Annotated in this window: 47 protein-coding genes and 3 pseudogenes (2 of these 50 only partly in view); 9 read left to right on the top strand and 41 right to left on the bottom strand. The window is 45.2% G+C overall.

The annotated features are described in order from the left end of the window. The 8 genes from AC6I8Y_RS06875 to AC6I8Y_RS06840 all read right to left on the bottom strand — a co-directional run. Positions 1-920 carry the 5' end (the start) of an NPCBM/NEW2 domain-containing protein gene (locus AC6I8Y_RS06875; protein ID WP_498021208.1) on the bottom strand. The gene continues 3556 nt to the left of window position 1, outside the view, so only the first 920 of its 4476 coding nucleotides appear in the window; its start codon is at positions 918-920; the stop codon falls past the left edge of the window. Between the two features lie 184 nt (positions 921-1104). Next, a complete protein-coding gene (locus tag AC6I8Y_RS06870; RefSeq protein ID WP_498021207.1) occupies positions 1105-2628 on the bottom strand; it encodes a CoA-acylating methylmalonate-semialdehyde dehydrogenase in 1524 nt (507 codons plus the stop codon). 50 nt (positions 2629-2678) lie between these two features. Beyond that, entirely contained in the window at positions 2679-3836 is a 1158-nt protein-coding gene (locus tag AC6I8Y_RS06865; RefSeq protein ID WP_498021206.1) for an iron-containing alcohol dehydrogenase, read from the bottom strand. Positions 3837-3984: 148 nt separating this feature from the next. Further along, complete coding sequence (locus tag AC6I8Y_RS06860) at positions 3985-5472, bottom strand: FGGY-family carbohydrate kinase (RefSeq protein WP_498021204.1); 1488 nt, start codon at positions 5470-5472, stop codon at positions 3985-3987. Positions 5473-5501: 29 nt separating this feature from the next. Further along, positions 5502-6347, bottom strand: coding sequence for a class I fructose-bisphosphate aldolase (locus AC6I8Y_RS06855; protein WP_038226596.1), 846 nt, complete (start codon positions 6345-6347; stop codon positions 5502-5504). Beyond that, positions 6331-8103, bottom strand: a complete 1773-nt coding sequence (locus AC6I8Y_RS06850; protein WP_498021202.1) for a glycerol-3-phosphate dehydrogenase/oxidase — start codon at positions 8101-8103, stop codon at positions 6331-6333. The genes AC6I8Y_RS06855 and AC6I8Y_RS06850 overlap by 17 nt, the downstream gene beginning before the upstream one ends. Before the next feature lie 44 nt (positions 8104-8147). Next, positions 8148-9134, bottom strand: coding sequence for an aldo/keto reductase (locus AC6I8Y_RS06845; protein WP_498021200.1), 987 nt, complete (start codon positions 9132-9134; stop codon positions 8148-8150). Positions 9135-9143: 9 nt separating this feature from the next. After that, positions 9144-10103 carry a sugar-binding transcriptional regulator gene (locus AC6I8Y_RS06840; protein WP_498021199.1) on the bottom strand — a complete coding sequence of 320 codons (960 nt, stop codon included), beginning with the start codon at positions 10101-10103 and terminating at the stop codon, positions 9144-9146. A 434-nt stretch (positions 10104-10537) separates the two neighbouring features. Between AC6I8Y_RS06840 and AC6I8Y_RS06835 the strand changes: the two genes are divergently transcribed. The 4 genes from AC6I8Y_RS06835 (at position 10538) to AC6I8Y_RS06820 (ending at position 15309) form a co-directional block, all read left to right on the top strand. Then, positions 10538-11563, top strand: coding sequence for a sugar ABC transporter substrate-binding protein (locus AC6I8Y_RS06835; RefSeq protein ID WP_006070493.1), 1026 nt, complete (start codon positions 10538-10540; stop codon positions 11561-11563). A 148-nt stretch (positions 11564-11711) separates the two neighbouring features. Then, on the top strand, positions 11712-13220 hold the full coding sequence (locus tag AC6I8Y_RS06830) for a sugar ABC transporter ATP-binding protein (RefSeq protein WP_062459278.1): 1509 nt from the start codon (positions 11712-11714) through the stop codon (positions 13218-13220). Further along, positions 13220-14245, top strand: coding sequence for an ABC transporter permease (locus AC6I8Y_RS06825; protein ID WP_088878264.1), 1026 nt, complete (start codon positions 13220-13222; stop codon positions 14243-14245). Before AC6I8Y_RS06830 ends, AC6I8Y_RS06825 begins: the two co-directional genes overlap by 1 nt. Before the next feature lie 14 nt (positions 14246-14259). Then, entirely contained in the window at positions 14260-15309 is a 1050-nt protein-coding gene (locus AC6I8Y_RS06820; protein WP_498021197.1) for an ABC transporter permease, read from the top strand. A gap of 103 nt (positions 15310-15412) precedes the next feature. Here AC6I8Y_RS06820 and AC6I8Y_RS06815 read toward each other — a convergent pair whose 3' ends face one another. The 9 genes from AC6I8Y_RS06815 to AC6I8Y_RS06775 form a co-directional block, all read right to left on the bottom strand. Beyond that, positions 15413-16627: an amidase family protein gene (locus tag AC6I8Y_RS06815; RefSeq protein WP_498021195.1), complete on the bottom strand. Its 1215-nt coding sequence runs from the start codon at positions 16625-16627 to the stop codon at positions 15413-15415. An 8-nt stretch (positions 16628-16635) separates the two neighbouring features. Next, positions 16636-17289, bottom strand: coding sequence for a DUF2848 domain-containing protein (locus tag AC6I8Y_RS06810; RefSeq protein WP_394152014.1), 654 nt, complete (start codon positions 17287-17289; stop codon positions 16636-16638). 8 nt (positions 17290-17297) lie between these two features. Next, positions 17298-18578: a TRAP transporter large permease gene (locus tag AC6I8Y_RS06805; protein ID WP_498021193.1), complete on the bottom strand. Its 1281-nt coding sequence runs from the start codon at positions 18576-18578 to the stop codon at positions 17298-17300. Next, the gene (locus AC6I8Y_RS06800) at positions 18575-19108 is read right to left on the bottom strand and encodes a TRAP transporter small permease subunit (RefSeq protein WP_498021191.1); all 534 of its coding nucleotides are present in this window, start codon (positions 19106-19108) and stop codon (positions 18575-18577) included. The genes AC6I8Y_RS06805 and AC6I8Y_RS06800 overlap by 4 nt, the downstream gene beginning before the upstream one ends. Before the next feature lie 6 nt (positions 19109-19114). Further along, on the bottom strand, positions 19115-20170 hold the full coding sequence (locus tag AC6I8Y_RS06795; RefSeq protein ID WP_128650450.1) for a TRAP transporter substrate-binding protein: 1056 nt from the start codon (positions 20168-20170) through the stop codon (positions 19115-19117). Positions 20171-20562: 392 nt separating this feature from the next. After that, positions 20563-21489 (bottom strand): 5-oxoprolinase subunit C family protein, encoded by a 927-nt coding sequence (locus AC6I8Y_RS06790; RefSeq protein WP_498021189.1) that lies wholly within the window; start codon positions 21487-21489, stop codon positions 20563-20565. Next, positions 21486-22202 (bottom strand): 5-oxoprolinase subunit PxpB, encoded by a 717-nt coding sequence (gene pxpB, locus AC6I8Y_RS06785; protein ID WP_498021188.1) that lies wholly within the window; start codon positions 22200-22202, stop codon positions 21486-21488. The genes AC6I8Y_RS06790 and pxpB overlap by 4 nt, the downstream gene beginning before the upstream one ends. Beyond that, complete coding sequence (locus AC6I8Y_RS06780; protein ID WP_498021187.1) at positions 22199-22933, bottom strand: 5-oxoprolinase subunit PxpA; 735 nt, start codon at positions 22931-22933, stop codon at positions 22199-22201. The genes pxpB and AC6I8Y_RS06780 overlap by 4 nt, the downstream gene beginning before the upstream one ends. Before the next feature lie 20 nt (positions 22934-22953). After that, positions 22954-23742, bottom strand: a complete 789-nt coding sequence (locus AC6I8Y_RS06775) for a putative hydro-lyase (protein ID WP_498021185.1) — start codon at positions 23740-23742, stop codon at positions 22954-22956. A gap of 156 nt (positions 23743-23898) precedes the next feature. On the opposite strand from AC6I8Y_RS06775, the gene AC6I8Y_RS06770 reads away from it, so the two are divergent. Continuing rightward, positions 23899-24777, top strand: coding sequence for a LysR family transcriptional regulator (locus AC6I8Y_RS06770; protein ID WP_498021183.1), 879 nt, complete (start codon positions 23899-23901; stop codon positions 24775-24777). Between the two features lie 94 nt (positions 24778-24871). Here the strand turns inward: AC6I8Y_RS06770 and folM are convergent, their stop codons facing one another. The 10 genes and pseudogenes from folM to AC6I8Y_RS06720 form a co-directional block, all read right to left on the bottom strand. Next, on the bottom strand, positions 24872-25588 hold the full coding sequence (folM, locus tag AC6I8Y_RS06765) for a dihydromonapterin reductase (protein ID WP_498021182.1): 717 nt from the start codon (positions 25586-25588) through the stop codon (positions 24872-24874). Beyond that, the gene (folE, locus tag AC6I8Y_RS06760; RefSeq protein WP_498021181.1) at positions 25585-26223 is read right to left on the bottom strand and encodes a GTP cyclohydrolase I FolE; all 639 of its coding nucleotides are present in this window, start codon (positions 26221-26223) and stop codon (positions 25585-25587) included. The genes folM and folE overlap by 4 nt, the downstream gene beginning before the upstream one ends. Continuing rightward, on the bottom strand, positions 26223-26609 hold the full coding sequence (folX, locus tag AC6I8Y_RS06755; protein WP_042475366.1) for a dihydroneopterin triphosphate 2'-epimerase: 387 nt from the start codon (positions 26607-26609) through the stop codon (positions 26223-26225). The genes folE and folX overlap by 1 nt, the downstream gene beginning before the upstream one ends. Positions 26610-26720: 111 nt before the next feature. Further along, a complete protein-coding gene (gene folK, locus AC6I8Y_RS06750; protein WP_498021180.1) occupies positions 26721-27218 on the bottom strand; it encodes a 2-amino-4-hydroxy-6-hydroxymethyldihydropteridine diphosphokinase in 498 nt (165 codons plus the stop codon). 350 nt (positions 27219-27568) lie between these two features. After that, complete coding sequence (locus tag AC6I8Y_RS06745) at positions 27569-28132, bottom strand: aldolase/citrate lyase/malate synthase family protein (RefSeq protein WP_042475359.1); 564 nt, start codon at positions 28130-28132, stop codon at positions 27569-27571. A 282-nt stretch (positions 28133-28414) separates the two neighbouring features. Continuing rightward, a pseudogene (icmH, locus tag AC6I8Y_RS06740) lies at positions 28415-29207 on the bottom strand (type IVB secretion system protein IcmH/DotU). Continuing rightward, entirely contained in the window at positions 29204-30529 is a 1326-nt protein-coding gene (tssK, locus tag AC6I8Y_RS06735) for a type VI secretion system baseplate subunit TssK (RefSeq protein WP_498021179.1), read from the bottom strand. The pseudogene icmH and the gene tssK overlap by 4 nt, the downstream one beginning before the upstream one ends. 11 nt (positions 30530-30540) lie before the next feature. Beyond that, on the bottom strand, positions 30541-31041 hold the full coding sequence (gene tssJ, locus AC6I8Y_RS06730) for a type VI secretion system lipoprotein TssJ (protein WP_081936054.1): 501 nt from the start codon (positions 31039-31041) through the stop codon (positions 30541-30543). Continuing rightward, positions 31034-32533 carry a type VI secretion system-associated FHA domain protein TagH gene (tagH, locus tag AC6I8Y_RS06725; protein WP_498021178.1) on the bottom strand — a complete coding sequence of 500 codons (1500 nt, stop codon included), beginning with the start codon at positions 32531-32533 and terminating at the stop codon, positions 31034-31036. The genes tssJ and tagH overlap by 8 nt, the downstream gene beginning before the upstream one ends. 9 nt (positions 32534-32542) lie before the next feature. After that, positions 32543-33145, bottom strand: coding sequence for a hypothetical protein (locus tag AC6I8Y_RS06720; RefSeq protein ID WP_498021177.1), 603 nt, complete (start codon positions 33143-33145; stop codon positions 32543-32545). A 589-nt stretch (positions 33146-33734) separates the two neighbouring features. Between AC6I8Y_RS06720 and AC6I8Y_RS06715 the strand changes: the two genes are divergently transcribed. From AC6I8Y_RS06715 to AC6I8Y_RS06705, 3 genes and pseudogenes are all read left to right on the top strand, one after another. Further along, on the top strand, positions 33735-35033 hold the full coding sequence (locus tag AC6I8Y_RS06715; protein WP_498021176.1) for a type VI secretion system ImpA family N-terminal domain-containing protein: 1299 nt from the start codon (positions 33735-33737) through the stop codon (positions 35031-35033). A 31-nt stretch (positions 35034-35064) separates the two neighbouring features. Continuing rightward, positions 35065-38466: a type VI secretion system membrane subunit TssM gene (gene tssM, locus AC6I8Y_RS06710; RefSeq protein ID WP_498021175.1), complete on the top strand. Its 3402-nt coding sequence runs from the start codon at positions 35065-35067 to the stop codon at positions 38464-38466. Between the two features lie 27 nt (positions 38467-38493). Continuing rightward, positions 38494-38947, top strand: a pseudogene (locus tag AC6I8Y_RS06705) (Lrp/AsnC family transcriptional regulator). 167 nt (positions 38948-39114) lie between these two features. Here AC6I8Y_RS06705 and AC6I8Y_RS06700 read toward each other — a convergent pair. The 14 genes and pseudogenes from AC6I8Y_RS06700 to AC6I8Y_RS06635 form a co-directional block, all read right to left on the bottom strand. Then, positions 39115-40032 (bottom strand): hypothetical protein, encoded by a 918-nt coding sequence (locus AC6I8Y_RS06700; protein WP_498021174.1) that lies wholly within the window; start codon positions 40030-40032, stop codon positions 39115-39117. A 39-nt stretch (positions 40033-40071) separates the two neighbouring features. Then, the gene (gene tssG, locus AC6I8Y_RS06695; protein WP_498021173.1) at positions 40072-41070 is read right to left on the bottom strand and encodes a type VI secretion system baseplate subunit TssG; all 999 of its coding nucleotides are present in this window, start codon (positions 41068-41070) and stop codon (positions 40072-40074) included. After that, a complete protein-coding gene (gene tssF / locus AC6I8Y_RS06690; protein ID WP_498021172.1) occupies positions 41067-42815 on the bottom strand; it encodes a type VI secretion system baseplate subunit TssF in 1749 nt (582 codons plus the stop codon). The genes tssG and tssF overlap by 4 nt, the downstream gene beginning before the upstream one ends. Before the next feature lie 10 nt (positions 42816-42825). Then, positions 42826-43236: a type VI secretion system baseplate subunit TssE gene (tssE, locus tag AC6I8Y_RS06685; protein WP_042475334.1), complete on the bottom strand. Its 411-nt coding sequence runs from the start codon at positions 43234-43236 to the stop codon at positions 42826-42828. Between the two features lie 61 nt (positions 43237-43297). After that, a complete protein-coding gene (tssC, locus tag AC6I8Y_RS06680; RefSeq protein WP_042475331.1) occupies positions 43298-44773 on the bottom strand; it encodes a type VI secretion system contractile sheath large subunit in 1476 nt (491 codons plus the stop codon). Between the two features lie 8 nt (positions 44774-44781). Continuing rightward, the gene (tssB, locus tag AC6I8Y_RS06675) at positions 44782-45288 is read right to left on the bottom strand and encodes a type VI secretion system contractile sheath small subunit (protein ID WP_042475328.1); all 507 of its coding nucleotides are present in this window, start codon (positions 45286-45288) and stop codon (positions 44782-44784) included. A gap of 27 nt (positions 45289-45315) precedes the next feature. After that, positions 45316-46884: a type VI secretion system protein TssA gene (gene tssA, locus AC6I8Y_RS06670; protein WP_498021171.1), complete on the bottom strand. Its 1569-nt coding sequence runs from the start codon at positions 46882-46884 to the stop codon at positions 45316-45318. A gap of 1 nt (position 46885) precedes the next feature. Beyond that, positions 46886-48877: a serine/threonine protein kinase gene (locus tag AC6I8Y_RS06665; RefSeq protein ID WP_498021170.1), complete on the bottom strand. Its 1992-nt coding sequence runs from the start codon at positions 48875-48877 to the stop codon at positions 46886-46888. Positions 48878-49187: 310 nt separating this feature from the next. Further along, a complete protein-coding gene (locus AC6I8Y_RS06660) occupies positions 49188-50138 on the bottom strand; it encodes a hypothetical protein (protein ID WP_498021169.1) in 951 nt (316 codons plus the stop codon). Next, a pseudogene (locus AC6I8Y_RS06655) lies at positions 50131-51124 on the bottom strand (DUF2169 family type VI secretion system accessory protein). The gene AC6I8Y_RS06660 and the pseudogene AC6I8Y_RS06655 overlap by 8 nt, the downstream one beginning before the upstream one ends. Beyond that, entirely contained in the window at positions 51105-52421 is a 1317-nt protein-coding gene (locus AC6I8Y_RS06650; protein WP_498021168.1) for a hypothetical protein, read from the bottom strand. Before AC6I8Y_RS06650 ends, AC6I8Y_RS06655 begins: the two are co-directional and overlap by 20 nt. Positions 52422-52501: 80 nt before the next feature. Continuing rightward, positions 52502-52984, bottom strand: a complete 483-nt coding sequence (locus AC6I8Y_RS06645) for a hypothetical protein (protein WP_498021166.1) — start codon at positions 52982-52984, stop codon at positions 52502-52504. A gap of 2 nt (positions 52985-52986) precedes the next feature. Further along, positions 52987-55065 carry a type VI secretion system Vgr family protein gene (locus AC6I8Y_RS06640; protein WP_498021164.1) on the bottom strand — a complete coding sequence of 693 codons (2079 nt, stop codon included), beginning with the start codon at positions 55063-55065 and terminating at the stop codon, positions 52987-52989. A gap of 72 nt (positions 55066-55137) precedes the next feature. Further along, positions 55138-55656, bottom strand: coding sequence for an Hcp family type VI secretion system effector (locus AC6I8Y_RS06635; RefSeq protein ID WP_042475319.1), 519 nt, complete (start codon positions 55654-55656; stop codon positions 55138-55140). 458 nt (positions 55657-56114) lie between these two features. Between AC6I8Y_RS06635 and tssH the strand changes: the two genes are divergently transcribed. After that, a protein-coding gene (gene tssH, locus AC6I8Y_RS06630) for a type VI secretion system ATPase TssH (protein ID WP_498021163.1) crosses the window boundary here: on the top strand, positions 56115-57671 show its 5' portion. It continues 1128 nt past the right edge of the window; only the first 1557 of its 2685 coding nucleotides appear in the window; it begins with the start codon at positions 56115-56117; its stop codon lies off the right edge, out of view.

The raw sequence follows: 57671 nt of genomic DNA, 5'->3' as shown, positions 1-57671 counted from the left end.
AAATAGTCATTGGTGCTTCGCGCTCCGAAATACGCATATTTGCCATCCCAACATGAAGCATAGTACTTCTCTGGTAGGCGATTAACCGTCTTAACTAAGGTTGGGTTAACCGGATCATCTATGTTGAGCATGGAAAAACCTGCCGTCCCTTCCATGCTGGAAATGAACATTCGGTTACCCAGCGCAAAGAGTGGTCCTATGTTGAATCCGCCCAGTTCCGAGTTCGGCACCGTTTTCACTAGTGTTGGGTTACTCATGTCGCTGGTATCAACAATGGTTAACCCGGCATTACCACGAGCAATATAAAGATAAGGAGCTTGCCAAAAAAGCTGCCAAGAGACGTTGTTGTAATCACCGAAGTTCACGCCAGAAATCGCCAATTTCGACAAGCGCACAGGATTAGTCACATCAGACCAATCCCAGATTTCTATCCCCTTTCCCGTTTGGATGGCAATGGTGTTATTCTCCCCCAAGCCAAACGAGTGCGGCTCTCTGAACTCCGCTGTTCTTAACCCATCACCAGTACGGTTTAGATTGGCAAGATCCGGTTCATATACTGTTTTAACGAGTTGCATGGCTTTGGGGTTAGAGACATCCAGTGCGATCCAACCTCCCGGCCCACCGCCACTATCAGGGGCAAAGACGCCAACCATATAGCCGTTGAGCATGGTCATGACGTTTACGCCATAGTGTTTTCTGCCGGGATAGTCGGGGGGAAGAAAATTAGTGGTATCGTCAACGAGTGGACTCGATACATGAGTAAACGCCTCTGATGATCCGTAGGTAAGGTTACCCAATCCAGGGCCTTGTGCAGCATTTGCTGCGGCAATAAACGAGGTACTGCATAGTCCCGCTAATACACTGCTCACAACAGGGCGACGCCAAGTCTCAAGAGACTTTATCAAGCGATTGGCTTTCATCGCCTTCTCCTTGTTTTTTTATGGTCACTAAACAAAGCTCACTTCTCATAGAAAAGTGAGCACTTAAAAAACATGAAGAGGACAGGCTCGCCTACCCAATCAATCCAAAAAATAGACAGTTTATCTTGTTGACTCGCTGCCCAAATTTAAGCAAACCTACCGCACACCTCCTCACGTCAATGCGTTATTTCATAGTTGGCATGACGAATTCGGCTTGAGTCTGTGTGCTGTCCTTTGAACCGACTTTCACATCCGATTCGGGCCAACGTGTGGTGATGGTTTTCATTCGAGTAAAGAATCGAACGCCGTCAGGACCGTGCATATGCAAAGGGCCAAACAGTGAACGCTTCCAACCGCCAAAACTGTGGAATGCCATTGGCACTGGAATAGGCACATTTACTCCGACCATACCGATCTGAACATTGGCGGAGAAATCTCTTGCGGTATCACCGTCTGCAGTAAAGATAGCCGTGCCGTTGCCATATTCATGGTCGTTTATGATTTGCAGAGCTTCTTGATAGGTTTTGACTCGAACAATGCAAAGCACTGGACCGAATATTTCTTCTTGATACACAGTCATGTCGGTGGTCACATGGTCAAACAAGGTACCACCAACGAAAAAGCCATCGCAGGACTTAGCCAGTTCTAGATCTCGACCATCAACAAGTAAAGCCGCGCCCTCTTCCTGACCCTTTTGAATGTATCCGCAAACTTTTTGCTTATGCTCTTTGGTAATCAAAGGTCCCATATCGTTTTCAATCGCTTGACCGTAACCGGGTCCTACTTTTAACGTGGCTAACTTATCTTGAAGGTGACGAGCCAATGCATCGCCCGTCTCATCACCCACAGCGACGGCAACCGAAATCGCCATGCAGCGCTCTCCAGCTGCACCATAAGCTGCACCCATCAGCGCATTCACTGCACCATCAATATCGGCATCAGGCATGACCACCATATGGTTCTTCGCACCACCTAAGGCTTGAACGCGCTTACCGTATTTTGCGCCTTCAGAATAGATGTATTCTGCGATGGGCGTAGAACCAACAAAACTGACGGCCTGAACTCTTTGGTCCTGCAGTAGGGTGTCTACCGCCTCTTTATCCCCTTGAACTACATTAAATACACCATCAGGTAATCCCGCTTGTTTCAGTAGATCTGCAATAAACAGTGGTGCTGAAGGGTTTTTCTCTGACGGTTTTAAGATAAAGGTATTGCCCGTTGCGATGGCAATAGGAAACATCCACATAGGGACCATCACCGGGAAGTTAAATGGCGAAATCCCGGCCACCACACCAAGTGGCATCATTTGCGAGTGTGAATCGACGCCAGTCCCAACATTTAGGCTGTGCTCACCTTTTTGCAAATGTGGGATGCCGCAGGCAAACTCGACAACTTCCAACCCTCGAGTGATCTCACCTAGCGCATCGCTAAATACCTTGCCATGTTCACGACTTATAATGTTCGCCAGTTCATCGCGGTTTTGCTCTAACAGAGTTTTGTACTTGAACATGACTCTGGCGCGATTAAGCGGCGTGGTTTTAGCCCAAGAGTCTAGCGCTTCCTGTGCGATAGTAATTGCCTGCTCTACTTCCGCCTTTGAGCACAATCCAACTTGGCTCTGCACTTCGCCTGTAGCAGGGTCATAGACCGGTAAATGTCTTTCCGACTGACTTTCAACATATTGATTATTAATAAAACTACTGATCATGTTTTCATCCTTGTTTAGTATTCTGAGGCTTAATTGGGGAAATTCAGGCTCTACCAAGCGGCCTTATACAGCTCGATCACTTCTTCTTTGTTTGGAATTCGAGGATTGTTGTTGGGCGATCCAGAAGCCAGAGCTTGCTCAGACATGATGTCGAGATTTGACCAAAACGCCTGTTTATCAATTCCAAAGTCACTCATGGAAGGAACGTTCAGATCCTGATTGATCTGTTTGAGTTCCAGCAGTAGCGCAGCGACTGCATCGTCGTCATTAGCGCTCGCATCAACTACGCCCATTGCTCTAGAGCACTCGGCGTACCGTGTTTTAGCTGCTGGAATCGAGTATTCCGTTACCGTCGGCAATAACATGGCGTTGCTCATACCGTGAGGTACATGAAAATGCGCGCCAATTGGGCGACTCATACCATGCACCAAGGCGACGGAGGCATTGGAAAACGCAATGCCTGCGAGCGTCGCGCCGAGCATCATCTGCTCTTTGGCGTATTTATTGTCTGGATTGTTGACGGCTTCACGAAGGTTTGGTGCGATAAGTTTCATCGCCAGTAGCGCTTGCTGATCAGTAAACAGGCCCGACTTTCCACTGACATAGGCCTCAATGGCGTGAGTTAACGCATCAATTCCAGTATCCGCAGTGATGCGCTCCGGAGCAGTCATCGTCAGAGTAAAATCAATAATGGCGGCAGAAGGAATAAGACCCGGTCCCATACAAAGCAGTTTTTCGTCATTGGTTTCGTCGGTAATAATGGTCACTTTGGTGACTTCCGAGCCTGTTCCCGCGGTGGTTGGAATCGCAATCAACGGCATAATCGGCGAGTTCACGATATTGGGAACACTGTAATCTCGAATTCGACCCTGGTGCTCCGCGAGTAAAGCAATCGCTTTAGCACTGTCAATAACACTGCCGCCACCTAGTGCGATGACGCCATCGTAATGCCCATCAATCACTTTATTGACCGCTGGTAATATCGACGCCTCCGTTGGTTCCGGTATAGTGTCAGTGAAAACATCCGCCTCAACACCAGATCGATTCACGACGGCCTTTAGCTGCTCGACCTGACCTAAGGTTTTCATCACTGGATCAGACACAATCATGACTCGACGACAACCCAGCTGGATAGCAATGTCCCCCGCTCGCGCTGTCGCGCCTTCACCTACCTCTAAAAGCTTCGGTAAAACAATAGATTGGCTCATAATTCACCTCACATTAATATCGATACATTTCGTATCATTATTTAAATTAATTTATTCAGGACGTAACAAGTCCCCACAGCTTTGCTGTGGTAAAGCTTTATTAGTCGCTATTTAGCTAAACTTGCCGCTTGAGCTCACCAAGGTTCAATCAACCCAAAGAACGTAATGCATCTCGCAAAAGACAGTACTTACTATATCGAGTCGCAAAGAACTCCGAGCGCTTAGTATTAGGCACATAACGCTTATCGGGCTGCGGCTGAGGGCTTAGTCGCTCAGTCTGACTTTCAGTAACGGCACTCATCGCCAGTTGCGCCACGCCTTTTGCCCCGACCTCGTTACAATTTGTCGACGTCACCGTGACGCCCAATATGTCTGCAAACAACTGACACCAATATTCACTTCGAGAAGCGCCACCGCTAATGGCAATTCGATCCACGTCATACCCTGCCGATCGCAGTCTTTGGATATGCTCAAGGTGGGCAAATACAATACCCTCATAAAAGGCGTAGACCACGTGAATGTCCTGATGCCAACCCTTCAAACCAAACAGATTGGCCGATTGGCTATTTTGCCCGGTCGATCCGTAGAGGTACGGATGGAACATGGGTAACGTTGGCATTAATTCGACATCTTCCAATTGACGATTAAACTGTTCGAAAATATTATTGCCAACGCTTGCTTCACGCTCTCTTCGCTCAGAGAAAAATCGCTCCACCAGCCACTCTAGATTGGATGCTGAGCAGGTGCTGGACTCTATGGCTAAGTATCGATTCTCAGCAAATTTGCACGCCATAAATACCTCTTCAGGCGGCAGCTCATCAGTCACTACCTGATTGATATTCCATGTGCCAGCGACGACCGAGGTATCAGCTAACGCACTGGCTTGTGAACCATAGGCGCATGCCACTACATCGAACAGACCCGCAATGACAGGCGTCCCCGCTTTAAGCTTTGTTATACGTGCAGCGTCTTCAGTGACTGTTCCTATCACTTGATTACTTTCATAAATCGGCGGCAACTTGGTGCTAATGTCTGCCAACTGGTAGTGATTTAGAAGCGCAAGAGACACTGAGTCAGTTTCAAAATCGAACAAACCCGATGCAGTGATATCTCCCCATTCTGTCGCGCACTGCCCTGTAAGGCAGTAGTTCACATAGTCTTTGCAAAACAGCACCTGACCGATTTTTTGAAACGTTTTTGGTTGGTGCTTCTGTAGCCATGTAAGTAACACTGCCGTTTGAGAAGGCCACACGCCTTGCCGATTGCGCTTTTTGAGGTCTGTGAATCCCTTAGATGCCTGTAGCAAGGTGACTTCGCTGGCAGCGCGATTATCCAGAGACTTAATACCAAGTAATGGCTTTAGTTCAGTATCAAGCAGATATAACCCATTCCCATGACCGCTGGTTCCTAGCGCGATAATTTGACTGCTGTCCACACCGGTTTGCTCAATCAACTTAGCGATCACCTCTGCGCATAGCGACCAACATTGGTTTAAGTCCGCTTCGGTGTGGTCTGGTTGAGGGATATGAGTCGGATAATTATTGGCTACAGCACCTATCTCGCAGCCATGCTCATCGAACAATGCCGCTTTGATCGCCGTGTTACCACAATCAATTCCTATCGCATATGACTTCATATCCCCTCCTTGCTTTAGTTCTGTATCTGCTATTTATCGCCAATGTAGATGTTCATTGCTTCTGAGGTAGACGCACCGTTGTGAATCATCGCCATCAAAGCATCGACAACGCGGCTTGGATTTGGGTGTTGATAAATGTTGCGTCCATACACCATGCCAAGCGCACCCTGATCGAGCAGTGCTCGCGCTTTGCTAAACACAGATTCAATGTCTTCGCGTCCACCGCCACGAACCAGTACCGGACACCTTGCCGCCTCAACCACTTTATGGAAGTCTTCCGCCTGGCTGGTTGGGTCGGCCTTAATGATGTCAGCGCCTAGCTCACGTGCCATGCGCACCAGCGTGACAATCTTTTCGCAGTCGCCATCAACCATATAAGCCTGTCCTTGGCTGTTAGGCTGCATCACTAACGGCTCGATCATCAGTGGCATACCGTATTTCTCACACTCTGCTTTCACCTTACTGATGTTGGCAACACACTGCTTAAACAAATCTGGCTCATCAGGCAGCATGAATAAGTTCACTACAACGCATGCCGCATCCATTTGAAGAGCCTGAATAAGAGGCTGCTCCGCATTTTGTAGTAGTGCCCACATATGGCGGTGACGTTCTGCGTTATACGGGTTCCCCAAATCGATTCGCATGACCAGTGCAGGTTTGTCTTTGCCATCGACAGTTTGCAGTAAGTCAGCTTGACCGGCATTCATCTGAATCGCATCTGGCTTGGCATCCACTAGTTGTTTTACCACTGAAGACATGTTTTCTAGCCCATCTAAAAATGAAGGCTCGTTGCACACGCCGTGGTCGATAGCCACATCCAAACAACGCCCTTGCTTAAATAGGCGATTCATCCTGACTTTACTGGTTAAATACATACTCTTCTCCATCTAATAGTTGTTCATTTTCCGTAACGGTAGGTTGTAATGTGGGTTTTGAAACTTTTGGTAAGGCGTCCAATTCAACGCCATGGAAATCCAGCAACACTTGCTTCGATTGAGCTCTATCTTCATCGCGTTCGCTTTGACTCCAAGAAAAGTGATCTGCGACCAAATTGGAAATCTCCTCGAAGCTATCCGCAGTTAACTTACCTTCAATCGCTATCGAGGTACGGCGAAGCAGCACATCCAAGGTTGTCGATACATACTCACGTTCCAGAATGAACTTGAGCTCGCCTTGGGTGTAGTCACCGAGTGACGCTAGCGCTTTATCTTGTGTTCCTTGAAGTGCGCCAAGCAGCGATTCACAGGTCGTGCCGTAGCGCTGAAACCAAGTTTCGATTTGGCGTTGTGAATATTGCGGATGACGCTCACTTAATGAGGCTAAGTAAGTCGCTCTTAATGAATCAGTGACCGGGTAACCATTACCACCACCTATTGCTCTTTGTTTGGTATCGCATACTCGCGTTTTGCCTAACGATGCTAAAAGTTCATCTGCCACTTCCTCACCAAAGGCACGGAACGTTGTCCACTTGCCTCCGATAAGCGAATAGATATGAGTGTCGCCAATCTTGTCTTGTTTCAATGAATGACTGCGGGGGATTTGCCCTGTGGTCGAGGTATTGACTGACGGAAGTGGTCTCACGCCACAGAACTGATAGACGATCTGCTCACGACTGATAGCCAGCTTTGGTAGTACGCCTCTTAGTGATTCGATAATGTAATCAATTTCTTCGTCAGTACAACGCACCGATTCAGGGTCGCTCACGGGGATATCCGTCGAGCCGATCAGTACTTTTCCGAAATACGGGAACAAGATACAAACTCGTCCTTCGCTGTTTTCATAAAACAGCATATTGCCATCCAGTTCAGCCAACAGCTCTGAGTTATCGACGATAATATGCGACCCTTTCGTCCCCTGCATATACTGGCTAGGTGCAGTAAGTAATCCATTGGTCGTGTCGACCCAAGCACCCGTCGCGTTGACCACATGCTGCGTTTTAACTTGGATGGACTCGGCAACCTCGTGGTTAGAAATAGTCAGCTGCCCTTGCTCTAACCCAGAGACCATAGTGTAATTTAGGGCAACACCGCCCGCTTCTACCCCTTCTTGAATCAATTCCAAGGCGAGGCGCTCGGGTGAGCTAATCCACGCATCAAAGTATGTGGCACTGCTCTTTACGTCCCCCCCCATCATCGGCCAGCGTTTTTGTGTTGAGCGAGATGAGTGCATCTGGTGATTTGGCATCAATTGATCACGCTTGGTGAACCAATCGTAAAGACTCAGCCCAATTTTGATGACCACAGAACCGCGCTGTGAAGGCTTGTCTTTCAATCCTAAGAACTTAAACAGGCCATCAAACATACCAGACCAGGTAGAGAAAATAGGTATAGTGGTTTCTAAAGGAGCAACAAAATGAGGCGCGTTATCAAGTAGGCGATTTCGCTCATAGAGTGCTTCTTTCACCAATTGAAACTCACCATTTTCTAGATAGCGAAGTCCGCCATGTATCATGCGAGATGGCGCAGCACTGGCCTTAGAACAAAAGTCATCTTTCTCGACTAACAAGACCTTCACACCTTGCAATGCCAGTTCTCGAAAAACGCTAATACCATTGATTCCTCCGCCAATGACTACGACGTCAAAGTTACTATTCTCTTTTAATCGCCTAAAGGCGGTTGAGTTGTTATTCATTGTTGCTCCCTGCCACTGTTTTCCGCTTTCCTTACGATGCGTCGTTACGCCAATTCCAACTCGCCAAAAAACTCATGGGATTTTGCATCAATAAACTTCACCTCTTCCTGAGATAGCACCACACTTCCTGCTGCGGCATTTTCTATTGCTTGAGCTGCATTTCGTGCACCACAGAGGGCATAAGTGATGCCTGGCTGTTGCAGTGTTGCGGCAATAACTAACTGTGCAACACTTACATTTTTCTGGCGAGCAATCGGCTCAATGGACTGACAGAACTTTTGTACCCAACGGCGATTTTCGATAGTAAACATAGGATCAGTGATGCGCTGGTCATCGCCAGTGAAAACACGTTCAGGGGTGATTTTTCCGCTCAGCAGCCCCATAGCAAGTGATGAGTAGCTCAGGCAGGCGACGTTAGTTTTGATGGTTGACGGCAACAAAGTTTTCTCTAACTGACGCTCGATGAGGTTGTATTTCTCCTGCACCGCGTCGACAACGCCTGTTTGTTGATACTGTTCCAACTCCGCTTGATTAGCGTTGCTGATCCCGATGGCGCGGATCTTACCGGCTTTCTTTAGCGCCAATAATGCTTCCATGGTTTCAGCAATCGGCGTAGTTGGGTCTTGCCAGTGGGTAATGTAGAGATCGAGATAATCCGTTTGCAGACGTTTTAGGCTTTGATCCACTTCATGTTGGATAGCATCAACACCAAGGTAACGATGCACTGGCTTGCCATTCTCATCAAAAAAGTGATTACCTTTATTGGTATGCCAAACCAAACCACATTTAGTTGCCAGTACTACCTTGTCGCGGCGTCCTTTGATTGCCTTACCCACTATTTCTTCAGACACACCAAGTCCATACGCTGGAGCGGTATCAATTAAAGACACGCCGTGATCTAAAGAAGCATGAATGGCATCAATGGAGGCTTTCTCATTTGTTCCACCCCACATCCAGCCACCCATTGCCCACGTCCCAAGACCGATGACTGATGCTTCAATACCTGAATTTCCGATTTCTCTAGTTTGCATGTTGATTCCCTATTCTGCTTGTTCTAATACACTGGCGACGGTGTCTTCGTCCGAGACTAACCCGTTGATCAATCCGCCTCTCAATGCCGCTAACATAGCAGACACTTTAGAGCGAGTTGCTGCTACACCGAAACTGTGTTCGATGCTATCGAGTTCTTGAAGATTGAGGCCGACAAGTTTTTGGTTGATGTGTTCCGCACATTTATCGCCTTGTGCATCATAAAGATGGGCCAGTACTTCCCCTTTACATTGGGCGCTGATCAGCGTTTCAGTTTCATGACCACTTAACGAGCGCAGGTCATAGTAGCTGTCACTTTCACTGGCGACGGAACCAATACCCACCAGGGCAATATCTGCGTTTCGAGCCAAGTCGAGAACGTCTTTAATGCTACGCATCTCCATCAAGATGTTGCGCTGTTCGTCGGTATCTACAAAAAGCGGTGCGTGGAGTTGGGTACTTGTTCCACCCAGCTTTTCTGCCAATTTGCTTGCTAGGTAGTTCACATCTGTGAAGTGGTGCCCCTGGATACCCCCTGTAGCCGGAACCACTCTCACATTCGGAAACTGCATCGGTTTTAGCTGCTCAACAATCTGCGCCATGGTTTTACCCGCACTGATGCAAATAATGCTGTCTGGCTTGATGGTTTCTATAAGTAGTTCACCTGCTGCCTGTGCCACTTGGCGAGTAACGACTTCATCATCCTGGCTGAGACTTGGCTGAATCACCGCAGTTTTCAAGCCAAATTTTTCCAACAAGCGTTGTTCTAATGTATGCGTTCTTTCTTGTGGAAGCTTTAAGGTAATCTCAACCAGACCATCATCATGCGCTTGCTTAATGACACGATTCACTTTCGCTGTGGACAACCCAAGCTGCTTAGCAATATCCGACTGGCTGCGATTTTCCATATATCGCAACGTTAAGATCTTTGCTGTCTGTCTCAATATGTCGTCACGTTCGTTCATCGTCATATCTCTACCTTTATTACTGCTTTCTGCCTTTATTTAGGCTTCACATTTCGTTAACACTCAATAGTTTTTTATCTTGGCAATCTTGGTTAACAAGGTGTGAAATTTATTTCATCTGAGTAAAAAGTAATCATAGAAAAAGAGTTTTACAAGTTAAAATGATACCAATCGTATCGTTTTGACCATTTAAGTGCGTCAGATCACAAATAATGACCAAAGTGATACGTATTGTATCGATATAGCATTGACCGGCTACATTTTGTTCACTACCTTTTAACACGTGAAATATATTTCACCTGTCTGAAAGATAATTCACATCATCGAGAACAACGTGTTGTGCTGCTTTTGGCTTAATAAGAACGAAGCTGTTTTATAGAGGCGAAGCAGATGTTGCTCCAAAGACGACGAGTGAATAGCAAATACAAATGGAGAAAATTATGAAGTCAGTGACTTTGAAAAAGATATTTAATAAAGGACTTATCGCTACGAGTATTATTGTCGCTTCAAGCCTAGCTGCCACAACACATGCAAACGAACGAATCGCGTTTTTCGTTTCTGATTTGTCTAATGTATTCCACCAATCTCAAGCGACGGAAGCAAAGCGCTACGCAAAAGAGAAGTACGGTGCTGAAGTGGTTATCTTCGATGGTAAAGCCGATTCAGCGGTAATGACGCAAAACGTTGACCAAGTAGCAGCAGGTGCATTTGATGGTGCCTCACTTCATATTTGGGATGGCGAAGCGGCGACACCGGGTGTTGAAGAAGCATTAGAAGAGAACATCGCTATGACGTCTTTCTTTAGCCCAATCACTGATACCGGCATTCCAACGGCTCGAAGTGATGAAGCGACCGTTTCTTTCGATATGGGCGCACAAATGGCAAAAGCATGGAAAGAAGCGAATCCTGACAAGCCAATCGTCATGGTTCAACTCGGTTGGCCAAACCATACCGAGGTAAGTTCTGGTCGAACTAACCCATTTGCAGAAGGTGTGCTTTCGGTTGATCCAACAGCGAAAAACCTCGGCGCTCTTGATGCTAGCGGCGGTCAAGAAGCAGCAAAACAAATCATTGTTGACCTTCTTACTCAACAACCAGAAGTTAACTTAATTTATTCCGAAGCCTCTAATTTAACCGTTGGCACAATGGCAGGTCTTAACCAGCTAGGTCGCGGCAAGTTCAAAGATGGCAAACCGGTGACAGAGATCGTCGCCAGTGTTGACTTTGACTCGGTCGAATTTGGTCAAATTTATGACCCTGAATCAAGCCTAAAAGTCTCTATGGGTCTTCCACCAATTGAGACAGCGCGTGGTCGTATCGACTTGGTTATGGACGTGATCAATAAGAAAGTCGCACCGACAAAAGATCAAGCAGAAGAGTTCTTCTACAAGGCTTACACCATCTCTTACTGGTCAATGCCAAAACCTGATGCAGAGCAATGGCTAGACGCTCAGTTCAGCAACTAACCTAGGCTTAAGGTCGGCGGCTAGACCGCCGACCTTATATGTTACTCATTTATTCAAAATCTCAGTGTTAAGGAAAAACTCGCTTCATCTGTCATGTCATCTGTGGCCTAGCAGTATCGAAGGTGCAACCACTGAAGGAGAGATCATCTTGAATAGTCACAATTCAACACCTGTATTATCAATTGAAGGGCTGATTAAAGACTACCCCGGTGTTCGGGCAGTTAACGATGTGAGCTTTGCAATTGAACGAAGTACCGTTCACTGCTTGATTGGCGAGAACGGCGCAGGAAAATCCACATTGGTAAAAATGATCACCGGTGCTATTCAGCCTACTCAAGGCGCAATGAAAGTGAATGGTAAGGATTACCGACCTACTGGCACTCAGTCAGCACGTGAATCGGGAATCGCCACTTTATTCCAAGAGCTACACGTCGTTGATGAATTGACTGTACTTGAAAACTTAACGCTGGGTATGGAACAGAGCCGATTCGGCTTTTTAATTAAATCAGATCTAGAGGATCGCGTAATCGAGACCTTAGCGACCATCGAGCCGTCTATCGACCCATATGCTCGCGTCTCGACCTTAGGTGTCGCTCAAAAGCAGATTATTGAAATTGCCCGTGCCGCGTCATCTGGCGCGAACGTCATCATTATGGATGAGCCAACAGCTGCGTTGTCGGAAAGAGAAGTCGAAAGACTTTTTACCGTTATTCGTAGGCTACAAGAACAAAGCGTGACGGTTATTTATATCTCTCACAAACTGGACGAGATTTTAACCCTAGGCGACCGCGTCACCGTCATGCGCGATGGCAAACACATCGCAACCAAACCCATGTCTGAAGTCGATGGCCGCGCAGAGCTTATCGATATGATGATTGGTCGCAGCATCATGCACGATTATTCCCCGCGCGATGCCATTACCGATGAAGTGTTCCTGGCGGCGCAACGCCTTAATAACCACCGCCTCAAAGATGTCTCGTTTGATATCAAAAAAGGCGAGATTGTTGGGTTTTATGGTTTGGTTGGCGCTGGAAAAACCGAGATTGCACGTGCGATCTTCGGTGCCGACAAAGTCTCTGGCACAATTCGCCTCAATGGCAAAGATGTGGGTAATTCGCCACGTGAAGCCATTGCTGCGGGTATTGCTCTCGTTCCTGAAGAGCGTCGTACTCAAGGCTTATTTACCAATTTAACCATTCGAGAAAATATCCCAGTGATGAATCTACCAAGAATGTCTGACTTCGGGGTATTCAGAGAAAATGATGAGCTGAATGCGGCGATTGATTACGTCGATAAGCTATCTATTGCCACCAGCTCAATAGAAAAGCACACAGAGAAACTCTCCGGTGGTAATCAGCAAAAAGTGGTTATCGCTAAATGTCTGTTCTCACAGGCAAAGCTTCTTCTACTCGATGAACCCACTCGCGGCGTCGATGTGGGAGCGAAAAAAGAGATCTATGACTTGGTGAAAAGCCTCGCCAACGAAGGCAACTCAGTCGCGGTGTTTTCAACAGAACTTGAAGAGATCTTGGGTGTTTGTGATCGAATCTTCTTACTTTATGACGGTTCTCTGGTGTCTGAAATCAAGAATGGACCGAACGTCGACACTAACTTTATTTTAAATGCCGCTACGGGTGGCCTTGAGGAGGCAGTATAATGAACACGTCAGTAAAGCCTAATCACTCGCCAGTCGAGTATCGAAGGGTGAGCGACCAAATGTACATCACCTTGTTAGTGGCATTTGTCGCTATCGGACTCTTTCTTGTTGCGTCAGCGTTTGTCCCGAACTTTTTCCAAGTTCAAAACATGCTTAACCTGATTACCAATAACTGGGCAGTAATTTCTCTTGGTGTTGGTGTCTCTTTCTTGTTGATTTCCGGCAACTTTGATCTCTCTGTTGGCGGTATAGTCGCCCTTTCAGGCGTACTGTCGGTTTGGTTTGCTCAAGCCATAGGTGGCGGTTCTGCTCTGTCCACAGGTTTAGGCTTACCTTATTGGTTAGCCGTGGTCGGCGCTTTAATGGGTGCGCTAGCTATCGGTGGTCTGAACGCTCTGTTCGTCGTGAAGTTTCGCATCCCATCCATCATCGTCACGCTAGGTACTATGATGGTGGCGAGAGGTATCGCTCAGGTAATTACTCAAGGCTCGCAACGTAACACCAATTTGCCCGAGGAGTTTGGCTTGCTAGGCAATTTGAAAGTGTTTGGCACCTCCATGCAATTCCCAGTCCTGTTTATGCTCATTCTATTTTTCGTCGCCATTTTTATTGAGCGTAAAACGGTGTTTGGCCGCATCACCTATTGGATTGGCGCCAACCCTGAAGCCGCAAAGCTGTCAGGTATCGATAATTCCAAACACATTACTTACTTGTATCTATTTAGTGCGCTAGTGGCCGGCATTGTTGGCATCCTGCTGTCCTCAGAGTTTAAGTCAGGCTTTTCTAATCGTGGTTTACTGATGGAGTTTGACGCATTGGTTATTGCGCTACTTGGCGGTATTGCTATTGCTGGCGGCTTCGGTTCTGTCATTGGCATGTTCTTTGGTGCCATTATCTTGGCAGTGGTAACCTCGGCGGCAACTGGTTTAACCCTCTCACCGGATTGGCAATTCATACTCAAAGCAGTCGCCGTTTTCTTAGCGATTACAGCTCAAACTTGGGCACTGTCCCTTAGAAACAAATAAGGAGGGGAAACGTTATGTCCGATTCAACCAAATCACTTAATTCATCATCTGCCCCGTCGCCAGCACTGGGCGGACAAGTGGCCGAGTTTTTCCGTAACTATTACATCTACTTTGTATTGGCAGCGATTGTTATTTTTCTAAGTAGCGTTAACTTAGATCAGTATGCACTGTTTGAGCGCGGAAACTTTCTTTATAAGAAAAACGTCATCAACATTTTACGTGTCTCCGCCCCACTGTTGGTGCTAGCCGGCGCATTTACCTTGCTAATGGTGTCGGGCTACATCGACTTATCCGTTGGTAGCACCATGGGACTTACTGCGGTCATATATGCCCTCCTAGCCATCAATGGTGTTCCAATGTGGGCGGCTTTCTCCATAACCGTGTTTTGTGGTGTATTGCTGGGCGCTTTCAACGGATTGTTAGTGGTGAAGTTTAATATAACTCCCGTTATTGCTACCTTAATTACCTTGAGTCTGTATAAAGGTATCGCACTGCTTCTCGTTGAAGATGGCGTGTCAGCCATCAAGTCCATGGGCGATCTAAAAATGCCAGCATGGTTTAACGACTATGGTCGCGATGCGGTTTTACTTGGTTTGCCAATGGCGTTTTGGGTAGCGGTGGGGGTTACGGCTCTGCTCATCATCCTGCAAAACCGTTCTTTACTAGGTAAATACGCCGCAGCGACGGGTGGTAACCCAACGGCAGCTAAATTATCAGGTATTAAGACTGGGCTAGTCGTCTTCACGCTCTACGCCATTGTCGGTGCAACAGCTGCGCTTGCGGGTATTGCTCGCTCAAGCTTTATGTCGCTTGGTGACCCGCTGTCGGGTGACGGTATGGAGTTAACCGCGATTCTTGTGGTTTTAATTGGTGGTACAGCGTTTAGTGGTGGTGAGGGTAAAGTATTGCGTTCATTTGTTGGTGCGCTGATTATCATGACGCTGACTGTTGGGATGCTTACTCTCGTACCAGCTTATTACCAAACGTTGGTGATTGGTAGTGCACTCTTAGCAGCAGCGGCATCGAATCACTTGGTGAGTCGAAAAAGGAATGAAGGACATTAGAAGCTAATTCCTTTTTTATATTCATCCCCCCATATAGACAGCCACGCACTTTATCTAAATCTGATTAACCACTGGCTGTCTATTTTTCTCACATTCTAGATTGTTATCTGATGCGATTTGCAAAAATGGATTCTAGCTTTTGAGCGCTATCCAACAGCCGTTCATCTGCACCATTAACCATCGTCAGCATTATCCCAATAGGGAACGTCTCACCCCAAAAAGGTAATGAAATACTGCAACCATCCAGCACATTGGCGAGTGTGGTGTTTCGAAGACACAATAGATTAATTCGGTCATAGTCTGCGTCTTGCAGTAGATCCTCAAACTTTGGTGCTTTACATGCGACGGTCGGCATCAAAACAACCTTGTTCGCAAAATGAGTGGAAAACGTATCAATAAGGGCACGACGCGCGTTTTTGGTTTCTTCAAACTCAACATCGTCGATTTCAACACCTCGACGTATTCTGGAGCGTACTCTTGGATCTAAATCGGGACTGTCGGTATCGAAATGTGACTGATAAAAATGCCTACTTTCAACCGCGGAGAAATGCCAAACAGGTAGTTTTTTGTAGTCTTCGAACAGCGGATGACTTGTTTCTCTAACCATAAAGCCCGCCGCTTCGATAATGGAGGCAACTTGATCAAATAGTTCAGCGACTTCTGGGTCGATTTCATCAAAACCAAAGTTCTTTGGAATCACAAACTCTAGCTCTGTTGAAGTCTTATCAGTAGCGACCGTCGACGTGGAATTAGAAATCACCTCCCATACTAGACGGCAATCCGAAACACTTTTCCCAATTAGTCCAACGCTATCGAGCTGTTGAGATAGTGGCCAGCATCCTTGACTTGATACTGACTGCTGCGATGGTTTAAAGCCTGCCACCCCACAAAATGCTGCGGGAATGCGTAGAGAACCGCCAGTGTCAGTGCCTAGGGCGATGTCAGCCTCTCCTGTCGCCACAGATACTGCACCTCCACTGGTTGACCCCCCAGGTATTGCTCCCTCTACAATAGGGTTCTCTGGCGTACCATAATGTGGGTTCAGACCTAGCCCTGAATAGGCTAGCTCTGTCATATTAGTATGACCGACCAAATATGCGCCGGCATGTTTTAACAGCTGGACGGCTTTCGCGTCCTCTTGCGCTATGTTGTCGGCAAGCAACGTAGTTCCGCAGCACGTCGGATAGCCCTTAACATCAAAGTTGGCTTTTACTGACACTCTGAAGTGGCTTAATATACCATCTGATGAATCTTGAGGTTCGAAACGTCTTAAAAATACCTTACTTGAATCGGCGAAGTTCTGTCGATCATGTTCCATATTTCCCCCTATGAAATCACGTCGAGTTCGCTTGTGACGTACTCAGCACTTAGTGACCTCTGCAGCACTGGATCGAACGCTTCCATTCTAAACTTAGCTGTCCTTCTCACACCGCCGATCGCGGCGAATGTCCCACATAGCATCGCACTGTTAGCTGGGAGCTCAACCAGCTCAATGAGTTCTCTAATTGGTCTTATTTGAGCCAATGTACCTTGTTGATATCGAACCCAGCCATCTCCCTCGTCTAACCAAGACGTAAGCTGTATCTGCTCAAGGTGATCCTCAATGTCACTCAACGGCCACAACTCATTGCAGACCGGCTTTGGACAAACTTGCTTGGAGTGTGCTACCGAAAACGCTTCTAAGTCTCTATCAGTATGATCAGAGGCAATACCAAACCAAAACTCACCGTCTGCGCGCACGATTATTGGCTCAATTTCACCCGACGTACCCTCGCTTAATACCTGAATCCGCTTTTGTTGAGTCAGCATTTGCTGACTCACTTTATAGAACAGTGGCACTGTAGAAGGCGGCGCGACTCCTAGCTCGGCAAGTTCATCAATATGTTCCTGTACCGCCTCTTGATTTCGACCAGTCCATCCCGCCACGATAAGTGTATCGACATTGAACTCTTTACTTGTGCCATTAACAATAAACTTCATTAGATACCTCAAAAGTTGGTTGGGAGATATAACGCGATGGACGGGAACAGAATTAATAGAACGACCATTAAGATCATGATCATGACGTAAGGTAAGCTGCCAAGAATCACATCTTGCATCTTGCCTTTCACTCTCGACGAATTAACGACGTAGAGATTCAATCCTACTGGTGGCGTAATGAGCGCCATTTCAACCAGAACAATCATTAGGATACCAAACCAAATCTTGTCGTAGCCGAGTTGAACAATGATCGGTACGACGATCGGAATAGTCACTACCATCAAAGATAGCGTCTCAATAAAGAAGCCGAGCAATACATACATAGCGATAATGATCAGCAAGGTCGTAATAGGATTTAGACCTACCGATTCAATGGCGCTTTGTAGCACTCGACCAATCCCCGCAGCCGTCATTGCGAAGTTGAGGACATAAGCACCTAGTACCACCAGCATAATCATTGAGGTAATTCGAATCGTGCCTTTAAGTGAATCGAGAAGCATCTCGGTCGAAAATGATCGATTCACGGTGGCGATGATCATAGCAAACACTGCACCGACGGCTGCCGCTTCAGTCGGGGTGGCCCAGCCTGCGTAGATAGAGCCAACGATACTGACTAATAGCACCATGATTGGTATCAGATCGCTTAGCGCCTCAATCTTCTCTTTCCATGAGTAAAACTGTCTCGGACCGCCCAAGCTTGGTTTGACGCTGCACATGATAATAGTGGCTAGCATAAACAGAATCGCCATACCCAAGCCGGGTACTATTCCAGCAAGGAATAGCTGAGGTATCGAGCTTTCGGTTAAGAAACCGTAGACAATCAGGTTAATCGAAGGTGGGATGAGAATGCCTAGGGTACCACCAGCCGCAATTGAGCCAGTGAATAGCTTTTGGTCATAGCCAAGCTTTTCAGCGTGAGGCGTCGCGACGCGAGCTACGGTTGCTGCAGTCGCGACAGAAGACCCTGATGTGGCAGAGAACATCGTTGAGGTTGCGATATTGGCATGGATGAGACCACCTGGAAGCCACGCAACCCACTTATTGAGAGACATGTATGTTTTCGAAGCTACACCGCTACGCAACAAAATCTCACCGATGAGAACGAAAAGCGGGATTGCGATCAAGGTGGAGTGATTAGACGAAGACCAAAGTACCTGCCCTAGCCCTTTCATCAATGGAAAGAAACTAAAAAACTGGTCGATGCCGAACGCCAATAAAAATAGAGCGATACCTACTGGGATGGATAAGGTGAGCAGCCCCAGCAAACCGCCTGCGGTAAATGCAATCATGCTTCTGCCCTCACACCAATAATTGAATCCACTTCTTCAGGTCGTTTCTTGAAGAACAGATAAACACCTACGATTAACAGCCCCGTTGAGGAAATGGCGAACCATATCCAGCCAGCAAACCAAATAAATTGCGGGATTATAAGTGGCGTCTCTAATGCGGTGTTCGCAAGAGCACCTGACTTGATGCTCTTCTCCAACACGGTGATGGCTTTTGTTGCGACGTATATCGCAACAAAAGAGACGGAGGCAATTGAGATAAGGTCGAGTAACGAACGGACACGCTCCGACGTTTTTACTCTTAAGATATCGATGCGAACATGAGCATGATTGAGCAACCCGTAGCTAATTCCCCAACTCGTAATCGACGCCATGATATAGCCCGATATTTCTTCTGAAATTGAGAAAGGAACAGAGAGCGCACGAGAAACTATCTCGGCACAGATGAGCAAAATCCCTCCAAGCAAAGCAATGCCCGCGACTACAGCAACCCAATCATTTATGCGCTTCAAAATAGTGACAATCATGTTCATAAGCAATTATCCCTTATCAGCAGATAGACCCACTACCTTGCCGATAGAGTCATTCCATACTTGTGTCCAATCAGCACCAGCTCGCTTCGACCAGTCAGGAAGAACTGTATTTTCAACCACCTGTCTTGCTTTTGCCTTATCTTCTTCACTTGGTTCCACTAACGTTAGGTTACGAGTATCGCCTTTGCTACAAGGGCCATTACCGGTCAAACAAGCCACGTTTTCTTCGATGGTTGCTTGTGCTTCTTCCCAAACAGGTTGTTCAAACTTACGATTTAGCACATCCACTAGGAAAGTTTGCTGCTCTGCGCTTAGCGAGTTCCATTTGTCTAGGTTCATTGCAGTCACAACAGGATCCCATCCGCCAATTGGTAGGGTGTAAAGATGCGTACTCACTTCCCACCAGCCTGCGCTGTAGCCCGAGCCCGCGCCTGTCACCGCACAATCAATCAGACCTTTTTGCAGAGCTCCAGGAACTTCACCAAAGCTCACGTTGACACTTTGCGCCCCCAACGCTTCAAGGAACTTCGCTGTCATGCGTCCTGATGCGCGGATTTTTTTGCCTGAAAGATCATCTAGCGAAGCAACTTCGGTTTTACAGAATACGACTTGTGGAGGATAAGGAGCGATAGCTAGAACCTTTGAGTTGAAGGTTTGCTCATAGATGCTGTCTACCATAGGTCGCCCTGCATCAACGACTTGCTTAAATTCATCGACACTGGTGGCGATCAGAGGAACGTCAAGAGATTCTAAAGCAGGTGAATCAGAAACCGCATAATCCGCCACCGTCATGCCGACATTGAAGACACCATCACCTAGCATGCGATAAACATCGCCACTTCCAATACCCATCTGGTCGTGTGTGGTCATTTGAACCTGGAACTCATTGTTGCTTGCTTCAGGGAGGATCTGGGTCCAGAAAGGCGTTTCAAATTGCTTGTTGAGCGGCAGGCTACTCCAACTGCCAACGACAGAAAGTGTGTCACTCGCGTGCAGCGAACCAGACGCAAGGATAGAAGTAACCGCTAGGGTGAGAAGTTTCTTAGAACGTAGTTTTGACATAGTTAGATTCCTTTCTTCTGACCGGCCCTGAACTCAACCGGTGAGTGCATTACAGTTCGTTTTCATTTTTATCATCTTTGCAACAACCGATAGAGTCCAATTATAAATTTCTTACTATTCCCATAAATTTCTTTTATCACGTGCTGCTCTGTTGCGTTTATGTAGATGATATAAAGGAAGAATTATTTCATAGGCAATTATCCAATTGGTCAATATAAGGTCATATAAGTAAAGGGATAGTTACAAGTTTGATAGCGAAGTCACAACACAAATGTCATAGCGAAAGAAGTCGCTCAAGGGGATATATTAGGTTAACCACTAATCACGACGGCGTGAGTAGTCGCTGCCCCTACGAGGCAGCAAAACTGGGAATCGATACAAGAAAATGTGGCTTAGATTGAGTGGTGAAAGAAGCGTTGCTCGATAACGCGCTCAGATTCCGCTTGAAAGATATCTTTCTCTACAAACTGAACTTGAGTACCTGGTGTGCACTGGGCGAGAAGGTTGAGACTCTTGTTTGTTAGACATCCAATTTTTGGGTAGCCACCTATTGTTTGCCTATCTTTTAGAAGCACAATAGGCTGCCCATCAGCAGGGATCTGGACGGCTCCTAAGGCTATTCCTTCAGATATCAATGAACTCTTGTCGAATTCAACCGCGTTTCCCGATAGCCTGCAACCCATACGATCCATTTGAGGTGTTATCGTATAAGTAGAATCAAAGAAGCGCTGCCTTTGCGTTCGACTAAACTCTAGGTATTGATAACTTGGGATAACCTCAAGAACCACCGCTTCTTTATAGTCGGGAATGAACGACGCCGGCACTCGAGTGACGAGTCTAGGCTCGCTGGCGGTGCAATTAATACGGTCACCGGCATCAAGCATTTTCCCCCTTCCACAAAGGCCACCAAGTTGGTCCCTCATAACTGTGGCACAACTATTGAGCGTCTTCGTTGTTCTAAAACCGCCAACGACAGCTATGTAGGCTCTTAGACCCTTCTTTGCAGCCGTAAATCGTAATCGGTCCCCGGCATTAACGTTATGCGCTCGCCATATTTCTATAGGTATGTCGTTTATACAAGCTCCCAAATCAGCACCAGTTATGGCGACCGTTGTGTTCGCTTCAAACTCACAACTAAAATGACCGAGAGTCACTTCGATCTGCGCGGCATCCTGAGTATTGCCAAGTAAGCGATTTGCCCAGAGAAACGCATGCTCATCCATAGGTCCACCAGTTGTCACTCCAATTGACTGATGTCCAAAGCGACCCAAGTCTTGAACTAAACTTAACGGTCCACCCGAAATAACCTTGATACTCACGCGCACCTCCGTTCTTGCTGGGCTGCCTGATCCTCGAGATCGCCTCCCATTTCTAAAAACTGCTCTCTAGTAATAGGTTTAAAAGATACTTGGGCCCCCATTTCAAACATCGTCAGATTTTCTCTTTCAAAATCAATCAAATCGACAGGCGTCCGACCGATAATCTGCCAGCCCCCAGGGGATTGCTTGGGATATATGGCGGTTTGCCGGTCTGCAATTGCCAAACTCCCTTTTGGCACCTTTAATCTAGGCGTTTGTTTGCGCGGTATCTCAAGCCTTGGATCGGTATTACCAAGATAGGCAAACCCTGGAGCAAATCCGATAGCATAAACCTGATAGCTAGTGGTTGAATGAATTTGAACCACCTCTTCAATGCTTAGCCCCGTATGCTCACAAATGTCATGAAGATCCAAACCGACCTCCTCACCATAGTAAACTGGGAGTTCTATAGTCTTCACTGAGTTTGACTCTGTTTCACCTTCACAAGTTGAGATTGAACTTTGAAGCAATTGAAGCGCCTCCCTAAGTCCCATCCCTTTAAGGTCAAAACTGACTAGTACTGAGGTGTATGACGGTACGATATCGACCAAGTTTTGTCCCAAAGAGTGCTTGATTTGAGGGATAACACTCGCAACGCGTCGCGCGACATCAGGCGTCACTTCGTCGGCAAGATAAATAATAACCGTATTCTCGTTGACCGGATTTATCGTCATACACACTCCAGTTGACTGCGAATGACCGTCGCTATTTGACGTGCCAACAAACCATCACCGTGAATACAAAGCGTATCCGCTACAACGGGTAAGGTTTTTCCAGAGATAGAAGTCACTGACTGATTTTCTATTAATTGTATGGCTTGGGATTTGATAGTCTCAATCGAGGTGTGTGATGATCCCTGCAAGGTACGAGGGGTTAAGCGTCCATCATCCGCGTAGACGCGGTCAACAAAGGCTTCAAAAAGCAACTCGACGTCATAGCCGGATGCGAGTTCCAGATAGTGCTCACGCTCTGGCACAGCCATAACCACTAGGGGTAACTGAGGGTTAAACCTGCTCAGCGCCTTTAATAGAGAACACATCACAGCGTCATCTTTCATCATAGTATTGTAGAGCGCACCATGCGGTTTCACGTACTGAACTCGAGTCGATTCACTTCGACACAAGCCATCAAGGGCCCCTAGTTGATAAACAAAGTAACTCTCTAGTTCCGCTGCCGTCATCTGCATTGTCCGACGTCCAAAGCCCTGTAGATCAGGATAGCCGGGGTGTGCCCCTATGGTGACACCATATTGATTCGCTAATTCGATGGTTTTCTTCATGACCATTGGATCAGAAGCATGCATGCCACATGCTATGTTAGCCATATCAAGATAAGGCATGACAGCCTCATCCTCGCCAAGTTTCCAAAGACCAAAGCTTTCGCCCATATCGCAATTAAGTTTCATCGATAACCTCTCTCAAGCAATTACATAAACGACAACTCGTTGTTCAGACGATCAGTTATCAGCATCTTGCCTGGTGCATGAGTAATACAAATCGGCGGTTTACTGTGGCGAATGACATTTTGCGGAGTAACACCACACGCCCAAAACACCGGCACTTCATCTTGCTTAATTTCCACGGCATCACCATAGCTTGGTGTTGTAATATCTGAGATACCTATCAACAAGGGATCACCAAAGTGGATAGGCGCCCCATGTGCTTTCGGGAATCGCGTAGTCACTTGAACGGCTCGAATTGCGTCGCTTGGTGTGAAAGGTCGCATCGACACCACCATGTTGCCATGAAAACGACCGGCCGAATGACACGCCAACTGTGTATCGTACATCGACACATTGCACCCTTCCTCGATATTCCTAACCTTAAGCCCTGCTTGCATCAAGGCATCCTCAAAAGAAAATGAGCAGCCCAGAACAAACACCACAAAGTCATCGCGCCAAATCTCCGTCAGGTCGCAAACACTATTATCAAACTCACCGTTACGGAACACGTGGTACTCGGGAACATCGCGACTAATATCGATATCAATGCCAATCTCTTGCAAAGATTTACTGCCAGGCTCTGTCATACCAATTAAAGGGCATGCAACAGGGTTACGCTGACAAAAAAGTAGAAACTCATTGGCCCAGTCTTTTGGCAAAATCACTAAATTGGCCTGTAAATAAGACTGAGCTAGACCACTGGTCGATCCTTTGTAGTCATTATTTCGGATTTGCTGGCGAAGCTGCTCTACTGAAAGTTGCGATACCGACATGTAAATCACTCCTTGAGTTATCGGACTATTAACAATAAGTAACACTACGGTATCTACGCATAATGTCTATTTGCGTTTTTTTGGGTATATTGATAAATAATATTTATCGGCAAAACCTAACCCATCAGGTAAGCAAGGAAATGGAGTTTCTTAACAATGCTAAATCTGAAACAGCTTGAAACTTTTGTTTGGATCGCCAACCTAGGAAGCTTTCGACATGCGGCTGACCACCTATGCACAACACAGCCCGCTATTTCTACGCGTATATCAAACTTGGAAGACTCCTTAGGAGCGCAACTGTTTAATCGCGATAAAGGTGCCGTCACGCTGACAGCGAAGGGGCGAGAACTGTTGCCGCTTGCAGAAAATATTCTCGCCAAAGCCGCACAGTTTTGTTACCGAGCCAACGCGGCAACCGCGCTGTCGGGACTGTTAAGAATCGGAGTAGCGGAAACCATAGTACACACTTGGCTTCCCCAGCTATTGGCCGCAATCAATGACAAGTATCCCGATATTGAAGTAGAGCTAGTAGTCGACCTCACCGTTAACCTCAGTAAAGAGTTGCTAGCGCACAATATCGACATCGCCATCTTATTAGGTCCCGTTCCAGAGCCATCGGTCATCAATCACATGGCCTGCGAATACCCACTGCATTGGGTTGCGAGTCCATCACTTGAATTAGAAGCAAAAAGCACGACGTCAAGCTTCGCAAATTGGCCGATCATCACCTATGCCCGCAATACTTTGCCCTATCACGAGGTTGCAAGACACTTTGCGGACAATAACCTACGCTCGGTCCAGTTTTATTCCGTAAGCTCGCTATCAACAGGCGTTAAGATGGTTGAAAATGGCGTGGGCGTCGGCAGTTTGCCAAGAGAAGTGATTGAGCCCCAGCTTCAAACAGGAGCTCTGCAGATAATTGATGCCGAATGGTCCCCGTCTCCGCTAAAGTTTACTGTGTCTTATCTACCTTCACCGGATAACATACTTGTGGAAGCCACTGTAGGATTGGTAAAGGAAATCATTGATGCTTAGCTATAGCAATTCAGACTAATTGTCCTTCAAATCCGATGGCTATTTATGTTGAAACCACCCGCATGGTACAGCGTTGGATTTAGTGACCACCGACTCACTTCAGATGCCTACCGCCATCAAGGTGCAATGTTCTCCCAGTCATGTAGTGACTCGCCAGAACAAACTTGATTCCATCTATCACTTCCTCAAAACCGGCTTCTGCAGGGATCAGGGCTTTGCACAGAGCTTTAGCTTTGTACTCTTCATCGTCATGCTCATTGAACTTGAGCATGGCCGGAGAAATAGTATTAACTTTGACCTTGGGCGCCAGCATTGCAGAGAACGATAACGTCAAGTTATTGAGTGCAGATTTACTGGCGGCGTAAGCGATGTGTTTTTTACTGCCTTTTTCTGCAACGTAATCACTGATGTGGATTATGTCTGACGTTGTATCGCCAGACATGAGATGGTCTTTGAGCGTTAGATTCACCAAGTAAGGCACGGTTGCATGTATTGTCATCATCTGGTTGATAATGTGTGCCGCATCCTCTGTTGGGTTCTCTTTGCTCTCCGGTTTCCAATCGGATGCGTTATGAATGATGGCTCGAAGTACTTTGTACTCTTGACCTACATAGTTAAGGAAGGCCTCTACGCTGTTTTCTTGATAGAAGTCTACCTGCTGGAGATCGGCACCATTATCACGTAGGCACTGCAGCTGCGGATAGTCACTTCGGTAAGTGCCAACCACTCGGTATCCATCAGACAAAAGCTGCTGAGCAAGCGCAAAGCCCAGCCGCTTCCCCACACCAGTTACTAGAATCGTTTCACTCATCTCAAAAACTCCGCTCTGGTTTGGGGGTTGGTTTTGAAGGTGCCGCCGAGAGCAGTTGTTGTCGTTTCAGAGTTGGCATCCATAACGCCTCTCGATTTGACGCAATAGTGCGTCGCTTTGATAGTGACTGCGACATTCTCTGTTTCTACTAGCGTCTGTATAGCGACTAGGATTTGCTGGGTGAGTCGTTCTTGAACTTGTGGACGTTGGGCGAAGAATCGAACGATTCTGTTTATTTTAGATAACCCTAGTATTTTTGATTTAGGGATGTAGGCGACCTGTGCTAGCCCATCAATGGTAATGAAATGGTGTTCGCACGTTGATGTTAAATCGATATCTGACACATTGACCATTTCGTCAACTGACATCTTGTTGTCTATAACGCTGATCTTTGGAAAGTTGTCGTAATCCAGTCCAGAGAAGATTTCATGTACATACATCTTTGCAATACGATGCGGTGTTTCGGCGAGAGTGTCGTCGGTGAGATCAAGTCCAAGGGTACTAACAACTTCCGTTAGGAGGCCTTTGATCCTGTTGTATTTCTGATCGCTACTCATTTCACTCGCAGTCATTGGGGTTTCAAGCCCTTTTGCGATAAGAGCTTCTCTCACTCTATTTGCTTCGATACTTGGCATCAGAACTCTCCTCGGACGGTTTCATTATCTGCTTCATAACTCAAGGTAAGCGAGACGGAATCTGCAAAACGTAACGCATGGGGCTTGTCTATCGTTACCTTTGCGTATCGCACCCACGAGTGGTCGATACAGATCCCAAGTACGTCGCTGGTGAGTTTTTCTAGAAGCAGAAACTTGCCGGATTCCACGTGCTGAATGATTTTTTTGCATATATTTTTGTAGTTGAGCGCGTTATCCACATCATCGGCAAGGCAAAGCTTGTTTGCTGGATAATGGATTTCTGCGTTTATTACGACGTCTTGCTGCTTCGTTCTCTCATCCTCATTAAAACCAATAAAGGTACGTAGTCTGAGATTCGTGATGGTAATGATTGCGTTGTTATTCATTGTAATTTCCACTCATCAGAAGGTGATGTCGATTACGTGCCGGCTTTAGGAAAAGATCAAACAAGGCGCCAGCGACAAGGTGGTCAGACGACTATTTGAGAAATTACATGACTAGGAAAGTGTGAGCTCAAAAGGTATCACTTGTGTTTTCTGGCTTGACTGATCGAAGTTATCCCAGATTTGCTGAAGTGAGATGGATAAAGCAGGATGAAGTTCCTCCGCCGCAACATCAACCAGAGGTCGCAATACAAACGCGTACTCGGTGATTTCACCTCTTGGTAATTCAACTCCATCGATTATGCCTACTTGCTCATCGTAGAGAAGAATATCGATGTCCAATGTACGTGAAGCGTATTCTTTAGTTAGACGCTGGCGTCCATTCTCTCGTTCAATTTGTTGCAAAACACTCGCTAATTCTGCAATAGCAAGGTCGCATTCGAACCGAACGACTAGGTTCAAGAAATTATCTCCCTCGAACCCAACGGGCTCACAATCGTAGAATTTAGATATAAGTAGGTTTGCAAAGCGACTATTCAATGCCTTGAGGGATTGCGTAATGTGATATTCGCGATTGATGTTACTTCCGATACTGACATAAACAGTCGCCATATTATTTTCCCGTTTTTGCCCGTTGGGTACGTGCCAGGATTTATGTCGATCAGTGTCATAGAAGCTGCGTGCTATTTTTTCCCCTAGTCTTCTAACTTTATCTGATTAAAAACCCGTTTGAGTACATAGTCAAAGCAGGCCAAAAACGAAGATGCTCCGGACACGAGGAATTGGCAATGGATATCATTCATGCCTTAGGGCACTTTAGATACTAAGGCTTTTTAGGTTAAGTGTGGTTGAGCTCTGATGGCTAGAGAGGTTGAAAATAGCGGTGTAGATCCGATTTATATGGAGAGACAATTGAAAAGAAGCCTCAATATTGAGGCTTCTTCGTTTTACTTGAGAACCTATCAAGCAGCATAACTAAACATCAGTGTATAATCGTCACCATTCTTCGCTACGTACTCTTTATCTTCATTGCTCGCAGCTGGGTGACGCTTTTCATCGCCCTTCACCAAGCTAACCCAGTGGCGTAAGCCCATTTCTTGTGTTGCGCCGAAAGTAGTACATGTTTCGATTTGAATATCGTCGATTTCCACATACTCGAGACAGCCTGTACCTTTTTTGCGACGTGCAATGGTGATCTCTACGTGAGTACCGCTTTCGTCACGGAACAGAATATTGTCTGGGCTGCATTCGTCACCAGTGTAAGCGACAAAGTGTTTGTTGTTTCGAAGACCGCTGTGCTGTCCATTCTTGAAGTAAGCTTGCACGTGGCGGTAGTTTATTTCGTAGCTTACTACGTCTTCGTGTGAGCCGTTTTCTAGAGGAAATAGTGTATCTAGCAGTTGCTTGGACATCTTCTGTTTTTGTGTCATCTCACCAGCGTCGACCATTTCAACGGCAAACACGGCTTGTGCGATAAAGTTTTGTGGGTTTTGTTGCTCTGTCTTATCGAATGTTTGCATGTTCATAGTCTATTCCTTCAGCTGCTTTGAGTACTGCATTAACCAAGCTCTGTTACTTCTTTATGACCGTTTGGTTACCGCTTGATTTTTAGAATAGCGCTTTTTTTAAAAACAATTTCACAACAAAATTTTTACACTGTCAATTTTACAAAAATCATCAATTTTACAGGGTGATGAAACGAAGCGGAAATGACAAAGAATGTAGAAAGGACGGAGTGTTCCAAGTAAACAGGATGAAAATTGGAACACTTCCTCTGTGTATAATGGCTATGAGTTCGTTAGATTATTTCACTGATAGACGGTTAATAGCTGCTGGAATTTGACGTCTATTAACAAATACGTGGCAGCATACATAAGGGCAAATGCCGTCAGACTAATGCCAATTGTCCACTTTGGAGGAATAACTCGCTTTAACGGGCTTTTGACGTATTTTGCTTTGAGATTAATCAATGAGATGTTTTCTTGTTCACTGAGACGAGCATCTCGAATGAGTCGATAGACCGTACTGCCTACTTCAGAGAGTTTCTCCCCTCCCCGCTCTTCTCGACCAAACTTACCCTGAAAACCCAACTGAAGTAGCAAATAGAGAAATTCAATCACCTCTCGATACTTCCTCGGGTCGGCTTTGAGTCGTTCGAGTATGATAAAAAACTTATCCCCTCCAGAGGTTTCATTGTGAAACTCGGACAGTAAACTGTTTTGGCTCCAGTTACTATTAGCCCCCCCACTCTTGCCTACAAACCGCTTCATCTAACGCGGCACACAAGCAATAGCGTATAACCAGAATAGACGCTCTATCTAACTCCAGTTCATTAAGTTTTCTTTCACCTTTTCGTATCTCACGAGCGACTTGTTCACGAAATGGCATAGGATCATCTAACCAAGGAATTGAAGACATGCATGACAAGCTGGCAATCAGCCAAGAGAACTGATCCACGAGCCTGTTTACGCCGATACCTGCAATCGTGAGATCTTGCACCGCAATGTTTCTGGAAAGATCTGGAGCTGGCATAACCTCCATCGGTTTGCCAGGCTCCGGCTGAAAAAGTACGACGGTTACGTCAGTGTCAGCATAACTCATAGGCGAACTGCCCATAGTTGTAGTGATAAGTTGGCAAAGTCACCTGCTACATGAAGTGCGATAGCCGCCGCGTTCTTTAGCGCAGCCCACTCTTCACCTGAGCTGTCTAACTCGAAGTAGGTGTAACCAGCATGATAAGGAAGTGCACGAGGTACCACTGGCATTGGTTTAAATTCGATACCTGGAAGCTGCAGGTTAATGAGGTCGCGAATATTGTCGATAGAACCAATTTTGGTTTGTGATACAAACTGAGTATGTAATACATCAAGAGGCACATCAGCTTTTACCGCCAAAATAAACGTCGTGCTCTCAACAATGCCACGATCAGGGATTGCTGCGGTTCTGATACCATAGTTTTGGTCATTCAATGGGAGCGGTATCGCTCGCTGATCTGACATCACACTCAGTGTCAATTTAGCATTATTGATGATTCCAGAAAGGCAACTCGTTAAGTCGCCATGGTTGTATTTCACATACTCTAGTGGACGACGAGAGGCCGAGCATAACGTCGATAGCTCCCCCTCTGCTTGAAGCAGAGTCCTGTACAACTCTTCTGGATGATACCCTTCCACACTGTCAATGTGCCAAAACAGTGGTTCATAACGATTAAGTGCTTGTAGCAGCATAAAATCAGAAACGGTGGACACGCCTTGCTGATCCACAACACCCAGTCGCTCAACAATCGTCTCTGCTCTGTGTTTCAACATCGACGCGAATTCGGTAACGAACTTCTTAAGGACAGTAGATGCTTGAATATCGATACAGGTTGGAACAAAACTTTCATCTAAAATGACACTGCCGTCAGGTTTTACTTCAGAGATTTTTAGAATAGGTACCGAAGTATAAGAACTTCTGTCTTCATGATCATACATCAAGCAAAAATTCAGTTTACCGACAGCGATGCTTGTTAAGTCTTCTGAGTCATAGCAAGCATCGGAAGCTTCTTGAGACTCAATACTAAAACGAGCACCGTCTCCTCTTTCACCAAAGAGCTCCGATCGCTCAGACGGAAGAGGACAGCATAAGTAGACGACTTTGTCTGCAATAGACGGATCCACTTCTTTAACGTCAGGTAGCTCCGCCAACAATGGAAGATCAAACGGTGTTCGGTCTTGCAGAATACCCTCTGCTTTGGTGATACCAATCTTACCCAAGGCGAGTAGCTGACTATTTACTTCTAAACGACGGACTCCCCAATGATAGTTGGCCGTATAAGAGCTCAGCATACTAGACAATTTGTTTTGAGCTCTATCAAGTTGTTGAAAATGCTGCGGCTTCATGAACATGCCATCTTGCCAGACAACCGGATTGTATAAAGACATTCATTTATCCCTTAAAAATAAGTCTGTTCAATGCCACGTGTAGTATTCGAAGAGAGCTCACTTCCTTTAAGTTTGAGTTTTAAGTAGTACTCACTCTTTTCTTCAATAACCTCAACTTTGCGCCATGCTGAGCCATCGATATCACGAAAAGCGACGGAAAAACCAACCGCTCTTGTTGCTGGATCGAGTTCGAGCATTTGATGAATGTTGTCACCAGGTTGAACTTGATACTCATATCGTTTGATGTACTCATCGCCGAGGGCTGCCTTATCATTCTCGAACAATGCAAAGAAATCTAAGCTCCGAAATAGAACGGGTGAGCTTAATTCGTGAACTCGAAGGATGACTGGCGAAGGCTGACCGCCCTTTCGTAAGTTCAAGACCGGGTCAGCTTCAATAACTAACTCAATAGACGAGGTTTCGGGAGTAATTCCTGAAGACTCTTTGAACTGGTCCCACATTGAACACCCCGACATCATGAGAACAATCAGAGAAAGTAAAAAGTTACGCATGTTTCCCCTTATTGACCTTGTTATAGTTCTCTCTCAACAGTTCTTTAAGCGAACCTTCATGAATCTGACGGCTATTCTCTTGGTAGAAGTCTTGATAGCTTGACCACAACTTAGACTTTGTTGAGAACACAGCATTACGGGAATACTGTTTAGCAAATGACGCTGGATCATTGGCCTTGGTTTGTTCCATCAATAATTCACTCACCGCCTTGTTAAACAAAATACGGTGATCGCTCAACTCATCAAGCATCTGTTCGACGAGTTCATTGGGTGACAATAGTTCTTGTTGAGTCAGCGTTAACATCAATTCGGTCAGATTTACATCCGCAGTATCAGCAACCGTATCATCTTTAAGCGCTTCCACTTCTTTTAAGCTATTTTGAAGATGCTCCATACAGAGCCTCAATCCCGCACCAAGGTTTTTAAACGTCGACGCGTCACGCTTCATCAGTTCAGAGTCACTGACTCCTAAGCCCTGATAAAACGCAGTGCAAAGATCTTGTTGTTCGCTGATAAGTGGCTCTGGCGACGTCGAGTTAGGCACAAAACTTGCGGGTGACTCACTGTTCGAATCTGTCGCCACTGCCTGACTTTGCGCCGTGGGAACAAACTGTTGAGTCACTTCCTCCCATTTAAGGCCATTCGTAGATGGACTCGTTTTCGAGCCATAAGTCTGTTCTACCGTCGAATGGGGTTGTATCACATCGTTCTCCTTGAACGATGGATTTACCTGTTCCTCATCAAGTCGCCCATTTGGTTGTTGTTCTTTGTTTTGATTAGGCTCTTCATCACCTTTACTGGTCAAAGGTGGCTTTGAAGTTGCGTTGTCAGCCAGCCAGTCCTCTGGAATTAAGTTCGGTAAATCGACTTGAGAGTGAATACTGATACTGTCATCAGCTATCTGACGAGTGCTAACAACTTCCGGAACTGTTCGTTCGTTTTGAAGGTTTTCATCTCGAATCAGAAAGTCATCATCGACTCGTGTAGAAAACTCAATATGGGCTACGGGATCATCACTGTCTACATCGTCATGTTTCGTTTCCATAAACAGATCTTCTATCGCACCAAGTTTATGGTCTTCCTCAACAACGATATCATCCAGATTGGCAAGGGGGTCGTTAGAGGTTCGTTCCGGTGCAATATCAACTGCGATATCTTGCGCGATCATCGTATTCTCTAGTGTTATACCAATTTCATATTGACCCAATGAAATAACGTCCCCATCGCAAATAGAAATAGGCTGACTTTTCAGTATTTTATTTCCATTGACCAAGGTACCGTTGGTACTTACATCACTAATATAAAAGGTGTCTCCATAAACTGAGATCAAGCAATGAGTACCAGAAATGAAACGATTGTGATCATTAAGGGAAAGTGTACAGCTTGGTGCACGACCTATAGAGCCACCGTTTTCAGGCATTTCGAAATGTTTAGAGCCCGAGTATTCTTCTGGACATTTAGATATGAATAGATTCAGCTGATTTAGCTGCATTGGTAAGCCTCAAAATAAAAGTGAGATCGTAAGTTCTGCACCACCAATCCCATTGTTATATATAGGTGCTATATAGGATAACTGAGGAATAACCTGTAAATGAGCATCAGGATTGCTTCCTAATTTAATTACCGCACCAAAGGTAGCCACTGCCCCAACTTCAAATTGCTCAATATCTTGCAGTTGCGAGCCATATTTAAAGCCTTCATCATCGACCTTCCAACGGTTTGTGTATTGCGAATAGCCCAAAGACAATCCAGCTCCGATATATGGGGTGAAAACACTCCACGAACTCAAAGCAAACTGTGGTACCACCCTAAACTCAAAATTTGTCGCCTCTTGATACAACCCATTATTTGGTGCAGTAAATTGGTCTTGTAGATAGTTTAATCCCAACCACCATCGCCACCGGTTATTAGTTTCATCAATTGGGCGAGTATGCACTAAACCATATCTCAGAGACTGTTTATCGCCACTTGAACCTTCATCATACTTGATACTCTCTACTGCAACTACGTTAACCGACGCACCATAACGCTCACCTTTTGCCATAACAAAAGGTGCAGCTAGGCACAAAGCTGAAGCCAGTCCTAATTGAAATGGTCTATACATTTTTCCCTCTAGGTATATCCCTTTTGATAATGACTCGCGAAGATAGCAATTATCGTTATGTTTTCAAGGTTCAAACCCACACCAAACACAAATAAGGCATTATAACTAGCAAATAGAACAGATCGCCTAGAATAAACAACCAAACGAAAGAAAGATTACTAATATGATACAAATCAACAGACAGAACTATCAATAACAACAAATAGCAAACGTTTACAACAGCTTATTTAATCACATTAGTAAAAACAACTATATCAAACAACAAACCCTCCCCTGAAAACAAGATACCACTCATCAATATAAACCTAATCACATATGCAGTTACCGAATATTATATCCTTAAATTACAATAAGTTAGACACAAAGAAAGAGACAAACCAGTTAAATAAACTACGAAACACTATACCTGATCAAGCCTGAAGAATAGCGATCTGTGATCCTGGTTCCATTAAGGCAATATTAAGAACAAATTTAACTTTTTAATATTTAATTTCTACTTTTTAACTATAGAATCGTACAAAATTTATAATTCACCTAATTTTAATAATCACAATTATACATTTTCACCTATCAGTTGGATGTCAAATATATGCTTCATTGTGACTTTACGAGAAGGCCAATCTCTAAAGAAAACCCCAGTGGTGTTAACCCAGTTCGTTTGGACGAATTTGACGAAATAAAGCGTCAAATAAACAATTTGAATAAAGTAACAGGCAAAGTGTCATGGAAGAAAGTACTCGAACTCTCCAAAACCATACTCACTTCACACAGTAAAGACTTCCGTTGTAGCTGTTATTACACTGTTGCAGCAACTCATTTAAATGGGTTATCTGGGCTATACGATGGGCTAAATTCAGTACTCGATCTTTGTGTTGTCTACTGGTATTCGGCGTATCCTGAGCACAGCAAATCATCCGCTCGTATTAGCACGATCGAGTGGATGATCGAAAACGCGGAAAAAAGATTAAACAAACACAAACCACAGCCCGAAGAGCGACAAGTTATTGAAGCGATTCACCAGCTATGTTTGAAAATAGAAGAGGAACTTCGACTTCACTACGGTATCAAAGCACCTTCGTTTGGACGAATCCGTCGCCTGCTGTCGCAATGGTTAGAATCTCTCAAAGAGCTTGAGTTGAAAGAAACTGCGAGAAAAGAGTCTGTGGCTAACAAACCTGTGCTGAAGACGGTCGAACAAGCTACTCCTATGATAAAAGTGGATGTCACTCCAACTTTAACGACCAATCAACCCGTTGCGAAAAAAGCGAGCCACTCCACGAAGTCGAGTAACTTGATCATACTGGCTCTCGTGCTTGTCATCACCGTTGCTGTTGCTGCGCATTTTTCGTTCCGTCAGTATCAATTCGAGTCTATGAAGACACGTATTGAGAACGCCTCAATTGACGAACTCGCTCGTGTAATCACTTCAAAAAGATACATCAGCATCAATGAAGATGCGTCATTAAGAGCAGCTAGCGTAGACCGCGTAGATGCTCTGATGAGCGACTGGACATCAGATGCCGTTAAAGTTTCGCAAGCTGAAACGCTAGGAAGATTAACTGCAGAACTCATAAAGCTGTACCCCGACTCCTCTTCTGCGCTCATGCTCAGAGAGCGTTTTTTGCAGCAGAGCTCCAATCTTGAGTCGGAGTTTAACACCCTATTTCGCAAATTTTCGAGTGCTCGCACTGTATTCGCCAATGTCGTAATAGACAACCCAAACAGACAGTCCAGCATGGCATATGAGTACAGCAACTCACTATTCCCACTTTTAGGACGTATTGATTACGCTGAGAAAAATAACAATAGCGAAGAATTAGAACAATCAATGCGTTTGCTTAACATATATCTCTATAAAATAAATCAGCTCAAGCTGATAGAAAAATAACACCACTAAGGCTTAAGAAGTAACAACAACTATGTTTAAACACAAACTATTAAGAAGTCCGATATTTATATCGGTATCAATAGCGATAGTTATCGCGATTATTTATACATCCGTCTGCTTATTTTGGTTAAACCTGCAAGATCACACCCTGCTTTGGCTAGGAGTTGGTGTAATCGCAGCGCTACTAAGCCTGTTTCTCATCAGCCTCTGGTTCAAGAAAAAAAACAACGTAAAGGCTCAACGACTAGAAACGGAAGAAGAAGCCCTTTCTATGGTCATAAGACCCCTGCTCTCAGAAGCAGGCAGAAAACCTATCTATCTCATTGTCGGCCCAAAAGGTTCCGGAAGAAGCCAGTTTTTGTATAGCTCAAGTGCAATCAAGCCTATGGATCGCACTCGCACAGCCAAAAACGACTTCTTTGAATGGTACGAATCAGATAGTGCCGTTTTTATTAAACCCGACCAAAGACTCACTTTCCAAGAGATATCAAGTAACGACGGAGCTTTGTGGGATCGGTTTGTCAATGAACTCATCAGACACACTCCCCGCAAGCCTCTCGCCGGTTCACTTCTGTTTATTGATTTTGAGTTCCTGATCGTTTCAGAACAAGAGCAGAAAGAATATGCGCTGAGTGCATTATTGCAACGGCTCCACTCTATTAGTGAAAAAACGTCGGCAGCACTCCCTGTTTACCTGTTTATGTCCAAGCTGGATAAACTCGATGGCTTCAAAGAATACGTACAGTTTAGCTCGTTAAAAACTCGAGTGGAGTTTTTAACGATACCGCTAAAAGAAGCGAAAGGTGCCATATCAGATTACTACCGAGATAGTTTTCAGAATCTAGTTAAAGTTCTAGAAAGTAACGCTCTCGACTCATCAGCCAACTCAGTGGATGTTTATGAGAAGCAAGCTATTCTCGCTTTTCCGAAACAATTTGAGTTGTGTCAGCAAGAAATCGGATACGTAGTCGAACGACTATGTGAGTCCAACAGCGGCTTCTATTCACTCGATGTGCGGGAGATTTTCTTCTGCTCCAGCATCCAAGGTGGGCGAAAGTACAATCTCCTGGCGAAGAGTTGTAGTAACTATTTCAACCTGCCGATTATCGCTTCCGAGCATACTCAGCTTTCGGAAACACCTTATTTTTCTAGGCTTTTGGTGGACTCTCAGATTCTTCCTGAGCGCGATTTTGCCGGTGAGAATAAAACCTACCTTCGTGGGATCCAGAGACGAAGTCGCTTGGCTTTTGCATTTTCACTCGCCCTTATAGTCGGAGGTGGTTACTACTTCTCGACCATGCTAGAAAAAAACTTAAATGTTATTAGTCAGCTTATGGGGGTCAACCAAGGTGACAGCGCCATCCTAGATCCAAGTTTTGATGTCATGTTAAAGGGAGCAACTCACAGTGTTGAACCTTCTTACTCCGCATGGCTTAGCGGTACACAAGCGCTCGATGAGGAACTACTACCTCTCAATATCAGTCGCCTCGATCAGAGCACTAAGATTGCTTATGAAGCCTTACTTAAACAAGTCGAAGAAAACATCATTCCGGTCGTTGAGCAAGGTTACCGCATGCAACTTACGCAGCATCAAAATGCGTTCAACAAGTCTTTGCCGCTACTAAAGGGCTACTTGATGCTTCAAGATCCTTCTAAACGCGACATACAGTTTCTTCGTCATCAAACTGGTCAAGTTTTAAATACACTTAGCTCACAACCACATGTTGTCGAAGAATCCATGCGATATCTTGATGCTTACTTTAGAACTCAGTTTGCTCCAGTAGCAATCAACATGGATGTGGTGCGCGCAACAAGGCGAGCACTCCTCGCCAACTCCAACGTTGACTTGGTTTATGCTGGCATATTAAGCCAAGCACAGGCAATCGATTTAGGTTCATTAGACCTAGAGCGTGCGGTTGGCTTTGAGTTCAGCAATGTTTTCAGTGCTCCAAATGAAGAAGAGCGCTTGATCATCGACAAAGTGTATACGTCAACAGGCTTTAGTACCTTTTATCGTCCTCAAGTAGACTTGATGTCGCAACAGGTTATCAGTGATAACTGGGTACTTGGATTGTCTAATCACGTAATACCAACAAAGAAAGAGCAAGATGCATTTAAAGAGCAAGTCCGTAAAAAGTACACAGATGATTACATCAACTACTGGCGTAATGCACTCAGTGAACTGAAAGTTCAAAGCTATAACAATGTAGGTGAACTCACCAATGCGATTGACTTGATTTCTGGTCCCTCATCTCCACTAACAACGGTGTTAAAGCAGGTTTATACCAATACACAGTTTTCGCCGGTAGGAGAGAGAGAAGTCTCGATTCCAAACGTTAACCCTAAACTGCTGGAGGCGGCCTCAGAGGCTACACAACTCGTTGAAGAGGTGGTTCAACCCGATTACTTGTTGATGAAACGCGTTGAAAATGCCTTTAAGTTACTCAATCAGCTACAGATAAACGAAACGCCAAACTCTCCAACCCCATGGGATGAAACCATTGCGGCACTAAGCAATCTTCGTACTTACATGAAGGAAATTGCTGATGCCCCAAACCCACAGCAGGCAGCTCTGTCAGCGGCGCAAAACCGTATGAGTAGTACTGAAGCTGATCCCCTTATCAAGCTCAAACAGATTGCTCAAAAATCACCAGAACCTGTGCGAAGTTGGTTGCTTGGTGTCGTTAATCAAAGTTGGTCGGTCATGATTGGTGAGTCAGCCCAAGGGATTCAAACTCAATGGTATAGCGAGGTTTTCTCTAAGTTCAAAGAACTTGGCTTAGGCAAATACCCGTTTGATTTAACTGCGACCGAAGAGATCTCAATCGAAGACTTTGAGTACCTGTTTGCTTCTGGTGGATTAATTGACACCTTTATTCAAAAGAACTTTGCACCTTTCTACGATACCAACCTTTGGATTCCGAAAGAGGTCGATGGTGAGGTTATGCCATTGTCGCCAGCACTGCTTGTTCAGTTGCGAAACTACAATGTTATTCGCGACACTTTGATAAACAAAAGTACTAACCAGGTGAGCATTCCATTTAGTGCCAAGGTGCTTGACCTTGATTCGAGTGCCATCAGAGCAAGTCTAAAGATTGCGGATACTAATATTGATTATTACCACGGGCCAAGTCGTATTCGAGAACTACAATGGCCTCCTCAGAATGGCGACTTCAATATCAGTATTACCATTCAAGACTTAACAGATGAAGGCAAACAGCATGTGTTAGCTAAGAGTGGTCAGTGGGCGATTTACCGCTTGCTTGGCGATTCTGCGCTAACCAACACTCATGACGGTAGTTTCGTGAGTGACATTAAAGTGTCTGGTAGGGATTTGAGCCTTCGAGTCACCCCACTAACACAGAAAAACCCATTTACTCTGGCAGAGCTTTACAACTTTACGCTTCCAGAGTCGATTAAAAAAACACAATAACAACACATAATAAAAAAGGCAGAACACATGATTTCAAATATCAATCTACAAGGCTTAGACAAACTAGACCGCAAAATCCTTTCAAGTCTTCTTTCGAACGGACGAGAGTCCATCGCAAATCTCTCTCGTAACATCGGTCTGTCACGTACCGCTGTGGCCGAAAGGATCAGTCGTCTAGAAAAAACCGGAATCATTAAAGGATATACCGCTCAAATTCGAGTGGAAAATGAGGGACGCACTGCAGCGAGCTATTTACTTATCTCGTGTGAGAAAGGCAAGAAAAAATGACGTCACCAATGCACTAAGGGAAATCCCAGAAGTAAGGTTGACGAGTGTGGTTGGTGGGACATTCGATATCATTGCGCTTATTGAGGCGCCTGACCTTCACTCTATTCATCACTTATGTAATGAAATTGAGTCTTTTCAAGGTATCAGCGCTCTGAATACGACAGTAGTACTCCACCAGCCAATTAATCGATAGTCTTCTATCATCGAAAGCAAGGGCCAGTCGTAGACCGGCCCTTTTTAATTGTTTATCTAACAGTTACAAACGACAAACAAATACCTGAAAGCCTCACCATGGTGACACTGTCACTATAATAAAGCTCATTCTCTTCCGCTCTTTTTCTATTTTGATATCTACGCAGTTCAAGGTTTAACCATTTCCGGAAGCAGAGCAGCTCTCCCATAACGAAATGCTGGCGCGATCAATTGCTGATCTCTAAAAGATTGAGCATCGCTCACCAAGTAAAATCGATATCGTCTAGGAAGTGTATTTACACCGCTCTCTTCGAGCCTTGCCGAGCCAAACAAAGATTGAGTCTCTACATGATGGCACTCTAACTCAAATCTGGAGGACAGTTGTCTTACCAGCGAATCTAAATGCTCTGTTGAGCGACAGAATATTGCGCTACCTTTCCCCCCTTGATATCTGAACACTCGATTCTGATGTTTGTCTACGTACCGCCCAAACTCACCTTTATGGTATAAAACGACAACTTTGCGCTTCGTGTTGTAACGAGCAAACAGCCAGGATTTTCTTGGTATAACACACTTGTCCGACTCTAACCGAGACTGATTTTTTAGAGAGAGCAAGCAAAGAAGCAGGTTCGCAATGGCAATCGAGATAATTAAAGGTGCTACGGTACAGGCTATAAATACAGCGCCACAGGTGAACACTCCTACAACCCAAAGAAGAATATGAAGCCAAGAGCGTGCAATAATCGGATCACGCTTTATCACCAAACCTGTATGAAACAGGTTATATTCGTATCGTTTTGCCAAAATGAGCGTTGTGTAACTCAGCAGTGATGTCAGCAAAAGATTAATAGACAGTAACCACAATGCCTCAATTGGCATCTCTATTTCAGTGGCTAGCCACAGGTGCATAGGAACAAGCACTATAAGTGGGATAAGCGCCATAACGGGACTTATAAATGGCTTCGCAAGCTCCGAGTCGCATCTCTTCCATTTATCAATCATTCCAGTGGTGCGTAGTTCCAGCTCTCTGTCATGTTGGCATTGTTCAAATTCTTCTGGGGTGATGTAAAAAGGTAAATAGGACACTTGCCCCTCCTTAAGCTTTCAAGTGTTTAAATTCGTTGGCTAGATGCTGCCAATAAAGCTGATTTTGGCGTCTTTTGGCTTGGGACCCCCAAGCCACAGCGTTTGACCAAGCTGGTTCCCTTCCCCTTGTCCCAAACTATTCTTGGGTAATGTATGAAGGTTCACCGTGAGTTTTAAATCCCAAGACATAGGGTCGCGAAGAATAAACCTCATGAGACCAAGTAAAATAGGATGCTGTTCACCCCCGACGGAAAACTGGCGATAGGTATGGAAATCAATGTCATCAATACACAAATTAAACTTACCATTGAGATCTGCAATACTCTCTCCTAGATGCAGATCTCTACCCAGCATACAGTTAGAGCGATTCAAGCGGTTTCGCTGACACTCATCAATGGCAACGCGGCGATAGACCCACTCCTGGACACTTACTCTAGGTAGGGAAAAGTAATGAGAAACGATTCCGGAGATGAGCTTGGGAGAACGAGTGCGAGTAGAGAGCTGATTAACATACGAGAGAATTTTCGCTCTATCTAGCGCAGCTACATCACAGTCGTGCATCACATCAGTGAGACCTGCTAGGTGAAGCATACGTCCAGAAAACGCGTCACTGGCACCACTTTGATACTGAATGTGGTATCGATATTTCTTCCACACCCGATATAGCATGCTCATGTAGCGATTGTGGAAGAAGTCAAAGAAATCCTTTACAGGGTTATCCTCTGGATCTCGACCTGCCAATTTCTCAGTGTATGATGAGGGTAGCGGAGAACTTGAACCATGAAGCCCCAAGAAGTTCGTCTCAATGCGTGAGTATGATTGTCCTGCTCGCTCCATGTGTTCGACAAACGAAATATCACTTTTTGGAAAGCTAAGATCAGGTGAGACACTGAACTCAATACGCTCTTGTCGAAAATACTTGTTCTCGCCTACAGCAACAAAATCACTCCCTTCGTTCCATTGATAGTGCTTCTCCAATAAAAGTACCGCTTGGAAAAAACTAAACTCGTGAGTTTGAGTGGATAGTGCATTAATCATAGTATCGTCTGCTGGCCTAGTTGACTCTTCCAGCGATATACCTCGCCATTGGCTTGATCGAATACTTCCAATTCGGTGAACGAGTTAACGCTGGAGTAGAGTCGAATGAACTCATTGAGAACGTTAGTCATTAAAAACATATCCCCCTCATTCACAAAATAGGTCGAGTTTGCAACGAGTCTAAATTGGTTACCACGCACTGAAACCCCACGAAACACACGGTCAATGGGTCGAATCTCAGAAGAGACAATACCGTCCAATCGATGAATCGACGCTCTGTGAGCCTGCCTGTCTACTCTCGAATGAAAGTCATACGTTGATAGCAATACTTTCAACACATCAATGTTGGCAAGTGATAAGTAGTTAAGTGACATATTGGCAATCAACTGCCATTGAAGCTCTCCGTTCACCTGGGGACTAACAGATTGAGTCGGCTTTGTAATATTCTTAAAGGTCGCATAGGTCGGTGATTTGTGCGTGTTGTAGGTGATGTCTCCTACAGAGAGTCTCTCTGCAAGGTCAGCGTTGCTGCAACGCAATTGCATCAGGACGGTTTCTGAGCCTAGATCCGCAATGTTCCCGTTGTGAGTGTGGAACGAGATATAACGCTCAAGACCACGACCGCTGATTCGTTCGCTGACCTTAGTTTTATAGAACTCTCGTTTATCTCGCTGATTGACTTGGTGTTCAAACGACTCAAACTCGCAAAGTGGTTTTCGCCTGCGCTCATCTTTACTCCAGCTCTCGACACGCTCGACAGAGTAAACCTCATAGTGCTCTTGGCTGCTACTTTGTGGACGAACCTTATACTCATTTCGACTGTGTTCTAGTCGAATTGGGTCACCATCTTTTTCAAATAAATTGACTGCAGGCGTGCAGTGCAGCTTAAGGTGCTTATCTTTTAGTACTACCTCAGGCGGCAGTGCTCGAGTGAAATGGAAAATGACGTTGACGCTGTTGCGCTGTGGGATGCCGCGAAGCCAATCTAGTCCATGAACATCGAAAAACATGAACTTCTCTGGCAGAGAGAAGTATTCTTGAAGCAGCCTATATCCCGAAAACGAGTTTTCGCCATACGGGAGCAAAGCTTGGTCTTCATCGTAGCCAACAGGCTTGATGAACTCTGGACTTAGTTTGTGTTTATAGCCCCCTCCTACATCCAACTCAACGTAGTCCAAGTAACGGAAGAGCCATAAAAAAACGGTACGGGTAATATGTAATTCGCCATGAAGATGCAAGCGCAGCGTATCGAGACCGATACGTGAAATATCGACACCATACTCCGCCAATAGCGATACATTGATTGCCGAACTTGTACGCGTATTACTCTGCTCAATTCCGCCAATAGAGATTGGATAAAGGTCAACGTCGTAGCAAGTCTGGAAAAGGCATTGTGTTCCTTCAACTTGCTCGCTCGCCATCTCCGCACCCCGCTTTACAACCGTTTTTTCGGATAATCCACCAACATGAGGCGTAAGCTCCGTAACGCACATAGAAGGGACTGAACGCATATAGTGTGGCCACAACAGGGTCATTAACGACTGGGTCAGCTCGGGCAGTTCGTCATCAATTTTTTCCCTGATTCTGCCAGTCAAAAATGCAAAACCTTCCAACAACCTTTCTACATCAGGGTCAAACGTTCCTTCTGATAGAAATTGGGTAAGCTTGGGGTGGTATTGGGCAAACTCACTACCAGCTTCACGCAGATAAGTGAGCTCATCTTGAAAATACTTACTACTACTCAATTGGCACCTACTAAACGTTAAATTGGCCATCTGTTCCCATAAACACATCTATCGACATGGGGACTTTCCCACCGTTATGAGATACCTCACCGCAAATGGCGAAGCTTAATTGGAGTGGGTTGTGATGATCTTCTTTGTAGTGAACCTCGACGTTGAGCATTCTTGGTTCAAATTGCTCAATCGTTGAAGAGATGTTCTTTTGAATATGACGCACCAAGTTCGTATTGTTTGCGAGAACGTCATTAAAATCCGGCAGACCATAATCATTATCAATCATGGCGTTACCAGAGTGTGTGTTGAGTAAATCAGCTAAATGAAGGTGGATAGACTCAATCAAATGTTTGTGCGACACCACCTTTTCATAGCTGTTCTTCGGCTCCCCTAGCTCAATTCGCTCTAGTAACCGATATCCTTTTTCCATAGGTAAATCCAAGAAAAAAGCAGCCAATTTGCACTGGCTGCTTGGTCTTATCGATATTGAGTTATTGGTCTAGTTTGCCAACCAGAGATAAGTCAAAGCTTGCGCCCATGTATTTGAAGTGAGGACGGACAGACATTGCGACTTTATACCAACCTGGATCGCCTTCAACATCTGACACTTCTACTTTGGCTGCTCGAAGTGGACGGCGACCTCGAACTTCCGCAGGTGGATTCTCTTGGTCAGAAACGTACTGTCGGATCCACTTGTTAAGCTCAATCTCTAGGTCAGACCGCTCTTTCCATGAGCCGATTTGCTCACGTTGCAGCACTTTAATGTAGTGTGCTAAACGGTTAATAATGAACATATAAGGCAGCTGAGTACCCAACTTATAGTTCATTTCTGCTTGCTTACCTTCCGGTGTATTGGCAAACACTTTTGGTTTTTGAACCGAGTTTGCAGAGAAGAAAGCTGCATTATCAGAACCTTTGCGCATGGTTAGTGCGATAAAACCTTCCTCTGCAAGTTCGTACTCACGGCGATCTGAAACCAAGATTTCCGTTGGAATCTTGGTTTCGATTTGACCCATTGACTCAAAGTTGTAAACAGGTAAATCAAATACAGCACCGCCACTTTGTGGACCAATGATGTTCGGGCACCAACGATACTTAGCAAATGATTCGCTAATTTTCGATGCCATCGCATAGGCCGAATTACCCCATAGGTAATTGCTGTGGCTATCTGTCACCTGCTCATCGTAATCGAACGCCTTAATTGGGTTGTCTTCAACCGAATATGGAGTACGAAGCATGAAGCGAGAAGTACATAGACCTACATAACGTGCATCTTCATGCTCTCTGAAACCACGCCATTTGGTGTACTGAGGACCTTCAAACACCGATTTAAGATCTTTAAGGTTCGGAAGCTCTTCATATGAGTCCACGCCAAAGAACTTAGCCGAGGCTGAAGTAATAAACGGTGCGTGTGACATTGCACCTACGTTACCCATGTATTCCATCAGCTTGATGTCTGGAGATGATGCTGACAGTTGGAAGTCACATATCACTGCCCCAACTGGTTTACCACCAAATTGACCGTACTCGCGAGTGTAGATCTGTTTATAAAGCCCTGATTTTACAACCTCAGGTGCATCTTCGAAATCATCAAGAACCTCATCTTTCTTCGCTGAGATCAGCTCGATTTGAATGTTTTCACGGAAGTCCGTGTGATCAACCAAATACTTGAGACCACGCCATGTAGACTCAATCGCTTGAACTTCCTCGTTATGAAGAATGGCATCAACCTGTTTAGAAAGCTTTTGATCAATTTCAGAGATCATTAGGTCAACTAAAGATTGGTCAACCTTCTCAGTCGTGGAGCTACTAAGTAGTTCACCAATGAACGCCTCTACACCACGTTTAGCAACATCAAAGCCTTCATCGCTAGGCTTTAAGCGTGTTTCATTTAGAATGCTATCTAGAAGTGACCCTGACTCTGCGAGAGCCGCTTCTTGTTCTGGAGCTTGTGCTTCTGCCGACATGTCGTTCCTTACTCTTCTTTCGCTTCTTGGTCTTCACCAATGCTTAGTTCATCCAGTAGTTTCTTTCTCGCATCTTCGTCTTGGAGTACCGCGGCAATCTTTTTACGGAAAGCGGGTACATTTCCAAGTGGCCCCTTCAGAGCTACAAGTGCCTCGCGTAGCTCTAGCAGGCTATTTAGCTCTGGGACGCTTTTGGCGATCGACTCAGGAGAAAAGTCTTTCATATCCTTGAACGTCAGATCGACACCAATCTGAGCACCTTCTTCATCTGTAAGACGGTTTTCGACGTTGACCTTTACATTCGGAGCGTAGCCATCCAATACTTCGTTAAAATTGTCTTTATCGATGTTGATTGGTGTACGTTCCTCGATTGGTGTTTCATCTGCACGTGCAGTGAAGTCACCCACCACCATCATGCTCAGCGGCAACTCTACGTCTTCTTGCGCATCGCCTGTCGCTGGAACATAACGGATATTAATTCGCTCTTTAGGAGCCACCGAGCCATCACGTGACATATTTAGTTCCTTATTTAACTCTTGTAACTAGTCGTACATTGCTTGCCACTCTTCGTATTCAACTGGCAATAATTCCTTGTTCTCATAAAGCGCTTGCAGCGTTTTGCGAATCAAGGTTTCAAGTTGCATAGATAAGTGGGGTTCCCAGCTGGCAAGATTGACTTCCTTTTGTATTTCCCAACCTCGCTTCAGGAATGGCAAACACAGTGGAAACAGACCGACAGACTGGTAAGCTGCTATTAATTGCAAATGCAGAACAAACTGCCCTCTTCCTGAGCTATCCAGCTCCAGTTTTCGAGCAAGTTCCGCGGCGTGTTCCCCCAGATTATCTAGGGTAATATCCTCCGTTTGCAGTGAGTCCTCTTGAGTAACGAATACGGTTCGCACTGTACTGTCGTCATTAGAAGGCAAACCATCTTTGGCTGAGAGCCATTGACGAGTTTCTTCGTCTGCAAATGGAATAGAATTCTTAAATTCGAGTGTTTCAAGTCCATCAAACGCATGAATAAATTGTCTGACCTCATGCTTTACGGCATGCGCTGCATCAGCAAAACCTAAGTTATTCAACATGGAGTAAACGTAGAAATGCCCGGTAAGCCAGAATGGCGCGTCCGTCAGCGTTCTCTCTAGCTTCTTTAGCGTATCGATGTCACTTTCTTGCTTGGCCTTATCCTTATAATCCGCCTGTTGATCAGCAGAGACAGCCAAGCTGAGTGGCGTGATTTGGTTCTGATGATCAGGTAAGCCATCAATATCATCCCAGGTAAGGTGACGGTATATTCGGTAAGCAAGCGCGCTACTCGCATCAGCATTGATAAGCACTTCAGCGACGTTTTTTAACGTACGTTTTGATGCTGCCGGAGAGGTGAAGTCCGTATCGACTTCAACTGCAGGCACATTACACTTACTTGGTTGCGAGTTTGCCTGTTGGGGCTGCTTTTCAATTAATCGCTGTTTTTTTTCGGTTTGAGGTTCAGTTGGTTCTTGTAGCTGAACCTCTGCCGACGCCTCGCTATCGTCAGCTCTTGGATCTGGCTCTTGCAGTTGACTATCTGCTGTGGCTTGTTGCATCAAGGTATTTAACTGCGTTCTTATTTCAAAAAAGTCGCTTTCCGAGTCTTCAAAGGTCTTGTCAAACAGAGACTGAACTTTGCCTACCTCATCGACGCAAGCCGAGATCAACTCCCAGGATTGAGGTGTTTCCGACAGCTTGGGGCTAACGAGACTAAACTGATGGTTTATCCACTCGACTGCACCATCTCTGCCACGCTTACGTCTCGGGTATAGTTCAGCGCCGAACTGTTCAAGTGTCGCGACAAGTAACTCGAGCCCGCTTTTAAACCCGTCTAAACCGGACTCTTCTGTAAGCGCTCGAATGAGATAACACAGTGCCTTAATATCCTTGCTATGCTTCTCTAGAACCTCCATGGCATGAGTTTTAACGACACTCCAATCAACCGTTTCGCCAAATAGAGAACCAAACTTCTTTACTTCAGCTTCCATCATTTCGTAGCAGAACTCATAACGAGCGTCTTCTCCGCAAGGACAGCCGTCCGAGATAGGTGACAAAAGCTTATCTAAATCGACAATTGACATGTTAACCTCGACTCTCCGTTAAGTAGTCTTTGAGCGCTCGCTCGACTGCAATAGCACCGCGAGCCGGCATCGATTTTTGGTGGCTTTTATCGATTGAATCAGTTGCCATATTTCCTAAAAGGTCAGTAATTTCACTGAACTTTCCAGGCGCGTTATGCTCCAACTCCGCCAAAGAGTCATGCAACTTCTTTTTGCCGAAAATAGATTTCTCAGTCACCGTGCTAAACAAAATAAATTCACTTCGGGCGACCTTTAGGTCACGAATTTTTTTAGCGAGCTCAGGAGTTTGTCCAAAGAACTGAGTTGCCGCTTCGGCTTTGGAAATTGCTTTACTGTAATAATGAGCTTTGGTGTTTTCGGCGATAGACTCGTCAATTTGTTCCATCACGCGCTTTGGCAATACCTGGCTATAGAAGTACGCTTTTGACTGGTTGAGTAACCAAACTTCTTTAAGCTCTTGGTCCGCTTGTTTTGATTCTCCACTCAGAATAAGTTGAGCTAAGTGCTGTGCCTTCGAACCTGTGACCGTAGATAACTTGTAAGAGTCGGCGGCGGCTCTATTGAGTGCAGCCATCGCTGAAGTCAGTGTTTTGTCTGCATAAGGAAAAAGTGCACCATCCGAGATTAGCTTCTGCCTTAATTCAATGAGCTCATTCCTAACCTCTAAAACTGAGGTTGGTAATTCATCCGCTAGGCCTTGATAAGCTGCAACATTGGATTGATTTTCTTGATAGAGATCTGCAAGTTTCAGTTGCTGAACTTCATAAGCTTCTCGATAAGGGGCGGTGCTGACTACATCTTTTTCCATATCGTTAAGCGCAAACTCAATATCCCATGGAGGTAGACTGAGAAAGGATGCGGTCTGCGCAGGTTTTATAGAGCTGACCATATCCGCCGGTGCAACGTCTGTTGCAACAATTGATTGCCATTTTGGTTGGCTTTGCTGATAGATATAAAAGCCAGAGGTCACGGCAACACAGATGGCTAGAGTCAGTTCTAATACCTTAAATCGCTTTAAACCGGCTCTTTCTTGTGGCCGACAATGAGTAAGAACCAAATCAGCGTTACGTAAATTGCTAAAAATTGGCGCACTAGATTGTGAATCGATCGCGCTAGTATTAATTCTCGCGAGTTGTTGGGCAAAGGAAATAGCCGTAAAGCCATGACCTCTTGGTTTATTCACAACCTCTTTGATGAGTTTCCAAACATGACTAGGAATTAAAGACGATCTCTTCCTGCCCTTTAATTGCTTATGCCAAGAATCACCAAATATCGAACCTAGGAATAGATGTCCTGTTAATAGAGCTAATGAATAGACGTCATCTTGAGGTTCCGCGATGCCGCTTTCAATAAAATTAGGAGAGGCGTAGTTCAAGCTAGCTTCTGCGTAACGTTCTGCTTCACCAATATATCTTGATGCACCGAAATCTATCAGTTTGACGTAGTCACCTTCACTGACAAGTACGTTAGCTGGTTTAATGTCTAGATGGCATACGCCTCGCGTATGCATAAACTCTAATGCACCTGCAAGTTGATATACCAACCACGCTATATGGTCATGGCGAAAACCCTTGTTTGAGTGGCGCTGCATCTTGTCTGCAACCGTCTCACCCACAACCCATTCATACATTAAATATGGGCGTTCAAACTCTGTACCAATTTTAATAAAGTTAGCGACGCTAGGGTGCTGAGAGAGTTCTAATCTGCTTGCTTCGTCAATCAACATATTGTTGGCGAAATCGGGCGCATCCTCATTGATGACCTTACAACAGAGCTGCTTCTCAGGTTCATCTTTTTTAGCGAGGTGATAAATAGTTGCTCGGCCGTTCTTGGAGGGCAAAGTATCTAGCACGTCAAACTGCGAGAATAAAACGTACTCTAGCTTAAGCTTATTTCTGCTTGACGTTTGCTGCGCTGTAATTTTTCGCTTTTCAATAGCTTTAACAACCAGCTGATCAATAAATCCTTGGTTTGACCCTTGATTATCAGACACTTCTAACTCTTTCACCATACCAATATAACTAGGCGCTGATAATATTGTTTTGTGTGACTTCAGTTCAAGGCTGGTAATGAAAACGAACACTAACGCTATTAGTTTAGTGATTATTACTAACTAACGGGTTGCTTTACGTTTCGCTTTAACTAACAAAATTTCACGTCACATTTTCATCTCTATATTCATGTGTGACTTGGGTCGTATTTTTATTTTGATTCGAGTTGGGCGACTTATTTAGTAATAGCGTAATAATTCGTCGTGCGAGCTTAGTCAATTACAGAACTATTAATAATAAACTTTGGGTAATTTAAAGTGTTGCAGCTTGAAGCTGCAACAGTCCAACTGCACCGTCAACATCAAACGTGAGAAGCGATATCGGATTATTAAAACTATGCGTTTTCGTCGCATAGCTGATTAAAGCAAGTGAAGAGCAGCTACCTAATGTTCCCCACAAATCGTTGATTCTTTTTGGTTGTTGAGGATTGGTGAAACGTTCTGCTTTAGCACCCAAAGCAAACCCATAATCCTCCGTGTGATTGCGAAGATTCGTCATATCGGTATAGACCTCACCAAAGGACTCAATCTGTTTGCTCGCTTTTTGAACTAAACCATACATTGCTCGCGCACTTGCTGCTTGGCTTTCAATATCCAAATAGCCCAACTTAGCTAATGGGCTAAGTTTGAGAGTATCAACCGTACTACTTCGACACAGAGTGACACCCGCGGCACCCTCACTGGGAATCACGCCCCATGGATTATCCGAGCTCATAACTTTACTCATATGCACTAAGTCATCGCGTATCTCATAAAGCGAATCAGTCGCAACGCACATTATCGCATCATAGCCGTCCAGCATTTCGGTCATCTTGCCTACTAGTTGGGGGCCCGGCATTGTGACTATCTCTGACACCAAAATGAGCGGGCCATAATCGCTGTCATCTAGCCATGCCTGAACCTGAGAGGTATCAAGATAACTCGGTATGTTCAAAAGCAAAGGGACCGGTTTGAGCATCCTTGGTAGCTGTGCAAGCAATGAATCGAGCACAATACTGAGCATTTCACAGTGACGCTGCAAGGGTGAGGAACCATTGATATACTCGATATGAGCATAGGGGTAACGATCGAGCCCACCAGCTATCTCCTGCTGACTAAACTTTGCTACATTTGCGGAGGCGACCGCAGTGGATATTTCAACGTTCATTCCAGCAGGTGTCACCGCCTCTACGCCTAACACATATCGCCCCTTTGAATTAAGCATCTGTGCGCTCCACTTCGGTTACTTCTATACGTGTTTTGGTCAGTGTGTGTTCTTCACCTTGGCATGGAAACGAAGCGTTGTAGCTAAGCGACAGAGTCTTTGTTTCGGTATCAATAAACAAGGTATAAATACTCATGGTTTCCTTCCGCATGTGCTTGCCAAAATGGGCAACGGCGGTGTATATGGATGAAGGGATACGAAACGCGAGTGTTTCATCATGACAAAACCCACTCAATACGATGCGCTCTCCCCCTAATAAGTACCCATTGCACTGCTGATCTTTTGGCGCACTTTGGTTAAACGCCACATCAAAATCAAAAGGCAACATTGGCTTTCTGGTCTCTACCCAATTTTCATCAAATGTACCCGCATAGCGCCTTCTTTCATCAAAAAACGGAGGAATAGGTCCAAAACCTGCGACTCGAATCTTATTTGTCGCTGGCGTCCAATCTTCTTTTGGATAGAAAACTGAGGGGACCACTTGAGATACAAGTACTGCGTTCGACTTTGCAACACCGCCACCGATTCGATTTCGCTCATCTCCCCCCACGGCGTTACTGTAGTCAATCTCTCGTTCTATAAACTCAATGGGACGACTTACCGTCACCACTCCTCCATGCTCTACCCAGACTCTCTCGCCCATAATTTTGAGTGTCTTGTCGATATGACCATCAAGCAACACTCGGCACTCATGTTGCGTAGTTGGCTTCTTGGCATAGCTGCGAGCTTTACCAAACACTAGAACGTCGGTATTGGCTTTAAAGTAAGCGAATTCATGATCGGTTTTCATCGCAGAGAGCCCTGGCTCACCTATGTATAGCGGGTCATCGAAAACCTCACTTTCTTCAAGCTCAAACCACGCCCCCCTCTATCCAACGCCATGACCGTTTACCAATAACGACCCAAACCTCGTTACCATCTGCGTCTCGTTGGAAGCGTCCTTTAAGAGATAGGCCTTGATCCGATTCAATATCCCACAACTGCATTTTGACTCCTCATATTAAATCGTTCGATGGCAGACGGGGTAGAAGCAAGCTTGTTGAAGTTCCACTCTTGTTGATGAGCTGACATCATTGGAGCCCATGGAATGAAAGCCCGTGAATGCGCGCAAAGGTGTCGCCACAACCATACTCGCAATAACGCGGACACATCTGGGTTACGCATCGCGCTGAGCGTTGATTCAAAGCTAAGTGCTTTGCCCACTCGAAGAGGATATGGAGTGATGTGCCTCTCGTCTTCAACCCACTCTTCGAGAATATCGACCACTTCTTCCCATTCTTTGTCGACGCCAACTTCTGAAGGAAGTATCGGTAACTTAGGGCCATATACCGCGTGTAAGGCTTGAATCCAGCGTTCACCTTCTATTTCGTCAATAGAGAGCAACTGTTCCACTATGCTTGGAACAAGGTTGGTATTGCCGCCCAATACAAAGTCGATATGTGCATTTTTAGATGACAGATTCCAAGGTTCAAACTCCGGCAGCTCAAGCAGCTTTCCGAATGTAACGACTTCACCTGAAGAAATATCACTAATTTCTATGCCGAACTGCTTCCTAAACCAAGTGCCGCGATCGTGTTTTGTCATAATGCACTCGAATAAAAACGAGTCAGTAACTTGAGTATTAAGCCACTCAGTCGCTTCCTCTACCTGCTGCATCGCGAGTATTGGGTTAAGCAAATCCGGAGAGAGCCTCTCCTTCCTGAGCCAATGCTTACACAGTGCAACACTTAACGTCTGCCGGTGATTAAGCGACACTAGATATTGCGCTTTTAACGGACAATCACCATCAATCATTTTCGCCAACAGCACATCCAAACCTTGGACTCGACTCTGAATGGTTAGCATCGAAGCCATCTCAACAGAGACTTTATCTAACAAGGACAAAGCACTTAATAAATTGCTTGTCTCATTAGAAAACTCGACTTGTAACATAAGCCAAATGTATACCTCTGGTTGCTCACTACTTAGACGGTGGATGAGCCCTGGATGGAGGTTGTAAAAAGCGATATAGACACGTTTTAGTTCACCCATTTGTCTCTCAATTAGCGCTAAATATTCGTTATCGCTACTTGGAAAGCCACGCAAAAAAATGCTCTGGCGTTGACGTAACAAAAACAGCAGCGACTCTGAGCTCAGCATCAGTTTCTCTTCACTAAACGCTATCCAATTCGCCGAGAGCTTAGTAAGTTGTTTGACTTGTTGCTGAACCTTATCTTGTGCCGCAAAAATCAGCGCTATGTCGATTGCTGTGTTGAGATCTTCGATACCCACTCTTCGTTGCATGAACTACCTTAACTCTTTAACTCTTTAACTCTTTAACTCTTTAACTCTTTAACTCGTAATAATTGAACACAGAGATAGCACTAGTTAATGGCTATTGTGCCGCCCTGTATTTTTTGAGCTTTTTCAGCCTGAGACGTCACATATTTCCCTTTGGTCGTTACTCGTCCGTCTCTACCGCTGAGACGCGTTTGTGTCTCACCACTTTTGATAACTAATTCTTCTTCAGCTTCTATCACTAGCCGTTTAGCTCGCAATGTCATTGAGTCATTGTCGTCGAGCAACGAGAAAAATATATCGGTGACAATGGGTAAACTGACATCACCGTTTATAAAATCAATTCGACACGACAACTTATTGTCAATGGCCAGTTCGATTTCTGAACGGCGAAAACTTCGACCAAGTCGAGCAGAAATCGGAGACTGAAAGGGATTACCATCAAAGTTGACTCTCACCGTGACATTAGACTCCCCAATAGCCACTATGGTCCCAAAACGCGAAAAGCAAGCCGATGTTTCGGCTTGCATTTCCACGACTAATCGATCATTTAATTCAGACTTGTTCATTGTTAATTTATCGCCACATTACCGCCCTTCACGACGACTTTATCGCTACCCTCGATGGTAATAGAAGAGCCAGAAAGCTTGATTGAACCATCACTCGTCATCACTAACGAAGAACCGCCAGTTTTAAGTACGATCTTGTCGCCACTAACTATCTGCGTCGCCCCATCCGCTTTGTATGAAGTATTCCCATTCACCGATACCGTTAGATTACCGCCGACTGTTTGATTATCATCCGCCCCAATATCTGAGTTTTTCGACGCCCCTACAGTCAGGTTGCTGTTTTCACCGACATCAAGGTCATCATTTTTGCCAATCTTAGTCGTTCTGTTATCACCAATTTCCAGCTCAGCATTGTTCTTAACGAACTGAGTTTCGTTGGCGTTGTAGGTAACCGTGACATCTTGCTCCACCGTTTCTGTAAAGGTACTGTTGACCTGTGTTGTCTTGTGCCCGTCAATTGTCTCTTTGTGATCGCCATGAATTTCATTGGTTTGATGGCGAGCAACTTTGAGAAACTCGTCTTGCCCAATGTCTCGGAAACGATTGTTAAGAACCTTTGTCGACATGTCCTTTTGAGCGTGAATATAAACCTCTTCCTGATCCGCTTCGTCTTCAAAGCTCAACTCGTTATAGCCGGTTCCCTTGTGCGTTTGCGTACGAAACGTGGTGCGCGTTTTGTTCTCTGGCAATGAGTATGGAGGGAAATGAAGTCCGTTATATACCGCTCCTGTAACCAATGGTCGATCTGGGTCGCCTTCTAAGAAAGTGACGACGACTTCATGGCCTATTCTTGGCAAATAAACCGCACCCCACGTAGGCGCTGCCATTGATTGACTTACCCTGATCCAACAGCTTGAATGTTCATCATTACCACCATATCGATCCCAATGAAATTGCACCTTAATGCGACCTAATTTATCCGTATAGATCTCTTCGCCAGCCGGCCCGACAACGACGGCTGTTTGAGGGCCATCAACAACAGGGGCCGCGAGTTTAGGGGCTCGATACTCCACTTCTCTGGAGATACATATGAATTGGTTATGATAGGTCGTCGCTTGCCCACCAGCTTCGTCCTCATGAACTTGAGGATCGCTGCCGCTGTGCATAACGGACAACATGATGTACTCACGATTTATTTTAGATCTTGGGTGCTCGCCGATATTGAAGCTGTACCCCGAAGCAAGGCGCATTACATCACTTGATGCTTCCACATACTGGTTATCGACAATATGCTCTGACATCCATTCTTTTGTTCGAACCTGCCCCATTGCAGGGTCGACATAGCGTCCAGGATAATCAAACAGCTTCAAGTCATTATCCAGATCACCAGTACTAGTCATCTCTTGTGGAATCTTGGGCTGCTCGTAGTTGTAGTCTGTGTAGGTGACTTGTCCTGTGCGCACACGGTCTACTAACTCTAAATCGCTGATATGCTCCCTATCTGGTACCCCACCGCCATTAGCATGATAGACAATAGGGCCAATATAAGAGGCGTTTAGAGGAGTACTAACAAGTGGAGCAATCGCATCGTTACTATCAACGATGACCATGGTGTGATTTGTTTCGGTATGTTCGAAGTAATACCACATCCCATGCTCAGCAAGCATTCGCTGGACAAAATGTAAGTCCGTTTCTCGGTATTGAAGTACGTAATCTTTAGCAGGATAGTTGCCGGATAGCTCAAAACGATAATCTGTCACTGCAGCATCATCGAGCACCTCAGTGACGATGTCTTGTGCAGATTTTTGCTGGAAAATTCGACAGTCCTGACGCTGCGATAAAAACCAACATTGAGGAACCAATATGAGCTGATAGCGTGAAAAACGACGTCCAGTTCCCAGATAACGAACTTCGTTAACAACACCGCTAAAATGCCGTGCTGTCGCCACACCTTGACCATAAAGGGAAAGATGCCCTGCCTTACGAATAAGCGATTCTGTTGTTACATTAGGTTCAAGTGAAAGCAATGATAATGTGATTTGAAATGGCTTTGAAAGCTCTTCTGTGACTTGGAAACTTTCCACCCTAAACTCGTGACCGCATCCTGGCACTTCAAACTTAAATTCTACGTCATTCACCATATCTCTCACCTGATACTAATAATAGAGTAAGGGCCAACAGAGGTTGGCCCTAGATTGTTTCGCGTTAAGCCATTAAGCTTCGCGAGGCGTACGCCAGTCATCGTTACCCGCAGTACCACAGTTTTCGTGGGTCACTTCAATTGCACGGTAAGTGAACTTAAGAACTTCTTCTGTCACGCGATCAGACGTTGCTGCATCTTGGCAGTGACTCATGCGAGTTTGCATATCTACCAATAGTGCGTCGATAAGCTTGATTGAGTAGTAGTGCTCTTGTTTACCTTGAACAGAAGTGCGGTAAAAACGAATCACACACTCTGGAAGTTTCTCACCCGATACAAGTGCGTTGAATAAAAGTGGAGAACAACGGTCTTGAACCTTAGTAACAACGACTGGCTTGTGTACACGCTGGCCTGTTGGTTGACCACTTTGTGGATCACGAGGAATAGTTAGTACGTGATCAAGTTCTTGAACTAGAAACTCATCTACGTGAGCTTCTTGCCATGTGTTACCTACTGAGTCCGCAGAGTAAGTGTCTTTAGTAATTTGACCCTGAGTTTCGCCTTCAATTGACATATATGCTGGAGTTGGCATTGTTATTTCCTTTTCTCTTAAATCTAATCGTATTAATTAACCAAATCGCTTATCACCGCGACTGATTACATATATACAATCATCATGCCAAGATTTATTGTCTTTATTTATCAGGTAGTTAGTATGGACCAAGACCAATCTACACTATTATCAGCTACAAGTTATTGTTAGATAATCCAAGTTGTTGCCAAAGCATATTAATAAATTGTTCACTCTTTATAAAGTTAAAATCACCAATAAAAACCGCTCAAATTAATGCGATATGAACACACTAAAAGACACAATAACCATCACTTAATTCATAAGCACTAATTTTAGCAAACTTCGATTATTCACAATCAAGAAATAACAATAAAAAACGACCAAATTCTGCCTGTCAAAATATCGCCATTCAGAAAGGAAATATTCAATTTTAGTATAATAGCCTCCAACTTTCTCAATAACTAAAAAGCAGATAGATGATAAATATAAACCTTTCTTCATTAATACAGCGTCTTCACCCTCTAGCAAAAACGGCTTTAGAAGATGCAGCTGCACTTGCAGTGGCAGAAAAAGCAATAGAAGTTCAAATTGAGCATTATTTGTTAAGTCTATTGGAACGACCAAATAGTGATTTTGACGTGTTATTAAGTCATTTTGATTGTTCGGAGAATCTATTAAGACAGTCCGTTCGTTCTTGCCTTGATAGTGACTCAAGAGGTAACGGAAGCAAACCTGTGTTTTCTGCTTTATTGATTGAGTGGTTGCAAGAAAGTTGGCTGGTATCATCACTCGATCTTTCAGAAACGCAAATTCGTTCTGGTTCCCTACTACTCACCTTAGTTAGCAACCCGCTACGCTATGGACAACATGGCTATGCAGAGCTTCTTAGTAGCGTCAGTCCAGACAGTCTAAAACGTAACTTCACCGACCTTACTAGCCACTCAATCGAAGCACAGGTTGCATCCTCTGAAAAAACAGAAGCCCGCGAAGCAGGTTCAGCGCTCAGTCAGTTTACAACTGATTTCACTGGTAAAGCCCGAAATGGCGAGATTGATCCTGTGTTTTGTCGTGACCATGAGATACGCCAAATCGTCGATATTCTCGCGCGCCGCCGTAAAAACAACCCGATTGCAGTCGGCGAGCCGGGTGTCGGCAAGACCGCAGTTGTCGAAGGTTTAGCACTTAAAATTGTACAAGGAGAGGTCCCGGATAATCTAAAAGGCGTTGAGCTTTACGGCTTAGATATGGGCTTGTTGCAGGCCGGAGCAAGTGTAAAAGGTGAATTTGAGAAACGTCTCAATGCAGTTTTAGAGGAGGTGAAGAGCTCTCCTACTCCGATCATTCTGTTCATTGACGAAGCCCACACTCTCGTTGGTGGTGGAAATCAGGCAGGTGGTAGCGATGCAGCAAATCTACTAAAACCAGCACTCGCTCGTGGAGAAGTGAAAACAATAGCCGCTACAACTTGGAGCGAATACAAGAAGTACTTTGAGAAAGATCCAGCGCTCGCTCGACGCTTCCAACTGGTGAAGCTCGACGAACCGTCACCAGAACAGGCTGCGCTCATTATTCGTGGCTTGCGTCCAGCTTATGAAAAGTCTCATAACGTTTATGTGAGAGACGATGCTATCACTGCAGCGGCCGCACTCTCAGCACGCTATATCTCTGGTCGTCAACTTCCTGATAAAGCGATAGACGTACTCGATACCGCTTGTGCTCGAGTCAATATCAGTCTGAACGCCGTGCCAGCACCTATTGAAACACTGCGCCAAACACTCGCAGCCCAGCAAAGAGAACTGGATGCATTAGAGCGTGACGCGTTGCAGCAAACCGGTGACAAGCACAGCTTAGCGACAATTCCGGATTTAAAACAATCTATGGAAGTCACTAAAGAAGATCTTAAGGTCCTCGATACGCAGTGGCAAAAAGAGTGCAATCACATTGAAGAAATGATTGCCCTTCGTACGCGTCTGCACGAGTTAGTCGAGGGGACGGATGAAAGCCACGAAGAAGCTCAAGCAACACCTGAAAAC

It is taken from the genome of Vibrio sp. KUL78 (genome assembly GCF_059725505.1).
This window is presented reverse-complemented; position numbering and strand designations above follow the sequence as displayed.

Bases quoted from the DNA above. Each gene is read 5' to 3' on its own strand.
- tssE (WP_042475334.1), bottom strand. From the start codon at position 43,236: ATGGAAAAAGGATATCGGTTACTAGAGCGAATTGAGCTAGGGGAGCCG.
- tssG (WP_498021173.1), bottom strand. From the start codon at position 41,070: ATGATTAATGCACTATCCACTCAAACTCACGAGTTTAGTTTTTTCCAA.
- tssK (WP_498021179.1), bottom strand. From the start codon at position 30,529: ATGTCTTTATACAATCCGGTTGTCTGGCAAGATGGCATGTTCATGAAG.
- AC6I8Y_RS06815 (WP_498021195.1), bottom strand. From the start codon at position 16,627: ATGGAACATGATCGACAGAACTTCGCCGATTCAAGTAAGGTATTTTTA.
- AC6I8Y_RS06650 (WP_498021168.1), bottom strand. From the start codon at position 52,421: ATGCAACGAAGAGTGGGTATCGAAGATCTCAACACAGCAATCGACATA.
- AC6I8Y_RS06865 (WP_498021206.1), bottom strand. From the start codon at position 3,836: ATGAGCCAATCTATTGTTTTACCGAAGCTTTTAGAGGTAGGTGAAGGC.
- AC6I8Y_RS06660 (WP_498021169.1), bottom strand. From the start codon at position 50,138: ATGCTTAATTCAAAGGGGCGATATGTGTTAGGCGTAGAGGCGGTGACA.
- AC6I8Y_RS06780 (WP_498021187.1), bottom strand. From the start codon at position 22,933: ATGAAACTTAATTGCGATATGGGCGAAAGCTTTGGTCTTTGGAAACTT.
- AC6I8Y_RS06810 (WP_394152014.1), bottom strand. From the start codon at position 17,289: ATGAAGTTTATTGTTAATGGCACAAGTAAAGAGTTCAATGTCGATACA.
- AC6I8Y_RS06635 (WP_042475319.1), bottom strand. From the start codon at position 55,656: ATGCCAACTCCAGCATATATGTCAATTGAAGGCGAAACTCAGGGTCAA.
- AC6I8Y_RS06845 (WP_498021200.1), bottom strand. From the start codon at position 9,134: ATGCAAACTAGAGAAATCGGAAATTCAGGTATTGAAGCATCAGTCATC.
- AC6I8Y_RS06840 (WP_498021199.1), bottom strand. From the start codon at position 10,103: ATGACGATGAACGAACGTGACGACATATTGAGACAGACAGCAAAGATC.
- AC6I8Y_RS06825 (WP_088878264.1), top strand. From the start codon at position 13,220: ATGAACACGTCAGTAAAGCCTAATCACTCGCCAGTCGAGTATCGAAGG.
- AC6I8Y_RS06820 (WP_498021197.1), top strand. From the start codon at position 14,260: ATGTCCGATTCAACCAAATCACTTAATTCATCATCTGCCCCGTCGCCA.
- AC6I8Y_RS06715 (WP_498021176.1), top strand. From the start codon at position 33,735: ATGCTTCATTGTGACTTTACGAGAAGGCCAATCTCTAAAGAAAACCCC.
- AC6I8Y_RS06720 (WP_498021177.1), bottom strand. From the start codon at position 33,145: ATGTATAGACCATTTCAATTAGGACTGGCTTCAGCTTTGTGCCTAGCT.
- tssC (WP_042475331.1), bottom strand. From the start codon at position 44,773: ATGTCGGCAGAAGCACAAGCTCCAGAACAAGAAGCGGCTCTCGCAGAG.
- AC6I8Y_RS06800 (WP_498021191.1), bottom strand. From the start codon at position 19,108: ATGAACATGATTGTCACTATTTTGAAGCGCATAAATGATTGGGTTGCT.
- AC6I8Y_RS06850 (WP_498021202.1), bottom strand. From the start codon at position 8,103: ATGAATAACAACTCAACCGCCTTTAGGCGATTAAAAGAGAATAGTAAC.
- AC6I8Y_RS06745 (WP_042475359.1), bottom strand. From the start codon at position 28,132: ATGAACATGCAAACATTCGATAAGACAGAGCAACAAAACCCACAAAAC.
- AC6I8Y_RS06770 (WP_498021183.1), top strand. From the start codon at position 23,899: ATGCTAAATCTGAAACAGCTTGAAACTTTTGTTTGGATCGCCAACCTA.
- AC6I8Y_RS06645 (WP_498021166.1), bottom strand. From the start codon at position 52,984: ATGAACAAGTCTGAATTAAATGATCGATTAGTCGTGGAAATGCAAGCC.
- tagH (WP_498021178.1), bottom strand. From the start codon at position 32,533: ATGCAGCTAAATCAGCTGAATCTATTCATATCTAAATGTCCAGAAGAA.
- AC6I8Y_RS06855 (WP_038226596.1), bottom strand. From the start codon at position 6,347: ATGTATTTAACCAGTAAAGTCAGGATGAATCGCCTATTTAAGCAAGGG.
- AC6I8Y_RS06795 (WP_128650450.1), bottom strand. From the start codon at position 20,170: ATGTCAAAACTACGTTCTAAGAAACTTCTCACCCTAGCGGTTACTTCT.
- folX (WP_042475366.1), bottom strand. From the start codon at position 26,609: ATGAATAACAACGCAATCATTACCATCACGAATCTCAGACTACGTACC.
- AC6I8Y_RS06835 (WP_006070493.1), top strand. From the start codon at position 10,538: ATGAAGTCAGTGACTTTGAAAAAGATATTTAATAAAGGACTTATCGCT.
- tssA (WP_498021171.1), bottom strand. From the start codon at position 46,884: ATGTCAATTGTCGATTTAGATAAGCTTTTGTCACCTATCTCGGACGGC.
- AC6I8Y_RS06860 (WP_498021204.1), bottom strand. From the start codon at position 5,472: ATGAAGTCATATGCGATAGGAATTGATTGTGGTAACACGGCGATCAAA.
- AC6I8Y_RS06870 (WP_498021207.1), bottom strand. From the start codon at position 2,628: ATGATCAGTAGTTTTATTAATAATCAATATGTTGAAAGTCAGTCGGAA.
- tssM (WP_498021175.1), top strand. From the start codon at position 35,065: ATGTTTAAACACAAACTATTAAGAAGTCCGATATTTATATCGGTATCA.
- tssB (WP_042475328.1), bottom strand. From the start codon at position 45,288: ATGTCACGTGATGGCTCGGTGGCTCCTAAAGAGCGAATTAATATCCGT.
- folM (WP_498021182.1), bottom strand. From the start codon at position 25,588: ATGAGTGAAACGATTCTAGTAACTGGTGTGGGGAAGCGGCTGGGCTTT.
- AC6I8Y_RS06640 (WP_498021164.1), bottom strand. From the start codon at position 55,065: ATGGTGAATGACGTAGAATTTAAGTTTGAAGTGCCAGGATGCGGTCAC.
- tssJ (WP_081936054.1), bottom strand. From the start codon at position 31,041: ATGCGTAACTTTTTACTTTCTCTGATTGTTCTCATGATGTCGGGGTGT.
- AC6I8Y_RS06805 (WP_498021193.1), bottom strand. From the start codon at position 18,578: ATGATTGCATTTACCGCAGGCGGTTTGCTGGGGCTGCTCACCTTATCC.
- folK (WP_498021180.1), bottom strand. From the start codon at position 27,218: ATGGCGACTGTTTATGTCAGTATCGGAAGTAACATCAATCGCGAATAT.
- pxpB (WP_498021188.1), bottom strand. From the start codon at position 22,202: ATGACGATAAATCCGGTCAACGAGAATACGGTTATTATTTATCTTGCC.
- AC6I8Y_RS06775 (WP_498021185.1), bottom strand. From the start codon at position 23,742: ATGTCGGTATCGCAACTTTCAGTAGAGCAGCTTCGCCAGCAAATCCGA.
- folE (WP_498021181.1), bottom strand. From the start codon at position 26,223: ATGCCAAGTATCGAAGCAAATAGAGTGAGAGAAGCTCTTATCGCAAAA.